At 39.7% G+C, this 55,678-nt stretch carries 69 protein-coding genes, 2 tRNA genes and 1 riboswitch (2 of these 72 cut by a window edge); of the genes, 32 read left to right on the top strand and 39 right to left on the bottom strand.

The genetic code is table 11. The features are described from left to right. From DTOX_RS18210 to DTOX_RS18120, 20 genes are all read left to right on the top strand, one after another. On the top strand, positions 1-7 hold the end of the coding sequence (locus DTOX_RS18210) for an InlB B-repeat-containing protein (RefSeq protein ID WP_015759144.1). 1,982 nt of this gene lie to the left of the window's left edge; the window shows 7 of its 1,989 coding nt (coding positions 1,983-1,989); its start codon lies off the left edge, out of view; it ends in the stop codon at positions 5-7. 5 nt (positions 8-12) lie between these two features. After that, the gene (locus DTOX_RS24995) at positions 13-135 is read left to right on the top strand and encodes a hypothetical protein (protein ID WP_015759143.1); all 123 of its coding nucleotides are present in this window, start codon (positions 13-15) and stop codon (positions 133-135) included. Between the two features lie 86 nt (positions 136-221). Continuing rightward, complete coding sequence (locus DTOX_RS18205; RefSeq protein WP_015759142.1) at positions 222-941, top strand: hypothetical protein; 720 nt, start codon at positions 222-224, stop codon at positions 939-941. Then, entirely contained in the window at positions 938-1,201 is a 264-nt protein-coding gene (locus DTOX_RS18200) for a PqqD family protein (RefSeq protein WP_015759141.1), read from the top strand. Before DTOX_RS18205 ends, DTOX_RS18200 begins: the two co-directional genes overlap by 4 nt. Next, positions 1,194-1,688, top strand: coding sequence for a S24/S26 family peptidase (locus tag DTOX_RS18195; RefSeq protein ID WP_015759140.1), 495 nt, complete (start codon positions 1,194-1,196; stop codon positions 1,686-1,688). Before DTOX_RS18200 ends, DTOX_RS18195 begins: the two co-directional genes overlap by 8 nt. Beyond that, positions 1,678-3,375 (top strand): ABC transporter ATP-binding protein, encoded by a 1,698-nt coding sequence (locus DTOX_RS18190; protein WP_015759139.1) that lies wholly within the window; start codon positions 1,678-1,680, stop codon positions 3,373-3,375. The genes DTOX_RS18195 and DTOX_RS18190 overlap by 11 nt, the downstream gene beginning before the upstream one ends. Further along, entirely contained in the window at positions 3,362-4,546 is a 1,185-nt protein-coding gene (locus DTOX_RS18185) for a nucleotidyltransferase domain-containing protein (protein WP_015759138.1), read from the top strand. The genes DTOX_RS18190 and DTOX_RS18185 overlap by 14 nt, the downstream gene beginning before the upstream one ends. A 174-nt stretch (positions 4,547-4,720) precedes the next feature. Further along, the gene (gene ilvN / locus DTOX_RS18180; RefSeq protein WP_015759137.1) at positions 4,721-5,239 is read left to right on the top strand and encodes an acetolactate synthase small subunit; all 519 of its coding nucleotides are present in this window, start codon (positions 4,721-4,723) and stop codon (positions 5,237-5,239) included. Positions 5,240-5,342: 103 nt separating this feature from the next. Then, on the top strand, positions 5,343-5,597 hold the full coding sequence (locus DTOX_RS18175; protein ID WP_042317449.1) for a CopG family ribbon-helix-helix protein: 255 nt from the start codon (positions 5,343-5,345) through the stop codon (positions 5,595-5,597). A gap of 3 nt (positions 5,598-5,600) precedes the next feature. Then, positions 5,601-5,951 (top strand): type II toxin-antitoxin system PemK/MazF family toxin, encoded by a 351-nt coding sequence (locus DTOX_RS18170; protein WP_015759135.1) that lies wholly within the window; start codon positions 5,601-5,603, stop codon positions 5,949-5,951. Between the two features lie 244 nt (positions 5,952-6,195). Further along, the gene (locus tag DTOX_RS18165) at positions 6,196-6,915 is read left to right on the top strand and encodes a gamma-glutamyl-gamma-aminobutyrate hydrolase family protein (protein ID WP_042316200.1); all 720 of its coding nucleotides are present in this window, start codon (positions 6,196-6,198) and stop codon (positions 6,913-6,915) included. A gap of 6 nt (positions 6,916-6,921) precedes the next feature. Continuing rightward, positions 6,922-8,082, top strand: coding sequence for an amidohydrolase (locus tag DTOX_RS18160; RefSeq protein WP_015759133.1), 1,161 nt, complete (start codon positions 6,922-6,924; stop codon positions 8,080-8,082). A gap of 126 nt (positions 8,083-8,208) precedes the next feature. Next, entirely contained in the window at positions 8,209-8,616 is a 408-nt protein-coding gene (locus tag DTOX_RS18155) for a response regulator (protein WP_015759132.1), read from the top strand. A 298-nt stretch (positions 8,617-8,914) separates the two neighbouring features. After that, complete coding sequence (tsaE, locus tag DTOX_RS18150) at positions 8,915-9,394, top strand: tRNA (adenosine(37)-N6)-threonylcarbamoyltransferase complex ATPase subunit type 1 TsaE (protein ID WP_015759131.1); 480 nt, start codon at positions 8,915-8,917, stop codon at positions 9,392-9,394. Beyond that, complete coding sequence (gene tsaB / locus DTOX_RS18145; protein ID WP_015759130.1) at positions 9,375-10,100, top strand: tRNA (adenosine(37)-N6)-threonylcarbamoyltransferase complex dimerization subunit type 1 TsaB; 726 nt, start codon at positions 9,375-9,377, stop codon at positions 10,098-10,100. Before tsaE ends, tsaB begins: the two co-directional genes overlap by 20 nt. A 2-nt stretch (positions 10,101-10,102) precedes the next feature. After that, a complete protein-coding gene (gene rimI, locus DTOX_RS18140; RefSeq protein WP_015759129.1) occupies positions 10,103-10,552 on the top strand; it encodes a ribosomal protein S18-alanine N-acetyltransferase in 450 nt (149 codons plus the stop codon). 62 nt (positions 10,553-10,614) lie between these two features. Continuing rightward, positions 10,615-10,799: riboswitch (cobalamin riboswitch) on the top strand. Between the two features lie 392 nt (positions 10,800-11,191). Continuing rightward, complete coding sequence (locus tag DTOX_RS18135; protein WP_042317448.1) at positions 11,192-11,938, top strand: energy-coupling factor ABC transporter permease; 747 nt, start codon at positions 11,192-11,194, stop codon at positions 11,936-11,938. Then, positions 11,935-12,249: an energy-coupling factor ABC transporter substrate-binding protein gene (locus DTOX_RS18130; protein WP_015759127.1), complete on the top strand. Its 315-nt coding sequence runs from the start codon at positions 11,935-11,937 to the stop codon at positions 12,247-12,249. The genes DTOX_RS18135 and DTOX_RS18130 overlap by 4 nt, the downstream gene beginning before the upstream one ends. 74 nt (positions 12,250-12,323) lie before the next feature. Next, positions 12,324-13,106, top strand: coding sequence for a cobalt ECF transporter T component CbiQ (gene cbiQ, locus DTOX_RS18125; protein WP_015759126.1), 783 nt, complete (start codon positions 12,324-12,326; stop codon positions 13,104-13,106). Next, the gene (locus DTOX_RS18120; protein ID WP_015759125.1) at positions 13,103-13,954 is read left to right on the top strand and encodes an energy-coupling factor ABC transporter ATP-binding protein; all 852 of its coding nucleotides are present in this window, start codon (positions 13,103-13,105) and stop codon (positions 13,952-13,954) included. Before cbiQ ends, DTOX_RS18120 begins: the two co-directional genes overlap by 4 nt. Before the next feature lie 180 nt (positions 13,955-14,134). On the opposite strand, the gene DTOX_RS18115 is transcribed toward DTOX_RS18120, so the two are convergent. Further along, positions 14,135-15,037, bottom strand: coding sequence for a selenium metabolism-associated LysR family transcriptional regulator (locus DTOX_RS18115; RefSeq protein WP_015759124.1), 903 nt, complete (start codon positions 15,035-15,037; stop codon positions 14,135-14,137). A gap of 182 nt (positions 15,038-15,219) precedes the next feature. Between DTOX_RS18115 and DTOX_RS18110 the strand changes: the two genes are divergently transcribed. The 3 genes from DTOX_RS18110 (at position 15,220) to DTOX_RS18100 (ending at position 16,020) form a co-directional block, all read left to right on the top strand. After that, positions 15,220-15,294 (top strand) — tRNA-Arg (locus DTOX_RS18110). A gap of 154 nt (positions 15,295-15,448) precedes the next feature. Continuing rightward, a complete protein-coding gene (locus tag DTOX_RS18105; RefSeq protein ID WP_015759123.1) occupies positions 15,449-15,826 on the top strand; it encodes a sirohydrochlorin chelatase in 378 nt (125 codons plus the stop codon). Positions 15,827-15,945: 119 nt separating this feature from the next. Then, a tRNA-Thr gene (locus DTOX_RS18100) sits at positions 15,946-16,020 on the top strand. An 80-nt stretch (positions 16,021-16,100) separates the two neighbouring features. Here the strand turns inward: DTOX_RS18100 and DTOX_RS18095 are convergent. The 14 genes from DTOX_RS18095 to DTOX_RS18030 all read right to left on the bottom strand — a co-directional run bounded on the left by DTOX_RS18095 (position 16,101) and on the right by DTOX_RS18030 (position 26,533). Beyond that, positions 16,101-17,246: a site-specific integrase gene (locus tag DTOX_RS18095; protein WP_015759122.1), complete on the bottom strand. Its 1,146-nt coding sequence runs from the start codon at positions 17,244-17,246 to the stop codon at positions 16,101-16,103. A 3-nt stretch (positions 17,247-17,249) separates the two neighbouring features. Next, on the bottom strand, positions 17,250-17,597 hold the full coding sequence (locus DTOX_RS18090) for a hypothetical protein (RefSeq protein ID WP_015759121.1): 348 nt from the start codon (positions 17,595-17,597) through the stop codon (positions 17,250-17,252). A gap of 760 nt (positions 17,598-18,357) precedes the next feature. After that, positions 18,358-19,422, bottom strand: coding sequence for an SDH family Clp fold serine proteinase (locus DTOX_RS18085; protein ID WP_015759119.1), 1,065 nt, complete (start codon positions 19,420-19,422; stop codon positions 18,358-18,360). A 413-nt stretch (positions 19,423-19,835) separates the two neighbouring features. Then, on the bottom strand, positions 19,836-20,213 hold the full coding sequence (locus DTOX_RS18080; RefSeq protein WP_015759118.1) for a hypothetical protein: 378 nt from the start codon (positions 20,211-20,213) through the stop codon (positions 19,836-19,838). After that, positions 20,210-20,854 (bottom strand): replication-relaxation family protein, encoded by a 645-nt coding sequence (locus DTOX_RS18075; protein WP_015759117.1) that lies wholly within the window; start codon positions 20,852-20,854, stop codon positions 20,210-20,212. The genes DTOX_RS18080 and DTOX_RS18075 overlap by 4 nt, the downstream gene beginning before the upstream one ends. After that, entirely contained in the window at positions 20,820-21,920 is a 1,101-nt protein-coding gene (locus DTOX_RS18070; protein WP_015759116.1) for an FtsK/SpoIIIE domain-containing protein, read from the bottom strand. Before DTOX_RS18070 ends, DTOX_RS18075 begins: the two co-directional genes overlap by 35 nt. Before the next feature lie 211 nt (positions 21,921-22,131). Further along, entirely contained in the window at positions 22,132-22,527 is a 396-nt protein-coding gene (locus tag DTOX_RS21725; protein WP_015759115.1) for a helix-turn-helix transcriptional regulator, read from the bottom strand. Positions 22,528-22,958: 431 nt separating this feature from the next. Further along, a complete protein-coding gene (locus tag DTOX_RS18060; RefSeq protein WP_015759113.1) occupies positions 22,959-23,180 on the bottom strand; it encodes a hypothetical protein in 222 nt (73 codons plus the stop codon). Positions 23,181-23,233: 53 nt separating this feature from the next. Further along, complete coding sequence (locus DTOX_RS18055; protein WP_042316198.1) at positions 23,234-23,473, bottom strand: hypothetical protein; 240 nt, start codon at positions 23,471-23,473, stop codon at positions 23,234-23,236. A gap of 567 nt (positions 23,474-24,040) precedes the next feature. Further along, positions 24,041-24,544, bottom strand: a complete 504-nt coding sequence (locus tag DTOX_RS24555) for an IS630 family transposase (protein ID WP_242652418.1) — start codon at positions 24,542-24,544, stop codon at positions 24,041-24,043. A gap of 19 nt (positions 24,545-24,563) precedes the next feature. Beyond that, positions 24,564-25,091: an IS630 family transposase gene (locus tag DTOX_RS24550; RefSeq protein ID WP_042315521.1), complete on the bottom strand. Its 528-nt coding sequence runs from the start codon at positions 25,089-25,091 to the stop codon at positions 24,564-24,566. A gap of 78 nt (positions 25,092-25,169) precedes the next feature. After that, on the bottom strand, positions 25,170-25,409 hold the full coding sequence (locus tag DTOX_RS18040) for an ImmA/IrrE family metallo-endopeptidase (RefSeq protein WP_015759111.1): 240 nt from the start codon (positions 25,407-25,409) through the stop codon (positions 25,170-25,172). Positions 25,410-25,655: 246 nt separating this feature from the next. Then, positions 25,656-26,240 (bottom strand): hypothetical protein, encoded by a 585-nt coding sequence (locus DTOX_RS18035; protein WP_015759109.1) that lies wholly within the window; start codon positions 26,238-26,240, stop codon positions 25,656-25,658. A gap of 104 nt (positions 26,241-26,344) precedes the next feature. Continuing rightward, a complete protein-coding gene (locus DTOX_RS18030; RefSeq protein ID WP_015759108.1) occupies positions 26,345-26,533 on the bottom strand; it encodes a hypothetical protein in 189 nt (62 codons plus the stop codon). 228 nt (positions 26,534-26,761) lie between these two features. On the opposite strand from DTOX_RS18030, the gene DTOX_RS18025 reads away from it, so the two are divergent. From DTOX_RS18025 to DTOX_RS18020, 3 genes are read left to right on the top strand one after another with little or no spacing between them, the layout of a single operon-like run. After that, positions 26,762-26,974: a helix-turn-helix domain-containing protein gene (locus tag DTOX_RS18025; RefSeq protein ID WP_015759107.1), complete on the top strand. Its 213-nt coding sequence runs from the start codon at positions 26,762-26,764 to the stop codon at positions 26,972-26,974. Between the two features lie 45 nt (positions 26,975-27,019). Then, a complete protein-coding gene (locus DTOX_RS24990; protein ID WP_015759106.1) occupies positions 27,020-27,154 on the top strand; it encodes a hypothetical protein in 135 nt (44 codons plus the stop codon). Further along, positions 27,135-27,605, top strand: coding sequence for a hypothetical protein (locus tag DTOX_RS18020; protein ID WP_015759105.1), 471 nt, complete (start codon positions 27,135-27,137; stop codon positions 27,603-27,605). The genes DTOX_RS24990 and DTOX_RS18020 overlap by 20 nt, the downstream gene beginning before the upstream one ends. A gap of 177 nt (positions 27,606-27,782) precedes the next feature. Here the strand turns inward: DTOX_RS18020 and DTOX_RS18015 are convergent, their stop codons facing one another. Further along, the gene (locus DTOX_RS18015; RefSeq protein WP_015759104.1) at positions 27,783-28,424 is read right to left on the bottom strand and encodes a hypothetical protein; all 642 of its coding nucleotides are present in this window, start codon (positions 28,422-28,424) and stop codon (positions 27,783-27,785) included. 179 nt (positions 28,425-28,603) lie between these two features. Here DTOX_RS18015 and DTOX_RS18010 point away from each other — a divergent pair, with 179 nt between their 5' ends. Next, entirely contained in the window at positions 28,604-30,364 is a 1,761-nt protein-coding gene (locus DTOX_RS18010) for an IS1634 family transposase (RefSeq protein ID WP_015756162.1), read from the top strand. Positions 30,365-30,424: 60 nt separating this feature from the next. Here the strand turns inward: DTOX_RS18010 and DTOX_RS18005 are convergent, their stop codons facing one another. The 12 genes from DTOX_RS18005 to DTOX_RS17945 all read right to left on the bottom strand — a co-directional run bounded on the left by DTOX_RS18005 (position 30,425) and on the right by DTOX_RS17945 (position 44,347). Beyond that, positions 30,425-36,547 (bottom strand): PBECR3 domain-containing polyvalent protein, encoded by a 6,123-nt coding sequence (locus DTOX_RS18005; RefSeq protein WP_015759103.1) that lies wholly within the window; start codon positions 36,545-36,547, stop codon positions 30,425-30,427. Between the two features lie 12 nt (positions 36,548-36,559). Next, positions 36,560-37,612, bottom strand: a complete 1,053-nt coding sequence (locus DTOX_RS18000; RefSeq protein ID WP_015759102.1) for a hypothetical protein — start codon at positions 37,610-37,612, stop codon at positions 36,560-36,562. Between the two features lie 82 nt (positions 37,613-37,694). Next, positions 37,695-37,913 (bottom strand): hypothetical protein, encoded by a 219-nt coding sequence (locus DTOX_RS17995; protein WP_015759101.1) that lies wholly within the window; start codon positions 37,911-37,913, stop codon positions 37,695-37,697. Between the two features lie 77 nt (positions 37,914-37,990). Next, positions 37,991-38,245 (bottom strand): hypothetical protein, encoded by a 255-nt coding sequence (locus DTOX_RS17990; protein WP_015759100.1) that lies wholly within the window; start codon positions 38,243-38,245, stop codon positions 37,991-37,993. Then, positions 38,246-38,638, bottom strand: a complete 393-nt coding sequence (locus DTOX_RS17985) for a hypothetical protein (protein WP_015759099.1) — start codon at positions 38,636-38,638, stop codon at positions 38,246-38,248. A gap of 36 nt (positions 38,639-38,674) precedes the next feature. Continuing rightward, on the bottom strand, positions 38,675-38,938 hold the full coding sequence (locus DTOX_RS17980; protein WP_015759098.1) for a hypothetical protein: 264 nt from the start codon (positions 38,936-38,938) through the stop codon (positions 38,675-38,677). Positions 38,939-39,009: 71 nt separating this feature from the next. Next, positions 39,010-39,336: a hypothetical protein gene (locus DTOX_RS17975; RefSeq protein WP_015759097.1), complete on the bottom strand. Its 327-nt coding sequence runs from the start codon at positions 39,334-39,336 to the stop codon at positions 39,010-39,012. A gap of 34 nt (positions 39,337-39,370) precedes the next feature. Then, the gene (locus DTOX_RS17970; protein ID WP_157863012.1) at positions 39,371-39,703 is read right to left on the bottom strand and encodes a hypothetical protein; all 333 of its coding nucleotides are present in this window, start codon (positions 39,701-39,703) and stop codon (positions 39,371-39,373) included. Between the two features lie 58 nt (positions 39,704-39,761). Continuing rightward, complete coding sequence (locus DTOX_RS21720) at positions 39,762-42,158, bottom strand: DNA primase family protein (RefSeq protein WP_015759095.1); 2,397 nt, start codon at positions 42,156-42,158, stop codon at positions 39,762-39,764. Positions 42,159-42,551: 393 nt separating this feature from the next. Next, the gene (locus DTOX_RS17955; RefSeq protein WP_015759093.1) at positions 42,552-42,719 is read right to left on the bottom strand and encodes a helix-turn-helix domain-containing protein; all 168 of its coding nucleotides are present in this window, start codon (positions 42,717-42,719) and stop codon (positions 42,552-42,554) included. 22 nt (positions 42,720-42,741) lie between these two features. Beyond that, positions 42,742-42,921, bottom strand: a complete 180-nt coding sequence (locus DTOX_RS17950) for a helix-turn-helix domain-containing protein (protein ID WP_015759092.1) — start codon at positions 42,919-42,921, stop codon at positions 42,742-42,744. A 628-nt stretch (positions 42,922-43,549) separates the two neighbouring features. Beyond that, complete coding sequence (locus tag DTOX_RS17945) at positions 43,550-44,347, bottom strand: hypothetical protein (RefSeq protein WP_015759091.1); 798 nt, start codon at positions 44,345-44,347, stop codon at positions 43,550-43,552. Positions 44,348-44,509: 162 nt separating this feature from the next. Between DTOX_RS17945 and DTOX_RS24985 the strand changes: the two genes are divergently transcribed. Together DTOX_RS24985 and DTOX_RS24980 are read left to right on the top strand one after the other, a co-directional pair. After that, entirely contained in the window at positions 44,510-45,037 is a 528-nt protein-coding gene (locus DTOX_RS24985; protein WP_042315212.1) for an IS630 family transposase, read from the top strand. Between the two features lie 19 nt (positions 45,038-45,056). Beyond that, a complete protein-coding gene (locus tag DTOX_RS24980; RefSeq protein ID WP_242652418.1) occupies positions 45,057-45,560 on the top strand; it encodes an IS630 family transposase in 504 nt (167 codons plus the stop codon). 565 nt (positions 45,561-46,125) lie between these two features. Here DTOX_RS24980 and DTOX_RS22505 read toward each other — a convergent pair. The 10 genes from DTOX_RS22505 to DTOX_RS17895 form a co-directional block, all read right to left on the bottom strand. Next, positions 46,126-46,323 carry a tyrosine-type recombinase/integrase gene (locus DTOX_RS22505; RefSeq protein ID WP_083773490.1) on the bottom strand — a complete coding sequence of 66 codons (198 nt, stop codon included), beginning with the start codon at positions 46,321-46,323 and terminating at the stop codon, positions 46,126-46,128. 86 nt (positions 46,324-46,409) lie between these two features. Continuing rightward, positions 46,410-47,456, bottom strand: a complete 1,047-nt coding sequence (locus tag DTOX_RS17930) for a tyrosine-type recombinase/integrase (protein WP_015759089.1) — start codon at positions 47,454-47,456, stop codon at positions 46,410-46,412. Next, a complete protein-coding gene (locus DTOX_RS17925) occupies positions 47,443-48,408 on the bottom strand; it encodes a tyrosine-type recombinase/integrase (protein ID WP_015759088.1) in 966 nt (321 codons plus the stop codon). Before DTOX_RS17925 ends, DTOX_RS17930 begins: the two co-directional genes overlap by 14 nt. Continuing rightward, positions 48,401-49,639: a tyrosine-type recombinase/integrase gene (locus DTOX_RS17920; RefSeq protein WP_015759087.1), complete on the bottom strand. Its 1,239-nt coding sequence runs from the start codon at positions 49,637-49,639 to the stop codon at positions 48,401-48,403. The genes DTOX_RS17925 and DTOX_RS17920 overlap by 8 nt, the downstream gene beginning before the upstream one ends. 74 nt (positions 49,640-49,713) lie before the next feature. After that, positions 49,714-50,826, bottom strand: coding sequence for a site-specific integrase (locus DTOX_RS17915; RefSeq protein WP_015759086.1), 1,113 nt, complete (start codon positions 50,824-50,826; stop codon positions 49,714-49,716). Positions 50,827-50,937: 111 nt separating this feature from the next. Further along, positions 50,938-51,588 (bottom strand): copper amine oxidase N-terminal domain-containing protein, encoded by a 651-nt coding sequence (locus DTOX_RS23950; RefSeq protein ID WP_015759085.1) that lies wholly within the window; start codon positions 51,586-51,588, stop codon positions 50,938-50,940. Between the two features lie 111 nt (positions 51,589-51,699). After that, entirely contained in the window at positions 51,700-52,053 is a 354-nt protein-coding gene (locus tag DTOX_RS17905) for an ImmA/IrrE family metallo-endopeptidase (RefSeq protein WP_015759084.1), read from the bottom strand. Positions 52,054-52,086: 33 nt separating this feature from the next. Then, complete coding sequence (locus DTOX_RS17900; protein WP_015759083.1) at positions 52,087-52,557, bottom strand: type II toxin-antitoxin system VapC family toxin; 471 nt, start codon at positions 52,555-52,557, stop codon at positions 52,087-52,089. Continuing rightward, positions 52,554-52,712 (bottom strand): hypothetical protein, encoded by a 159-nt coding sequence (locus DTOX_RS23260; RefSeq protein WP_015759082.1) that lies wholly within the window; start codon positions 52,710-52,712, stop codon positions 52,554-52,556. The genes DTOX_RS17900 and DTOX_RS23260 overlap by 4 nt, the downstream gene beginning before the upstream one ends. A gap of 22 nt (positions 52,713-52,734) precedes the next feature. After that, complete coding sequence (locus tag DTOX_RS17895; RefSeq protein WP_015759081.1) at positions 52,735-53,136, bottom strand: helix-turn-helix domain-containing protein; 402 nt, start codon at positions 53,134-53,136, stop codon at positions 52,735-52,737. 180 nt (positions 53,137-53,316) lie between these two features. On the opposite strand from DTOX_RS17895, the gene DTOX_RS17890 reads away from it, so the two are divergent. Together DTOX_RS17890 and DTOX_RS23670 are read left to right on the top strand one after the other, a co-directional pair. Further along, positions 53,317-53,589, top strand: coding sequence for a helix-turn-helix domain-containing protein (locus tag DTOX_RS17890; RefSeq protein ID WP_015759080.1), 273 nt, complete (start codon positions 53,317-53,319; stop codon positions 53,587-53,589). Between the two features lie 5 nt (positions 53,590-53,594). Then, positions 53,595-53,753 carry a hypothetical protein gene (locus tag DTOX_RS23670; protein ID WP_015759079.1) on the top strand — a complete coding sequence of 53 codons (159 nt, stop codon included), beginning with the start codon at positions 53,595-53,597 and terminating at the stop codon, positions 53,751-53,753. 34 nt (positions 53,754-53,787) lie between these two features. Here DTOX_RS23670 and DTOX_RS17885 read toward each other — a convergent pair whose 3' ends face one another. Then, entirely contained in the window at positions 53,788-54,066 is a 279-nt protein-coding gene (locus DTOX_RS17885; RefSeq protein WP_015759078.1) for a hypothetical protein, read from the bottom strand. 828 nt (positions 54,067-54,894) lie between these two features. Between DTOX_RS17885 and DTOX_RS17880 the strand changes: the two genes are divergently transcribed. Continuing rightward, a protein-coding gene (locus DTOX_RS17880; RefSeq protein WP_015756467.1) for an IS110 family RNA-guided transposase crosses the window boundary here: on the top strand, positions 54,895-55,678 show its 5' portion. It continues 443 nt past the right edge of the window; 784 of the gene's 1,227 nt are visible here — the first part of the coding sequence; it begins with the start codon at positions 54,895-54,897; its stop codon lies off the right edge, out of view.

Below are 55,678 nucleotides of genomic sequence, written 5' to 3'. Positions count from 1 at the left end.
GAGGTGACGACGATGAAAAAGCCCTACGAAAGCCCGGAAATCGAAATCACCGAATTTGAGATCAGCGAGAACATTACCACCATCACCGCCAGTAGCGATGATCAACTCGGGGCACCTATGGCATGGTATGAATAACTAAAACAGGCAGGCGGACATAATCTGCCTGTCCGTTTCACTAAAGCATAAAAATTTAGCGGCTGCGGAAAGGAGTGATCACTTTGATGTACAAGATAGCCGGCCTGAAGGTAAAGATGGAATGCTCGGGAGAGACCCTGCTTGCGCAGGGAGAACCCTACCGGACCGCTGTTGCCGGCCAGCCGGACATGATAATAGATATCAGCGACGAAACGCTGGCCAAGACAAAAGAGAGTTATCCTCAGTTTTGCTTTGACGAATGGGAGTATATCCATAAGGGCTTTGCTTTTTCATACAAGCTGCTGGAGCACTCCGGCTTTTGTCTTCACGCTTCGGCGGTGGCGATGGGCAATAAGGCCGTGCTGTTTTCCGCTCCCTGCGGGACGGGAAAATCAACCCACGCGGGATTATGGCAGCAGTATTTCGGCAAGGATAAGGTGGTTATCATCAACGACGACAGACCCGCATTGCGCCTGCTCGGAGATGAAATCTATGTATATGGGACGCAGTGGAGCGGAAAAACCAATTTGAATGCCAATATTAAAGTACCCTTGCAGGCGGTTGTCTTTTTAAAACAGGCAGGAGAAAACCATATTGAAAGGCTTACCAATAAAGAGGCCATAAAGCGCCTGATCCGCCACAGCATACGCCCCAACCACGACAAAGGTAAAATGGACGCACTTTTGACCCTGCTGGACACCCTGCTGCAAAAAACACCTGTATACCATTTGGATTGCAACATCAGCATGGACGCTGTAAAGCTCGCTTATGACACCATAAACAAAAGGATGAGATGTATAATATGAGAATTAAAGAGGGATATCTTTTGCGGGAAGTTGCGGGAAGTCATGTAGTCGTGCCTACCGGTAAAGCAACCCTTGACTTTACCGGTGTGATCACCCTGAACGAAACAGGCGCGTTTCTGTGGAAGCTGCTTGCCGATGGTAAAACCAGTAAGGAACTGCTCGGGGCCCTGCTGGAAGAATACGATACCACCGAGGCAAAGGCAAAAGCGGATATTGATATATTCCTTACTAAACTAGAGGTGGCCGATTTAATTGAATAAAATAGTTGCTATTTCAGAACTTCATCCTTTGATGGCGGAAACCCTGCAAAACGACGGAAAAGTAATTCTTACCATAACGGGAACCAGTATGCTGCCCCTGCTGCGCCACAAAAAAGACCGGGTATGCCTGATTAAGCCGCAGGAGCGGCCCTTAAAAAAATATGACCTTCCCCTGTTTGTACGTGAGGATGGCAAATACATATTGCACAGGATTGTAAAGGTAGCGCGGTCGGGATATGTAATTGCCGGCGATAACCAATGCGTCACAGAATATCCGGTACGGCATGCCCAGGTGATAGGCGTTGTTCAGGGAATATGGCGCGGTAGCAGATACATCTCCTGCGGCGGTTTTTTATACCGGGCCTACAGCATACTTTGGGTATCCGCATATCCCCTTCGGCGGCTGTATTTAAGAGGAAAACAGTTTTTGCACGGGGCAATCAGGCATTTAAAATACCGCAATGGAGATTGGAAAAATGAAGGATAAGCAAACGCTCCTTTGGCTTTATAAAAATTCAAAATCGCAGCTTTTTCCTATGCTGTTGCTGGTTTTGGGCAATGCGCTGTTCGCGGCGTGCGCTATCCTCTTTGCCCTTGCCAGCCGAGACGTAATTGACGCTGCTGCGGCAGGGGATAAAAATGTCCTGATAATGCAGGGCTTGTGGCTGCTGGCAGTCATTCTATCGCAGTTGATGTTGCGTATTCTCTCCCGCAGTCTGGAAATCCGTATACAAGGCAAGCTGGAATTGAGTTATAGACGCAGCCTCATCGGGAAACTTTTAACCAAGGACTATGCGCACACCACAAAACACCACAGCGGTGAACTGATGAACAGGCTCACCGGCGATGTTTCGGTGGTCACCGAAGGGAGCGCAACCATTCTGCCTGAGTTTGCGGCATTATTCACAAGACTGTTTGGCGCCATTTCCGTGCTGTATGTGTTTGACCCTGCCTTTACCCTTATCTTTATCGCCGGCGGTGTGCTGCTGCTCCTGACCACGAAATACTTCCGTGAGAGGCTTAAACACCTGCATAAAAATATGCAGGAAAAGGACGGTGTGGTCCGTTCCTTTATGCAGGAGCTTTTGGAAAGTCTGGTAGTCATTAAAACCTTCGGCGCGGAGCGTGAAATGGAATCGAAAACAGCGGGACTTGGGCAGGAGCATTATATAGCGAAGATCAGGAAAAACACCGTCACTATTTTGGCAAATTCGGGTTTTTACTTTGTCTTTTCCATAGGCTATCTGTATGCCTTGATATGGGGAGCTTTCGGTTTGATGGCAGCGACCGTCAGCTTTGGAACCATGACTGCCGTCTTACAGCTTGTCGGGCAGGTACAGATGCCCTTCACCGGTTTATCCGGGTTAATCCCGAAGCTGTATGGCGTTATTGCATCGGCGGAAAGGCTGATAGAGCTTGAAAATATGCCCGATGAAGCGGACAGGAACAAAGAGGATATCCATATGACGTTGGTTTATTCCGCTATGCGCAGTATGCGGCTGAAGGATGTTTCCTTTAGGTATGACAGAGAGCTTGTATTACACCATACTGGATTAACCATAGAAAAAGGCGATTTTGCCGTGATAGCTGGACGCTCCGGAATTGGTAAAAGCACTTTGATTATGCTGATGCTCGGAATATTCGCACCCGCAAATGGGGTCATCGGTATTGAGCTTGACACCGGTGAAATGATTCAGGTGGATAAACATACAAGAAAGCTCTTTGCCTACGTCCCGCAAAACAATTTATTGCTGTCGGGAACGATCCGGGAGAATATTGCTTTTATAAACGCCAACGCAAGCGATGAACGGATCATGGAGGCCGTGGATATAAGCTGTGCCGCAGAATTTATTTGTGCTCTGCCTCAAGGTTTAGATACTGTCATAGGCGAAAAAGGGCTGGGCTTATCCCAGGGTCAGGTACAGCGGTTAGCAATCGCCAGAGCGATTGCGTGTGACGCGCCCATATTGCTTCTTGATGAGGCAACCTCTGCCCTTGATGAAGCCACAGAGAAAAAACTTTTACACAACATACGGCAGATGACTGATAAAACCTGCATCATCATTAGCCACAAAAAGGCTGCCTTTGAGCTGTGCAATAAAGAAATCCGCATAGAAAACGGCAGACTGAAAACCAGAGAAAGGAGTGGTTGCTTCACCTATGATACTGCCTGAATACGATTATTTAATCCGCCTGTTATCCGCTATCATTGATGGTAAGCAGCCGCAGAACCCACCGGAAACACTGGATTGGGAAAAGCTGTATCAGCTTTCAATCTGGCACGGCATATCTAATATGGCCTGGTACGGCATTATGCAATTGGACACTGAACACAGGCCGCCTCAAAATATTCTGATGAAATTCAAAAAAGAATACAAAATGTGTGTGGCAAAAGAAGCCACGCAGCATCTGACGGTGGAGCAAATACTGAAAACCTTTGAAGAACACCGTATTTCCTGCCTGCCCTTAAAGGGCTGCCTTTTAAAGTATCTGTACCCCCGGCCCGATATGCGGCTGATGGCTGACATTGATATTTTAATGAAACCCGAGCAGGCGGAGCCAACAAAGGAATTGATGCTGGATATGGGCTTTGTCGCAAAGCGTCAGGGGGGCAACCATGATATCTATTACAGGGAACCTTATATGAACATTGAAATGCACCGAAAACTTGTAGCCGATAACTCCCCTTACAGCGTATATTTAAGCAAAACATGGGACAGAACCGGATTAAAAGAGGGTTGTCAATATACATACAGGCTTTCGGATGAGGATTTTTATATTTATCTTATTATCCACCTTACAAAGCATTATTTAGGCAGAGGCACCGGCATCCGGTCTTTCATGGATATCTGCTTATATAACCGCTATTATAAACAAACCATGGATTGGAATTACATATGGACGGAGCTTGCGAAGATCGGCCTCCGGGAGTTTGCGGAAAACATTATAGGGCTTTGCGGCGCATGGTTTGAAGGTGCTGAAAGTAATGGGATATACAATGAAATGGCCGAATATATCCTCTCCAGCGGGGTCTACGGAACAAGACAACACTCTATTATATCCGCTATAAGTTCAAGCGTCGATAAGAAATTGCCTATATGGGTTGCACGGCAAATGTATAGTCTGAAACTGTTTTTCCCGTCCATCAGTGTCATGCAGGTACAATACCCGTTTCTTGTTAAAGTACCGAAATTATTGCCCGCTTGCTGGGTACTCCGAGGGAGCAGGTACTTGCTGTTCAAACGTAAACACACTTTTCAGATAATTAACAGTATTCGTTCCGTATCCACGAAAGATATAGACAGAATGCGGAAATTACACGCAAAAACCGGACTTATAAAATAAAAAGACGGTGTCGTTTATGACCAACTTGCTTTGGTATAGCTCTTGTACTGGTAAAGATTCCAGATTGCTTTTTAATATCGCTGCTAAACAGAAGATAATAAATGTTAGGAAAAATACGTCACATATGATAAAATAATAATAAGTATAACTATTAATTGAATGGGGGGCAGCTTAATGAAACATACTTTAGCGGTTTTGGTGGTGAATAAGCCTGGTGTTTTAGCCCGCATATCCGGCCTCTTGAGCCGGAGAATGTTCAATATTGAGAGTATTGCCGCCGGGTATACTGAGGAGCCTGATGTAACCAGAATAACTCTTGTAGTGCAGGGTGACGATCGGGTGCTGGATCAGGTAATTAAGCAGGTATCCAAGCTGGTTGATGTAATTAAGGTTTGTCAGTTGATTGAACACGAGGCTATTGACCGGGAACTGGCTCTGGTTAAAGTTAAGGCTGACCCGGAAAGCCGATCGGGTATTGTGGATATAGTTGAAATATTCCGAGCAAAAATTGTAGATGTTAACCGTGAAACAATGGTTATTGAAATGACCGGTGATGCCCGTAAGATTGACGCGCTTTGCGCTGTGCTTCAGGATCACGGGGTTGTGGAAATGGTGCGTACGGGTAAGATATCACTATCCAGAGGGCCAAGGGCAGCCAGGGATGCCGATCGTAAATTTGAAGTAGTATGTTGACATAATATATCCGGTTGTGTATATAATAATATATATAGTATAGATGTAGTTAGATTGCATCCTGCGTGGGGAGGTTCGGCAATTGGGCCATGTCAAGCGGATTATGATAAGTCTGCCGGACAGTCTTTTAGCTGAGGTTGACGGCATAGCAGCTGCTGAAAGAGTAAACCGCAGCGAATTCATCAGGGAGGCTATGAAATTGTACATTGCCGAGCGCAAGCGCCGGTTGCTAAGAGAACAGATGAAAAAGGGATATATGGAAATGGCAAATATTAATCTTCAGCTTGCGGTGGAACAGTACCGTTTGGAGACGGAGGTTACACCGGCTTTTGAAGCATATTTGACGGGGGCAAAATAAGTTATGCTGATCCGTCGCGGTGATATATTTTTTGCTGATTTGAGTCCTGTAATTGGTTCAGAGCAGGGTGGTACCAGGCCCGTTCTGATTCTGCAAAACGATATAGGCAACCAGTATAGTCCGACTACTATTGTAGCGGCTATTACCTCGCAGATTGCTAAAGCCAAGCTGCCTACGCATGTAGAGATGGAGGCTTCAGCCTGCGGGCTGGAAAAGAACTCAGTTGTTTTAATCGAACAGATTAGGACAATTGATAAAAGCAGGCTTTTAGAAAAAGTTGCTACGTTAAATGATGAATTAATGAGTAAGGTTAATCATGCTATTGAAATAAGTATGGGTCTTTTACCTCTATGACTAATGTTTTTAAACTTAATTTTTTATTTTACTAATTAACCTCCTTGAATTAAGGGGGTTTTGTTTTACTCAAAGAAATTATACTTATAAATGGCGCCGTGGATAAGTCACTGTTTAATGAAGTACAAATTTATGTTGCATAAACAAGGTTAGTATTGCATAATTTCCGATGAGCGCAAGTGCCTATGGCTGCTTCGAAAGTTGCTTAAGTTGACTTTCTTATGATTTAAAAAATAATGGAGGGATGGATTTGCGTCCGTTAATCGGAATAACTTGTGCCGAGGATGAGTTAAACAACAGGTCCTGTTTGGCCCGGCCTTATTACAATGCTGTAGTTAAAGCCGGTGGATTGCCCGTGCTGCTGGCCTCTGTGCCGGAAACAGAAGAATTGTTAGATGTATTGGATGGACTAATATTTAGCGGTGGGGGAGATGTGGATCCTCATTATTTCGGTGAGGAACCCCTGCCGGGAACAGGGGAAATCAGTCCACTTAGAGACGCTGTGGAAATCAGGCTGGCACAGCTCTCTTTAGCTGAAAAAATACCCTCACTCGGAATTTGCCGGGGGGCTCAGGTTTTAAACATTGCTGCAGGAGGGGCTTTGCACCAGGATATTAGTATGGGTTTTGAGAAGCACTTGAAGCATGTCCAGCAGGCACCCAGATGGTGCGCTACGCATAATATCGCTATATTGGAAGAATCAAACTTCTTTAGCTTAATAACTGAAAAATATCTTCGTGTGAACAGTTTTCACCACCAGGTCATATCTAAAATGGGTGAAGGTTTAAAGGCCTGCGCCTGGTCCTCTGACGGTGTAATAGAAGTCTTTGAGTCGACCGGAGATAATTTTATTCTGGGTGTGCAGTTTCACCCGGAAACCATGTGGCACAGGGACAGGAGATTTTTAAAAATATTCGAGGCTCTAATTTTAAATACCAGAAGGCAAAGAGTAAAGAAAGGATAGATGCATATGCTGGCACTTACCGGAGGAAATATTTTTACTATGGTTGGTGATAATATTGAAAACGGTACTGTACTTATTAAGGACGGTAATATTATCGAGATTGGAGAAAGTATAGCTATCCCATCCGGTACGGAAATAATCAGGGTGAACGGCAGGATTATTACACCCGGTTTAATTGATGCTCACAGTCATATAGGTATGTTTGAGGAGATATACCGGGTAGAGGGTGATGACGGGAATGAAATGACCGATCCTCTGACCCCGCATCTCAGGGCTATTGATGCAGTTAACCCGGAGGATTTAGCTTTTCAGGATGCTTTAAAGGGCGGTGTGACAACAGTAGTTACCGGTCCCGGCAGTGCTAATATTCTGGGGGGTGAGATGGCTGCTCTGAAAACCTGGGGTAAAACTGTCGAAGATATGATTGTGAAGTTTCCTATTGGTTTAAAAGCAGCGCTGGGTGAAAATCCCAAACGTGTGTACGGTACAACAAGCAAAGCGCCTCATACCAGAATGGCCAGTGCGGCAATTTTGCGTGAAGCACTGGTCAGCGCACAGAATTACATAAAAAAGCAGGAAAACTGGATTAACGGGGAGAAAGATAAACATGAGCCTGAGCGAGATTTGAAACTGGAATCTATTGGCCGGGTTTTAAAACGAGAAATACCGCTGCGAGTGCATGCTCACCGGGCCGACGATATTATGACGGCAGTTCGTATCGCCCGTGAATTCGACCTGAAGATAATAATTGAGCATTGTACAGAGGGATACAAAGTAGCGGATGAACTGGCGCGCTTGAATATTCCGGCGATAATCGGACCTATAATTACTAACCGGGCCAAGGTTGAACTGCAGGGTATTAATCTTTCTAATGGTAAATATTTGGAGAAAGCCGGGGTTAATTTTGCTATAATGACAGATCATCCTGTTGTCCCAATACAGTACCTGGCGTTATCAGCCGGCCTGACGGTACAGGGCGGTTTGTCAGAAAAAACAGCACTGCAGGCAATAACAGTCAATGCTGCTAAATTACTGGGTTTGAATGGCCTGGGTACACTGGAAAAAGGTCAAAAGGCTGACTTGGTGGTTTGGTCAGGCCACCCCTTTGATCTAAGGTCAAAAGTTGAATTGGTTTACATTAATTGTAACTTGTTGTCATTCGATTAATAAAATATAGAAAATTTTTCTTAAAAGAAGGAATTTAAACCAACTACGACGAATCTATAATTATGCAATGTAATCTTTATACTTTTTTGTTAGCTGGTGTCATGTTTTGTCGGAGGTGGTTGAATAATGTTGAATTATTTAAAGGTGTTGGTTGTTGATGACCAGCCAGGTGTAAGGTATTTATTGAACATAATTATTGAGGAAGAGGGTCACAAAGTTTATACTGCCCAAAACGGTAAAGAAGCTGTGGATATGATTAGTTTGGTACATCCTGAACTGGTTTTAATGGATGTTCGTATGCCCGTTATGGGTGGTCTTGAGGCTCTTAAAATAATTAAAAAGATATCCCCTGATACAGAAGTAGTGATGATGACTGCCTATGGTGCAGAGGATACAGTAGAAGCTGCAATGCAAAATGGGGCATTAACTTGTATTGCCAAGCCTTTTGACATTGAAGAAATAAAAAATTTTCTCAAACAATATGTTTGGAATATATCTCGTGATGCCCTTAAAAATGGGTATCGCTGCGGTTAATATTGGAGAATTAAAAGCTAATGTTAGACTAGTAAAAATAATACAAATTTATTTTGCCAAAAATACTATGTAATATAATATATGGTAATGATAAAAACCTGGTCTTAAGATATTATTCGGAAATAAGCAGATTTTAAATTACGCCTTTCTAGATGAAAGACGTTTATTTTTTGGGGACAGTAGATAGAAATATATCCTGGCGAGAGAGTGTATTATTCTGTCGGTTTTTTTTATGAATTATGCTTCGGTAATTTTTGTGTTATAATATTTGTTATAATAATGTGCCTGGGGTGAATAAATGCCATTAATTATTACAACTTCACCTGCTGAGACTGAAGCAGTGGGCAAGAGTTTAGGGAAGTTGCTTATTGCCGGGGATGTTTTGTGTTTGAATGGTGGGTTGGGTGCCGGAAAAACTTGTTTTGCCCGCGGGGTGGCCAGGGGATTGGGTATTGAAGAGCCTGTTACCAGCCCTACGTTTACTTTAATTAATGAATATATAGGACGTGAACCCTTCTATCATTTTGATGTGTACAGGCTGGGCGGGCCTGAGGAAATGAACGATTTGGGCTATGAAGAGTATTTTTACGGACAGGGAGTTGCTCTTGTGGAGTGGGGGGAGCTGGTAAACGAACTGCTTCCGCCGGAGAGATTGGATATATGGTTGTCTGTTCCTGAGGAACATATAGAGCACCGGGAGATTAGGCTTGTTCCTTACGGAGAACGCTATTGTAGTTTGGCAGAGGAGATGTTGAATAGTGCCGGTACTGGGAATTGAAGCAGCCACTCCGGTAGCGACTGTCGGTATAGTTGACGGTGAAAAGGTTTTATCTGAGCGATTGCTTAATAACGGTCGAACACACTCGGTAAACTTGTTGCCTATGATTAAGGGTGTGCTGGAAGATGCGGGTGTAGTTCCGGCGAGTTTGGAGGGAATAGCCGTTTCTTCAGGTCCCGGATCTTTTACAGGCTTGCGTATTGGTCTGTCCACTGCCAAAACATTGGCTCAGGTTTGGAAAATACCGGTAGTGGGTGTTTCCACTCTGGATGTTTTGGCAAACGGTTTATCCGGAAACAACGCTTTGCTGTGCCCGATATTAAATGCCAGGAAAAATGAAGTATATACAGCTGTCTATAGCAACACCGACTTTTTATCGCTGGAATGCTTGGTTGGTCCTCTGGCTGTTAGTATCGAAGAACTGGTTTCTATATTACAAAAGAGTAATTTTGATTCGGGTTTTGTAATGTTTTTGGGAGACGGCGTACCTGTATATAAGGAGAAAATATTATCTTATCTGGGTAAACGGGTAATTTTTGCGCCGGCGCCATTGAGTTTTCCCAGGGGTGCGGTTGCCGCACAGTTGGGATGGAAGTTGCTTCAACAAGGGCTGGGTTTGCATCCTTTTGAACTCTTGCCGGAATATATCCGCTTATCTGAAGCCGAGCTGGTCTGGTTGCGAAAACAGGAGGCAAATAAGGTATAATCATGAATATAGAATTTGAGAAAATGAATGCTGCGCATCTGACAAGTGTAACAGCCATTGAGAACAGCAGTTTTATTACGCCCTGGTCCTACCAATCTTTTGTTTATGAACTGTCTCAAAACAGTTTTGCCTATTATATAGTAGCCTTGTTGAAAAATGAGGTGGTTGGCTATGCCGGCATGTGGATAATTTTAGATGAGGCTCATATTACTAATGTAGCAGTACACCCCGAACATAGGGGACGGAAAATAGGATATGCTTTGATGCAGCAGATGCTAATCAGGGCCGCGCTCAGGGGGGCTACTAAAATGACGTTGGAGGTAAGAAGTACTAATGAGCCGGCTAAGAAATTATACAACCTGCTTGGCTTTAAAGAATCCGGCATACGCAAGGGATATTATGAGGATACCGGAGAAGATGCCCTTATTATGTGGAAGGAAGATCTGTTTTAGTATTTTGATTTAGAAATAGGCATAGACACATTCATAAAAATGTGTTAGCATGTAGTTAAATTAATTCCATATAGTAAACGGGTGTTTTGCATTGCAAAACTTAAGGGAAGTTCAGAAGTGCTGACGCGGTCCCGCCACTGTGATAGGTAGCAAACTCACACAAGCCACCGGTTCTTTTTTGAGTCTGGGAAGGCGTGAGGGAGTGATGACCTTAAGCCAGGAAACCTGCCCGTTTTAAATTTGCCGTTGATCTACGAAAGATAGGGAGGTGAAATCCATCGTACCTGTGTATGCGGGTGCCTCGTATGCCTTGTCACCTTTCCGGTAACAGGGTTTTTTGGTTTTAACCAGTCAATTTAATATTTGAATAGGTGTTCTGTCTGGAGAAGACGGACTTAAAATAAGGAATAATAAAGGGAATGGTATCAAAACCTGTAGAGGAACTTGATGTCCATGATGATCTAAAGCCGAACCATGCCTATTGCTGACTTTGAGCGCTTCTCAGGGAGTGGTTGGCGATTTAACGCATTACCTTACCGGCTTAACATACTCCCGGTGGCTGCACACCGGCTTTTTTATTGCTTTTTATGTAGTATTTGACAAAATTTGGCATTATCTGGGGGTTGCAGTATGAATATGATGAAGGGGTATTTAACAGCTTTCTTAGCTATGCTGGGGTCATACTTTATTTTTCCTGATAACGCATACGCCATGCATATTATGGAAGGATTTTTGCCTGTCAAATGGAGTATTATCTGGTCGGTAATAACTTTACCGTTTATAATTGTAGGTCTATGGTCCATCCAGAAAAAGGTGTCTAATAGCCCGTCACTGAAGATGCTGTTGGGTTTAGCCGGGGCTTTTGCCTTTGTTCTGTCTGCTTTGAAACTGCCGTCGGTTGCGGGTAGTTGTTCTCATCCTACGGGAGTAGGGCTGGGAGCTATTTTGTTTGGGCCTTTTGCTATGAGCGTGCTGGGTGTCATTGTGTTGCTTTTTCAAGCACTGCTTCTGGCTCACGGAGGTTTAACCACGCTGGGGGCCAATACTTTCTCCATGGCTGTGGCAGGTCCTTTTGTGTCTTATGGCATCTTTAAGCTTTTGCAAAAATTTGGGACCCCGTTATGGATATGTGTATTTATGGCTGCCGCACTGGGGGATTTGGCTACATACCTGACTACTTCTTTTCAACTGGCACTGGCTTTCCCTTCGGAAACAGGAGGTGTATTAGCCTCTATGTATAAATTTGCCGCTGTTTTTGCAGTTACACAGTTGCCGCTGGCTATCAGTGAAGGTTTATTGACAGTACTGGTAATGAATGTGCTGACTGTTCACAGTAAGAGTGAATTGGAGGAATTATCCGCGCTGACAAGGGAGGTTAAGGCATGAGTGTAACAGCAAAAAACACTGTTCTGGTGCTGTTGGTTTTGGCGCTGGTGATTGTCCCCCTAGTGATGAATAATGCGCCTGAATTCAGAGGCGCAGATGATCAGGGGAAAGAATTGATCGGACAGATTGATAATAATTATCAACCCTGGTACAGTTCTTTATGGGAGCCTCCCGGCGCAGAGATGCAAAGCTTGTTATTTGCACTTCAGGCAGCTCTTGGCAGCGGTTTCATAGGTTATTATTTTGGTTATATGAAGGGAAAGAAAAAGCATCAGCAAGAGTTAGAGAGGGACTCAAAGATAACGAGCTGAATGTTGCGGAATTGAAGAACTAAATTTATAACCTTAATTTTCTTAGAGTAATATAAAAGGAGTAATACAAAGGGATGTTTTCTATTGACAGCTATGCTTATTCTAATAAACTGAGGAAAGTTCACCCGGCTGAAAAATGTGCTTTTGCCATGGTTACTTTAATAATTTGCCTTGCTGCTTCTTCACTTTTGACTTCTCTGGCGGTTTTATTGATTATGTCTGCAGCGGTTGTAGGTTATGCCGGAATCCCATTTCGGGTTTTTGCCGGGTTTATGTCTCTTCCGGTTTCATTTTTACTGGTAGGTGTGTTGACTATAGCCGTTACGGTTAGCAGAGAACCTGGGGTCTATCTTTGGGGTTTGTCTTTTTGGGGGTTTAACCTGGGAATTACAGCAGCAGGAGTCGCTGCTGCTGTAATTCTTTTATTTAAGTCACTGGGGGCGGTTAGCTGTCTGTATTTTTTGTCTTTGACTACTCCTATGATTGACATAATATATGTATTGCGAAAAATGAAAGTGCCGGCTTTATTTATTGAACTCATGACACTCATTTATCGTTTTATTTTTGTTCTGGCAGAAACCGCAGAAAAAATATATACGTCGCAATCTTCCAGACTGGGTTATGCCGGTGTTAATGTCTCTTTCTCTTCTCTGGGGGAACTGGCCTCAACACTTTTTATTAAATCTTTTCACCGTTCACAAATGCTTTTTCAGGCACTATCTTCCCGTTGTTATACGGGTGGTTTGAATGTTCTGGATAACTATTATGAATTTTCTATTAAAAATATGCTCTTTATTGCAGCGCTGGATCTGGGGATAGCAGCTCTGTCATTATACTCCGGAGGTGGACAGCTTTGAAAGAATACATTTTGGAAGCCAAAGGGGTTGAGTTTAGATATCCGGATGGCACCGGTGCTTTGAACGGGATTAATATAGCTGTTGAGAAGGGTAAAAAAGTGGCTGTTTTAGGTTCCAATGGGGCGGGTAAATCCACTCTTTTTCTTCACTTTAACGGTATATTAAAGCCGCACAAGGGCAATATTTTGTTTAACGGTCAGCCGGTTTGCTATAAGCACAAGCAGTTAACCGAATTGCGTAAGAATGTTGGAATAGTTTTTCAGGATCCGGACACTCAGTTGTTTTCTGCCAGTGTTTGGCAAGAGATATCTTTTGGGCCGATTAATTTAGGATTGCCAAAAGAGCAAGTAATTCAAAGGGTTAATGCGGCAATGGAGGCAACCGGAATTACGGGTTTAAAAGACAGGCCAACGCATTTTTTGAGCTATGGACAAAAAAAGCGTGTATCCATAGCAGATATCCTTTCGATGGAACCGCAAGTGATAATTTTTGATGAACCTACAGCCTGGTTGGACCCCAAGCTATCTTTACAGGTTATGGAGATATTTGATTTATTGAACCAGCAAGGTAAAACTGTTGTACTGTCTACACATGATGTGGATTTAGCCTATACCTGGGCCGATCACATTATTGTTATGGAGCAAGGTCAAGTCGTTGGGGAAGGACCTCCCGAAGTGATTTTTTTAAAAGAAGATCTTGTTTGCAATACGGGATTGGAGAGACCTTTTATCGTTGATATGTATTTGGAACTGAAGAAAAGCGGGTATATTTTGTCGAATAAGCCGTTGCCACGCACAAAAGAGGCCTTGTTTGCTTTGCTTGCCGCACAAAAAACTGCGGCAGTATAAGGAGTGGGATTAAGATAAAGTATTTAGTATGGCTTTGGATTGTGTCTTTAATTGGTATGATTATGGTAATACCTATTAAGTTATGGTCGAATAGAAATGTAATCTGTCCCCACTGCGGGATGAAAATCATGGTTAAGAAAAAGCGGGCCCAGGGTAGATGTACTTATTGTGGGGCTTTTTTTAAAAACCCTTATTATCGAGTTGGTGAAGAAAGTTGATGAAAGTTTCAGCAGTCCTGTTGAAGTATTTTCTCTTAGGATAAATAATATAAAGATTGCGGTCCAAAACAATATCCTCCAGTCTTAGGACAGCTATGTTTCTCCTATACTCATTTTCCGGTACTGCCCAGTGAGAGACAAAAGAAATACCCATGCCTGCTTCCACTGCTCCGATAATAGATTCAGTGCTGCCAAACTCTGCCGTGATGATTAAATTGTTGACATTAAGTCCCTTTGCCGTGAGTTTTTCCTCAACTGCATGCCTGGTGCCGGAATCACTTTCCCGCCATACCATTTGTTCTCCTGCTAATTCCACTGCCTTAACTGTTTTTCTGGTTGCGAAGGGATGTTCCAGTGGTGTAATTAAAACCAGTTCATCATCACTTAGCTTGATCGAAGCGATTTTATCGTGCAGCACCTTTGTCCCTATTGCACCTAGATGGATTTCGTGTTCCAGTAATTTTTCGATGACCTTGCCGCTGTCGGAGATCTCCAGAACTGTTTTAACCTGAGGGTATTGTTTTTTAAATAAGCCTATGATTTTAGGTAAAATATATTGCCCGGGTATGGTACTGGCCCCTATTACTAAGTTGCCTCTAACTTCGGATATCATTTCATTAATTTCTTTTTCTGCTTGCTGCAGGCTATTTAGTATTATTTTGGCATGCCGGTTAAGCCTGTTTCCTGCTTCGGTAGGCACCATTTTTCTACCCAAACGCTCTAATAGCTTTATTCCGAAATGATCTTCTAAAGAGGCTATTTGTTTGCTAACCGCCGGCTGTGTTATGTTTAGTGCTTTCGCTGCTTTAGAGATACTATTGAATTCAATAACAGTAACGAATGTTTGCAGAAAATTAAAGTTCATTGTTTTCTCCCTTTAGTATAGAGCTTACGAAGAGCCCAGAATAATCAAAACCTAATTTAGTCATATTATATAACTGTTTGTTATAATCATAAAGTATGTTAAGTAATTTTATACAAGAATATTTTTGGCTTGCATTGATAACTGAAATTGGGTATAATATTTTTATGCCTAAAAAGCATTATGCGCCTATAGCTCAGAGGATAGAGCGCCGGCCTCCGGAGCCGGAAGCGCAGGTTCGATTCCTGCTAGGCGCACCACTGAAAGCCGGCCAAACCTTGCAGTTAGGTTGGCATTTGTTTTTTTATGACAAGATAACTTATTAGTATTTCAAATAATCTGTTGAAATATTGTGAAAATTGCTGTATAATTTCCGGAGGATATTTTTAATGTTTACGGGAGGTATTATTAAGAATGAAAAAGGCTGTTGTAATGCTCGGGCACGGCAGCAGGGCTGTTGTGGGAGAAGCTAATGATATAATTATAGAAATTGCTCAACAGGTAAAGGATGTTTTGCAGCAGGACATTTTTGAAGTAGCCTATATGAATCCTAAATCTGGTCGTCAGAATCTGGGGGAAGCTATTGATAAGGTTATGGCCCAAGGTGTTGAAAAGATTATTATAGCACCATTGTTTATTACAAATGGAATGCACATACGTTACGACATACCGGAAGAAATTGAAGAAGCCAAGAAGAAATATCCAAATGTTGAGATTGTCTTTGCCCGTATTATCGGAGCCGATCCGGTTTTAGCAAAACTAATGGCTGATAGGGTTACTGAAGTTCTGTAATAACTATTTGACTAAAAAGTTTCCGGAAAGTGTCGGAAACTTTTATGCCTTAAGGATTACTCATTTCGTTGACTGCTGGATTCAGGTGAGGTATAATAACTGATACATTATCTATGTCTGCTGATGTGGCTCAGCGGTAGAGCAACGCACTCGTAATGCGTAGGTCGAGGGTTCAATTCCCTCCATCAGCTCCAAAGAATATAGAAATGGCAAGGCCCCCGGGGTTGGGGGGCCTTGCCATTAATCTTTTTTAGTGCTATTTGCTAACATTTTGCTAACGACCGATTTTAAGCATATCATCCAGCTTGTTAGCAGCTTGCCGCTGCATACCCGGCATAACGTGACTGTATATATCCATTGTTACTGCTATGGTGCTGTGACCTAATCTTTCTTGTACTATCTTAGGTTGAATGCCGGCCTTTAGTAGTAGGCTTGCATGGGTATGTCTTAGTGCGTGAAAACTTACAAATAATCCGATACGGCTTGCCACTCTTCGGAAGTAACTTGATAACGATGGGGGATTGATCGGCCTACCGTCTTGGAGGGCGCACACAAGGTTATTATCCTGCCAGTTTGAACCTGCAACCAGCTTCCATTTTGTCTGTGTTTTTTTGTGTTCTCTCAATGTTTTTACTACAGTTTGACTAATATCAATATTTCTTTTACTCTTAGCTGTCTTTGGTGCTTTAAATTCCGGGTCATCTGCTTTAACCTGGCAACTTGCTTGCCTTACACTTAAAATGCCGCGGTTTAAGTCGATATCTTTCCATGTTGATCCCAGCACTTCACCTAAGCGCATACCGGTATATATAGCTAGAAAGGTAGGTATGTATAAATAATTGTCTTTAATCTCATTTAGCAACCGGGCAATGTCCTGCTCTGATAAGACAACCATATCTTTCTTTTCTGGTTTCGGAACTTTAACAAGATCTGCCGGGTTCCTACTAATTAACTGCCAGTCAACAGCCTGGTTTAATGCTTTATGCAATACACGGTATTCGTAATTAACACTGGCTGCTGATAAACCGGCTCCAACTGTTTTTTTATTGTCTTGTCGCCCACCTTCCAATTCTTTAGATAAAAACTCCTGTATTTGCAGGGGTTGAAGTTTTGCAAGTGGTATATTACCCAGGGAAGGGATAAGATGTTGCTTTATTATCCCTTCATATCTGCGAGCTGTAGAAGGTGAGAGGTCTGCCTTATGAGTATCAAACCATCTTATTAGGTAATCCTCCAGTGTATCTTTTTTAGGGTTTATATATGTACCTTTTTCAATCTCGTTAATTCTTTGAGCTAGTATTGCCTCAGCTTCTTTTTTAGTTTTAAAACCACTTTCCCACTTTTGCTTTCTTTTCCCGCCCTGATTTATGTCATAAACTATGGAGTATGTTTTACCTCTTTTTACAATACTTCCGCGCATCTATTACACCTCCTGCTGTACCTGTTTAAGTGCATCCAATGTTTGTGAAAGGATATCTTTTACCCGCTTATCCTTAAATCTACTTGTGAGTTTATCAATAGCCTTAACTGCCACTGCTATTTCATCAGATGGAGGCTTTCCTGTTGGTCGCTTTCGGTATAACTCCTCAATATAGAAGGTTAATTGTTCACCATCTGTAACAAACTGCTTCAACTTTTCCTCTGCCTTTTTGGGTGTACTACCTAAATATATATTTTTAGTTTTAGGACCCTTCCTTTGAGGATCATAATAACACTCCTGCAGATAGGCATAGTAATTGCCTGTAATGGGTTTCCATATGATGGATGGCATTATTATCACATCCTTAATCCCTTTTAGTAGATAATCTAACCATATAATAAACCATACGTAAGAAGTAGTCAACTTTTATATTTGACGTGGCGGGGGATGATCGGGAGGATGCAGGACTAATTTTGGGTATAAACAAAACATTAATTTCTCATAAGGGCGTTATAAGGGAAATTAGTCCCGATCCTCCCGTTCCTCCTGCACCTCCACAAACAAATCCCCGATCCCCTTTATGCCCGGCAAAGATGCGCGTAATTAGCAACTTCACAGGCTTAATTCATGCGTCTGTGCGTACGAGTCAGCGAATGGATTAACAATAGATCGTTATATGGTTAAATCCTATCTGTTGAGGATAAGCTTGACTAAAGAATTAATTAATGAGATTCTGAAGAGCGTTGGACTGGAGAGAATTGAGGGGGAGATGAATAAAACCGGAGGCGGGGTGGGCCTTCGGTTTTATTATTAAAATATTTAAATGCCTTATGATGGATACTAATACCCTTGCTTTTAAACTACGGCTATACTGCTATAACCTTAATTTCAATTCTATAGATAGCTCCCATGCTGGGTAAAAACAAATAATAACAAATTTAAGCTGATTACGTATTGAAATTCAATGTATAGATAACTGTAGTATTAGCATAAAATAATTGGCAGTTGTTTACGACATGATATTCGTTTGGTTAGCGCTTTATCCTCACGCTCATTTAATATCTGTCTTACAGAATGCCTAGATTCATTTATTTGGACTGCATGATCATATTCATTCCTCTTGCTCAATGCCTGCTGCTGCTTCACTTTCATGTTCGTTGGTAGTGGTGCAGCTATTTTCAATTGCATCGTCAACACTGATAACATCACCCCTTTCGCAATCTGAATTTTGCTCACCAAATAAAGCAGTGTCACCAGTATCCGCATCTTCCGAAACTTGCAGCTCTGATTCTTCGCCTACAAAGCTACCGATTAATTCTAGATCTTCTCCCCTTTTTGATAGTAACTGATTTATAAGTATGTCGAGAGGCCCATCTGGTTCTAGAAAACAAACTGGTAACCCAAGAAAATATGCTGCCTCATTATAATTTATGACAAATGAATGTGAAGGATACCGATAAACTAACCGATCTGCTAAATATTTTACCTGTTGCTCATTATAAGCATCATTTGTCGTGAGTATGCGTATTGCATATTGAAATCCTACATCAAGTTGTCTTGCTCTTTTCCCCAAAAGAATTGGGTCTATTTGATAATATAGGGGTTCCAGTAAATCTGATACAAACTTACCAGAAAGGGCAAGTGTATCAGGAATATTCATACCACCACTTTTATTCAAAATTAACGCTACTGCATGATCTAAGGTATTAAACGCCTCTTCACGAATACGCATTGTAGCCTGATATTCATCTAAAGCACCTTTTAAACGAACCTCTCCAGGCTCCATAATTTGTGTATCTAATGGACCTAATTCAGCAATTCCTGTCATATAAATCTTTTTTGCAGCCAAACAAACTAACGTACCTGCACTCTTTGCCCAGACAGGTATAACTATTTCAAGGTTATCGCAATAACTTCTTAGAAGTTCAACAAGTTGATAAGCAGCATCAGCATCGCCACCCGAGGAATCAAAAATAAGTATTAACTTATTTCTTTTATACCCCAAAATTACTCTACGTTTTTCATATAGATTATAAACTGAACTATAATCTATTCCACCAAACCAATAAAGCACTTCTGTATCTTGTTGTTCATCTTGTAATGCATCTAGTATTTGCGCTCTAACATCATATAATAATAATTTTAGATCATCCGATAAACCTACTAACCATCCCAATTGATGCACCACCCCAACCAAAGGAAATATATTACAACAACTTAACTTAATAAAATATTCGCTATTTACGAGAAATTTCCTGCAAGCTGTCAAAAAGTAAAAACATCTTATAGTAACTAGGATCGTGTTTCAAAAGCCACGATTTATAATACAACCACAATATATAGGCAAAATATGATATCTATTACTCTATGTTGATGTCTTGAAGTGAAAAAATATTTTTGAAACTGAAACGAAACAATCTTCTAGAGTCTTAGAATGCGTATCCCCATCAATCCCAAACCCTCTCCAACACCCACCTCATCACAATACAAATCACAAATCACCCCCTGCTCCGTAAAACACCGGTACCGGGGCAATTAAAAATAAGGCTTCCAGATAATATTTTGGACAAAAAAATAAACCCTTTCGGGTTAACCTAAGAAATTGGCCACTGTTGTTATAGCCTTAAATGCAGTACCTGCCACAAGACCTATACATGAAAATACAGTAGTTATCTTAATCATGCCTGCTATCTGCCCTTGGCCTACCGCTTGGGCAATGTAACCAGACAGCCAACCGACACAAGCAATAAGCATCATTTGCACGATAACAATGCCGGGCCCGCCCTGCCCGAAGGTAGATAATGCCGCCTTTCCAATGGTTCCCGTACTTGCATGTGCCGGGGATGCACTCATAGCCATAAAAGCACTTGCACAAAATAACTGCAGTTTACTACCCTTTTCCGGGGTCATCATGGCCCTGGAGATAAAATTATTCTTTGGGCTAACATAAAACCCTGTGATTGTCAAAGCAATCCCTCCTTAATATCACTTAAAAGCATAAGCTTAAATTCCAGTCCTGCTGTGTTCTCATTTTCTATTCGCTGCCGGATATGTACCGCCCTTTTGGTTGAGGTGGTGGTCACCAGGATAGTAGGGAACCGGTCCGTTAACTTTGCCCACCACCGACCGGCATAACCTTCATCCTGGTATAACCTGTTATACTTCCTCACTTTATCAAAATCGTTCTGGCTCCGGTCTAACTCTACAAAGTTAAACTTAAACTTGCCGGTTACAGTGTTCCTAATCCCGGCAAAGGCATCCGCTTGCAGCAGCTTATAATTAGCCTCATAACTAAAGCAGTGAATTTGCTCCCATGCCTTTAAGCCAGCCATAAACCACACGTAAACCCAATTTAATGCTAACAGGTGTTCTAATCGCCCGTTCTTTTTGCCGGTAAAATAACAATAAGGCTCTGTCAATGCAACCCTGCATCTTTTCACCCTCCCGCTTTTATATAGCTTAAATAATCTCTCCTGTGCCTTTCTGCGGCCTGCAGCTAAGTCTTTAAACAGCAGTGCAGTTATCTGGTCAGTATCAAGTGCTTTTCTGCTCTCTATAGCCTCCAAAATGGCTTTATCGCGGTAATAACCTTTTTGCCTGGTATTCATAATTCCACGCCCTCACGGGGTTTTTATTCAATATTGCCTTTGCTTGTTTGAGAGGTAAAAACATAGTCTGTACTTCTTTTTCCTCAATACCGAATTTGAATATTGCTCTTCCTTTTATGCCGGGTAAGTGAGCAGCCAGGGGACAGGATTCTCCGAGCACCATACGGGAGTTTAACTCATCTGCAACCTGAAAGCACAACCGGGCCTGAAACATTGCTCTGGTATCACCAGGGAGAACCTTCGTTGACGGTCTTTGAGTGGCAGCAACTACCGATATACCAACAGCACGGGCTAAACGGGTTATTCTGTCAACCAGTTCCATTGTTCTGTCGTCCTTAAGTTCGGCTAACTCGTCAATTATGGCAATAATATAAGGCATATCTTCCCCCTGGTAATCCTGTACCTTCACGACACCGGCAGCTTCCAGGATACCTATTCTCCTTTCCATCTCCCGGTTAAGTGATTCCATCAATGCTAGGGCTTCCGCTTCCGTCCGGGCTAATGCCGCATGACTCCCAAGGTAGGCAAATTCCAGCCGCTTAAGGTCAATAATTGCTACCAGTGCTTTAGATAACAGGGAGTGAATAAGAACATGCAGGAAATTACTTTTTCCAAAGCCAGGAACACCGGCAATGAGCAGGTGGGGACTGTCGGTAAGGTTAAACAATACGGGCCCTCCATGGCTAACACCGACCGGTGCCGGTAAGGACATTTTTGTATATTCCTCCGGCTCCCAACAATAAGGCAGTCTTTGTGGTAATCTGCCTGTATGAATAGTCATTTGCAACGCTCCATTCCAAGTTAAATCAATCAACCCGTTAGCGGCATCCTGAAAATACTCCCGGTACCGTTTAACCCGATTAAAGCTAATTCCCGGGGGCAGGTTAAAGATTAAATGCCACCCGTTTGTAGTTCGCTTTTTGCCACATAAAATCGGCTTCCTGCCATCTTTAGCGGTTAGGTTTAGATTGTCGATGGTATCAAGTATTAGTCCAGGAACCTTGTTATCCAGGTAGATTGTTTTGTTGATCAGTGGTATTTTAAGCTGTTCAATTTTACGTCCCATAATCTCTATGCCTTGCCGATGCCGGAACATGGCCCGGAACGTTTTGCCTATGTCCTGGAAGGCTTCTTCAAGAATGTTCTCTTTGTTGCTGATAGGAGATCACCTCCCTGTTAGTATGAATACCTACCACATGAAATGTTTTTATACTTTTATTCGGGTCAACTTGTCCAATATTCAACAAAAATAAAACCTGTTAGCAGGTAAGTTGTTCCTACTCTACAGGTTCAAGAAAAAATAAATCTGTAAATTTTTCAGGGGGATAATTTAGTGACTGTAGCAAAATAAGTGCAAGTTTAACTGAAGGATCATAACAACCTCGAAATATTTGTCCTATGTATGATCTATTTACCCCTATTTCCTGAGCTATTTTAGATTGTGTTTTACCGGATAAAGTTAAAGCTTGCTTTAAATTGTTTCTAAGTATCACTTTGTCTTTTTGCAGAACCGGCTTATTATCTTGCCTTAAGTATGGATTAAGCCACTCTTTCAAAACTCCGTTAAGAAAAACCTCTCTTGTCAATGCGGGACAAATTTTATTTGCCTTCTGATAAATAATTTCGAGTGAGTCTCTTACATCATTGGACAATCCCAAGTCATTAAAATTCATAAGCAAGACCTCCAAAACTGTCAGGTATATATAACACCCGGTATGTAAATAATACATTTCTGAGGTGAATAATATGCTTGGTATTATCTTTAACACATCAAATAAAGACTATGGCAATAAGAACATAAATACTGACAAAGCAGCAGAACATATAGTAAAGATTACCCAAAACTCCATTAAGAACAGCCAACAAAAAAAATAGCATATCGTCTGTAAAATATAAAAACCTTTCCAAGACCATAATGGTCTTAGAAAGGTTTAAAGATATACTTAATAACGATTAGCAATATCAGACCTAATTCTAATAAAAGGGTGTATGTTAAACATACACCCTTTGGGAATGCAAGAAATATGATACAGGACTTTAAGATTTACCGTGTAAAAAGGACTTTTGGTTAAATGTTGCAATTTTTAAAAGTCATAATAATATTCTAATCATCGTTTTCTTGATTTTGTTTCTGTGCTTTAGCTTTCTCAACCTCCTCAATAACCATTCTGGCTAATGCTCCCCCGGTAATCTTGCTAACTCTGGCCCATTTTGCAGCTATATCAGGATGATTTTTAAGTTCTTTATGCAGATATTCCCTGGCTGCTGCAAGTCCCTCAGGAGTTGAATCAAATGTAGGTATTTCTTTTTCTGGATTATCACTCATACTTATGCCTCCTGGCTTATTGCCTGGGTTAATTCACCGACAACATCTTCATTTCAACGAATCTGGTATCCACTATGATTATTCCAAACAAAAGGAAATTCTTGCTGAGGTATATCGCTGTCCATAATGCGGCCAAGTGTTTCTATAGCCCATACCTGAAAATCGACGATGGTTTGACGCTTACTCTCGTCCCTGATGCGACTAAAGTCCATTTTCATTAATAGGCCGATAACACCATCACGATTAAGACAAACCATTTCACGAAGCCCTGCTTCCATGGTTATCATAACCATGGAAGCAAATCTACCTAAAACTGCCTCATTTCTTTTTAATAGCTGGTGAAGTGCGCTCCGGTCATACTCAATTCTTTCATAATACAGATAAATCTCTGCTGTTTTGAATTACTCCAACTTCCATGACCATAACGGTCATGGAACTAAATCTACCTAAAACTTTTTCATTACGCTTAAATAATCGAGGCAATACTGACTTATCATATTCTTGTAAGGAGTTGGTCTGGTGCACACCTTAACCATAATATATTATTTACTTCTTCATAAATTTTATTAACAGTACAGTTTCTTTATTTAACATTAGACTATCTCTCCAAAATTAATAAATACCGGCCTATTCAATCTAGCCTAACTTCGATAAATGGGTAAAGTTAATTTTAAAGCTGCTGTATGGTTATCATTCATCCATACCCCTTTCTTGATAAAAGAAATTAACCTCTCGGCAAATCGATCAGCCTCTTCTTCTTTCTGAATCCGGTACTTAAAATCAGTATTGTATAAACTGGCCCAAATATTAGTTGCCATCTCATTTCTATATAGAACCGAAATAATAAATATCGTTATAAATTAAACGCAAAGTCTCTTTTTCACATCTTCCGAACAGCATTTGATTTCCTCTAAAAACGAGTCAACAGATTTTTGAATTTCTGAAGCATTTTTATGAAAGCGATTATAAATAGCTGTATTTTTTAACCATTTCCATAACTCTTCTATGCAATTCAGATTGGGTGAGTAGGGTGGAAGAAATTTCAAAAACAGATGATCCTTATGCTCGTCTAAAAAGTCTTTAAGTAATTTTGCATGATGAACTCTTGCATTATCAAGAACAATGTAAATTTTAGAAATGTCATCTTTTAAAAAATGTGATACCAATTTTTTAAGAAAATCTTTGAATTTTTCTGCATTGATTTTGTCATAATTTACACAAAAAACTTTACCCGTATAGTAGTTTAAAGCACCGTATAATGTAACTTTTGCATGGTGTCCATAGGTCTTAATCTTTTTTTGCTCACCTTTTGGGAACCATGCTCGTTGTAAACCTTGATAGTCCCTAATGTGAGATGCATCCACATATAGGAGTATTTCACATTCAGTGAGATTTTTTTAACTCTTCCAGCTCATCTTGAAAAGCTTTTTGCTTTTCCGGATCAGCTTTGGCTAATACATAAGTGGGACGATTATAACGAAAATCCATCTTAAGAAGCATGCGCCAAACACCATCTGATGTATATTTAATGCCGTATGTATCATGAATGTAAGCAGCGAGGGTTTTACAATTCCAAGTAGTATGGGTACTAAAACCAACCTCTGATGGTGATTTTTTCAGTACCTCTTTGACCTCTTCTTTTTGTTCATTGGTTAGCCTTGGCGGTCTTCCCGGTTTTTTTGATACATGAAGCAGTTTTTCAACTCCACCTTCATTAAAGTAAGCAACGTATTTTCTTATGGTTTGTTCACTTATATCAAGATATTCGGCAATCTGCTTTGCTTGTCTCCCTTTCATGACAAGAATGACAGCTTGAACTCTGCATCTTAGTTTATATGGTGTTTCTCTTTTTATCTTATTCAAATCCTCAATGGTTAAATTTTGTGGATTGTTTAAATGCAATTTCCTCATGGTAATAATACCCCTCCCCACACTTGATTCTATTTTACAGGATAGGAGTAAAAATTACCATTACTTTATTAATCGTTTCTATATATGCAATGCATAATGCCCTAACTCGTGGGCTAATGTGAATATCTTTTGTTCTATTGTACGGTACTTATTTAATATTATTATATAACAATCTTGATTCTCATACCTGACTAGAAAACCATTATATAATTTTTCATCCTCAGTAAAATATTCTTCAATTACCGCAATACAACGCTTGCAGGCAAGTTTCAATAATGCACCATAAACAGATTCTTTTACCGATAATGCACATGCCATAAAAGCACCTCCAGAGTAAATTGTTTACTTACACAGTGAGACTGGATAATATCAATAACCGCCCTTTGGGGTAGTCGTGTAAGGGTATTCGTATTGTGAAGACCCCTTTGGGTAGTGTGTATCAGGAAAGGGAGCCGTCAAGCTAAACCCTTTTCTGATTTTGTTTGTAATCCGGTATAATCATTGTCCTGTATTCTTGATATCTGCCTCATTTTCAAGTGCATAGCAAACCAGGCTACCACCGTTTTAAATGACCTCATTATGATCTAATGGTATACGTTTTACAGCATTTTCAATAATCTCAGGTTGATCAATCACCGTTTCAATACCACTTCTAAGACCTAGTAAAAATACTTCATAAAACTGCAATCTTTCTAATTTTCTAGCTGCATCTATGGTTTCGCGCAATAATTTAATATCAATACCTTGATTATCAAGAATTTTAGCAAGACTATTAAATTTTCCCACATAGCCATCGTAACTTTCATCAAATAAAGAGTGATTGGTAGCTGGGAATCCTCTATTTAAGACTTTCTCAAGATAGGGGTAACGTTTTTCTGTATTTGCTATATTGCTACTTCTAAATACAACCGGTACAGGTTTTAGAAGATATCGCACTTCCGGTTTATTTGCCAGTGTGTTAACTTCCAAATGGAACTTTTGAAGATTTTCCTCCGTGGGCTCTATCCCACGGTCAATAAGAATACGGCTATGGATTATTCTCCATTGGTTATTCCAGCTTTCTGCCGTGTTAATATATAGTTGGTGAGCATATTTCTTTAATAATTTATTTTTAGTACACCACAGTTTAAAGGATCTTGAAATATCCATAAAGCACCTCCAGGGTTATTTATTTACTTAAACAGTGAGACTGGCTATAATATCAATAACCGCCCTTTAGGGTTGTTGAGTAATAAGGAAAGGGAGCCGCCAAGCTAAGCCCTTTCCTTATTTCGTTTGTAATCCGGTATAATCATTGCCCGGTATTCTTGATAAATTTCTGCTTCATTTTCAATGTCTAGATAAGCTACAGTTGCAAACCAAGCTGATATTGCGCCTAAAGCATGTCCTTGATACCATTCAATGTTGCATTTAGCCTTTGCCCAGTCAGTGGCTTGCATCATAATGCAGTTGTGTAGGCTTTGCAGGAGTCTTTCCTGCTGAGTATTAGTTAACGTTGCTCACACCTCCTTACATACAAACTATTCATGTTTGTAAATATAAAATTTGTATATGTAAAATATATTAATGCAAGTACAAAGCAATGTCAAATATAAGTTTTGTGTTTGCAAAAAAATATTTTACAAATGTGAATTTTATAGATATACTTGTAAGTAAAGGGGGATAAATTAATGTTTTCATATAAACCGTTACTTAAGCTAATGATTGATCGTGATGTAAAACTAACGGATATCGGCCTTTCTTCAGCTACAAGAGCAAAGATTAATAAAAACGAATATGTTTCTATGGAAGTTTTAGATAGGATCTGCAGCTTTTTTAACTGCCAACCAGGAGACATATTAGAGCATATCCCGAACAATGAGAACAAAAAATTGCCTGGCTAATTAAATGGACCAGGCAATTTTATTTTAAGAAGGGGTTGAGAATTAATGGAAAATACTTATCAAGAAAAATACATTCAGTGGTTAACCAAAGAAGCTACTGAAGCGGAAAAAGCACTTCAAAGCAAAGCCTTCCAGTTTGAGAGTGATTTTTTTTACAGATATGACGCTGAAAGAATATGAAGAGGATCTTGCTTCTGTTCAAAATGAAATAACAGGAGAAAAAATGTTGACTGAAATTATTTGTATTGACTTACATTGTTGGCGGTATATCATCAAGGATTTAGATGGTTTTGATGGTATTTGCATATCTGATGAAAAATTAATTGAAATGGATACTAAAAAGAAAGATGATGATATAACTTTATTGCATGAAATGACCCATGCGTATGAAGGTATGATGCCTGAAACTTACCGGCAATATGTTGCAGTAAGACTTTTTCAAAAGCTACAACATAAAATACCTAATTTGATTTCGTTAATTTCAGCAGATTTACATACTGTCTCTCATGTGGCTTTTCATAGTCCACTCTTTACTCTAAAAGCACTTGATTTGGACATTGGATTAGGATTGCCGCTGGGGACGGTCTATTCTTATGAAAAGAAAGATTTCTATCTTAATATCACCGAATAAATTAACCTAATTATCCATAGAAAACATTAAAGAATAATAGTAAATTATTATAAATAACTGTTGATTATTAGATAATTCAGTAATACTAATATTCACCGGATAGTTGTTAATCGGATATTATAAGAAAATTTAAGGTAGGGCCACCATAACCTTACCTTAAATTTTAAAATCTAATCATTAACGCTTCATGGTTTCAAGTTTTCTTATCGTATCTCCGTATGTTTCCTCATAATAAACTAATGCTTTCTTTAAATCCAATACTTCATCCTTATTAAGATACTTAATAAATTGAACCTGTTCTTCTTTATTTAAACCATAAAGAGGATGTGACATTTTAAAGGATTGTATTAATCCTTTTACTGTTCCATTCTCTTGAGCATATTCATTTAAATAATACTTCATGGCTTCATTATCTTTATATCTAACCGCAAGCTTAAAATTATATAAATAATCGGTTTTTATTGATTCACCAGAACCACTGCCTTTACCAAGCATTTTTCTCCTAAAGTTATCTTTCATATCCAGAGTGGCATAATAAGCAATTTGCTTGGGATCCGTGTTGTAATATAATAAATCGCCAAAAGATTCATAATATGGTCTAGAAGGTAGGCCTGCAAATAGCTTATATTCATCATCTAAACTAAGACCTTGGAATACATTTAACCATCTATCCCGTATTGTTTGAGGTTTATAAATATTAGGAAATATTTTTTTACCCATCATAGATTCAATGGGTATTTTGGCAAATGGAGTTATACCTTGCACGAATTTATTGCTGAAATTCTTTGCGGTATCAAGAGCATATTCCTTAATAGTCATTTTCCCATTTAACCCGGACTTTGGCGCAAATATTTTCCAACCCCAGCTATATCAAGGCTTACACGGCACTAATAATAAAAATGTAGTAGCGAATATTTTTATGAATACACCAATAAAACCTTGATATATACTGGATTTCTGATAGAATTATAGTAGTCGCGAACAAATTGGAGGCTACGATGTTTCTCAAGAAATCCGTTAAGACAGTCAAAGGGAAAAAATACTCCCATTATAGTATAGTCGAATCATTTAGAGACAACGGTAAAGTTAAACACCGCTTAATTTTTGCAATTGGCCCTCTTGATGATGAAGCAGCCGATCGGTTACGCTTAACGCTTAATGCCCACTCTAACCAAGATCTTGTTGTGGCCAAATCTGATGATATTGTTGTCACAAAGCATGGAGCATATTTAGATGTAGCTGTTCTGGTTCATATCTGGCAACAATGGCAGTTTCACGAGTTCTTTCAGGATGACCGCTGGGTTACAGGTATGGTAATTAACCGTTGTATTGACCCGGTTGCGAAATGCAATGTGCAGGAGTGGATGACCAAAACAGTACTGCCTGCCTATATAGATACAGATCCATTGTCAATGAATGCATTTGATATCTTTCGAGAACTAGACCGACTATGCCAGCGAGAAACCGAGCTACAGTCATATATGTTTCGTAAAATTCAAGAAAAGCGACCAAATAGCCTGGATGTGTTTTTTTATGATATTACCTCTACATATGTAACAGGAAGTCGCTGCGTACTTACTAAGTTTGGCTACTCGCGGGATCACCGTCCCGATTGCGAACAAATTGTTATTGCTTTGATGATTACCCCGGATGGTTACCCTTTTTATTGGAAGTTGCTGGAGGGTAATACTCAGGATGTTTCCACAGTTTGCGACTTAATCCAAAACGTCAAGACTTGTTTTCCCATACAACACTGCACCATGGTTTTTGACCGAGGTATGGTATCTGCTGATAACCTTAAAACATTAGAGAAAACAAATTGGGATTATGTTTCGGCAATGGACAGGGACGAGATTAACGTATTATCATTTTTCGAAACAGCATTGCCAACCCCTCCTATGCCGGAGGACTGGGAACAAGTCTTGGCGATGCAGGAATTTCAACCAATAGATGATGACATATTGTATTACCGAGAATTTGAAGATGATAATCGGCGATACATTATAACTTTTGACGTGGCACGTTTTCTTGATGAGCACCAAATACAAAGAAATAAGGTAGAACAAATTAATAGGTGGCTAATCAAAAAAAATGGGGATTTGAAACAAGCCAAAAAATCAAGAAATCGTGACACTCTTGAGCGAGAAATCAGCAAAATCTCGAAACGGTTTCATGTTCATAAATATTTGTCCGTTCAGATTACGCCCTGTTCTCGTACCGTTACAACTAAAACTGGTAAATCTCGTACTGTTGAATCATTTCAGCTTTCAGATACTATTGACAACACTGCTTTGCAGAAAGAACAACGTTTGTATGGAATCACATGTTTTATCTCCAATATTACCCAAGAGCGTATATCTGCTCAGGAAATAGTACAGTGGTATCGACGGAAAAATAAAATTGAAGAAGCCTTTAGGGAGATAAAATCACATCTTGAATTACGTCCAATTTATTTAACCAGGGAGAAAAGAGTAAGGGCCCATGTTGCTGTTTGCATGCTAGCCTATTTTCTGAGAAATGATATTGAGCTCCAACTTAAGGAGCACGGAATTTCCAATTCAACTGAGACGGTTTTAGCCTTATTAGCTGAGTGCAAGGCTAATCGCTGGGTCTTTGATAAATCGGAGGCAAAGACACACTTAAATATCACAAAGGTCTCCGAAAAGCAACAACAAATATTAAAAGCGCTTGGATGTGAATCAATTGTGGACGTAAAGCATGTTAAAAACATTTTACAAAAGGCCGAAAATTGGCTGTAGTAGCGAACGCATTTTTTTAAGAGTACCTTAGCCCTTGCTACGACTGCATTTGGAAAAATCTTACGCCAAACTAAGGTTTAACATATCTCTTATATCCTGAATAGTACCGGCATCCACCCCAAACCAATCTACGAAATCCTGAAACGCGCCAAGTCTGGTAAAATTTTTAATCGTCCCGTCTTCATTGCGCCCAAAAATAATATGGGGTTTTCTGCGCTCTTCTTCTGATAACTCTTTTTCTTCTTCCGGGTAGAAAGTATCATTCCAAAGAGTTAACAATACCCACATCCAGGTTGCGATTAAAGCATATTTACCTACTTTTAATGCAATAACCGGTGACCTGACAGCTGTACCGATTAATTTGCGCCCCATATATCCGGCTAACCTTTCATCTCGAACAGCATTTTTAAAGATTTTAATTTCACGTTTAAAGTTAACCTCTACCCATGACCAAAATGGGATTAACTGCTCTCTTAATTTTTGTCCTATTACAGACACCTGATCATATGCTCCCATTAGCTCATTAGATAATTTAAAGGCGCGATCTTTAATATTGTCAAGGGCCATAACTTCTTCAGGATAACTTGCCAGAAATGATTTTGGTTTTCCTTCGTTTTTCTGCATTTGCTCTAATGTTTCCAGGTATACAGAATACCGAAGTATTGCCTCACGGAAATTAGTCAGTTTTCTAACACCATTCCAATAAAATCTCCATGCTTTAATTAGTTGGGTGCCGGTTTTGTTGAAAGTACCTTTCTTTTCTTCTCTCTTGATAATGTCAACAAATAATTTTAACTCATTAATACTACCAATTTCCTGAGATTGTAGTAATGTCTCAAATCCCCCACGTTCAAACCAATCCTTCATAGTTGGGGTCATTGATCTATCACCAAACATAACCGGGTATAATTCTTTTACTGCTTGATGAATTTTGCTTACAGCACCGGGTATTTCCCTAACCATAACTTCAAAGTCGCCGGAAGCGTTTCTAGTGTTATACTTAGAGAACCTTCTTGGAGAAGTTAATTGATACTCCTTCCAGTACCTTTGTATACCACTTGCAAGTTTACCAAAATTTGTTTGATTAGATTTATACGGCTCCGGGTTATTTATGGTCATAATTATTTCATCAGGAATAACAAAATCTTTAATCTGTCCGCCCATAGCCATAACGCGCTGTAAATCTTCTTGTTTGACTCCTATTTCTTCTACTAAACCGGTATAAAGCATCTCGGCTTGTTTTGATTCTATGGAATCAACAAAATAGAATATCGTACCTTCTTTTTGTCTTAACCGGGAATATCCCTCTGGTATAATATTTTCCCAGGTCACGTATTTACTGCCTAATTTATCCTTTAGAAATTGCTTTTTCTCGGCACGTCCTTTAAATAACATAGCCGCTGCCATAGCAGGAGTTCCAGCATCTTTACCTTTGCCGATTAGTTTCAGTTCTGTTATCTTGAATTCCTTAGTTTCGGTAGTACCTTTTTCTTTGTTTTTAAAATTAACTTTTGCCATTCCTCTTTTGGGATTATAGGCTATAATTTTACCGAAGTTATTCCTGTCCGAAGGCCTTACCTGATAACCAATAATATCCTTTGGAACCTCGCTTAAATCATTAATTGTACGGCCCTCAATATCAGCTTTATCACTGGTTTCTAATAACCAATTTGCATAACTATATAATTGATTACTTGACTTTTCGGAGAGAGGAATAATGTCTTTTCTTTCTCTCCCATCTTCATCATAAGCACTATTAGCTAATTCATAAATCAAATCACTATACATACCGTTATTATCCGGCAGAAGACCATTTACAGAGAATTTACCAAGCTTACCTATAGCCATAGCCTGTTTTTTGTTGAGTGTTTGACGATAAATGTCCTCTCCGGTATAGTCAATTCTTTTTCGTGATACATCCTCATTCCATTGCTGGGCCATTTCCTTAAAAAGCAGCATAATGTTTTTGTCATTAATTTCAATAGCCTGTCTCTTTAAATCCTTGACAATATTATATTTATCATCAATTAATTTAAATAACTTAGCTCTCTTAATGTCATACATCATCCTGGACATAACTTCATACTCTGCTTCAATAAATTCTGTGTTAATATCTAAATTAACATTGCCACGCTGTTTTAAGTAGCCTGCTTTGGTAGGCATAGTTATTTTTTTCTTGTCAGGATTATCTTTGTATTTTTCCTCAGCGTATTTAATAACCAAATGTCGATAGTAATCCTGTTTTTGCAATTTCTTCTCAACATTAAAGCCAATATCTTTCATTGCCTTAATGTATTCATTTTTAAAAGCTGACCACAAATCATGCCTAAATTTAACAGCACGTTTAACTTCAGGATAATACTCTAATTCCTCATTAATTCTTACCATTTCAGCTTTCATTTCATCCAATGTTAAACCAAACCATAATTCCTGTTCGGGGCCAACTTCCTGTACTTCTGCTTCATTGATTAGATCATCAAAAACAACTTTATATCTAAATAGAGTATATGCAGGCTTGTCCATTTTGGCGGTTAATCCCTGAAGTATTCTTAATGTCTTATCATTTGAGACACCTATTTGTTTCTTTAATTCAAGAAGTGCGAACCTGATTGGCTCAAATTTAGCCCCGGCAGGAAGATGTTCAAAAGCTCTTGTAGTCTGATTCAATGTTTTACTCATGTAATTATAGACTTTTAACTTCGTTGTTTCTTGTGGCTGCCCTTGCGCTTGTTGGAAACGTTTATTCGCTTCTTCATTTTTTAACCTAAATTCTTTTCTTGGAGGTTGCTGTTTTTGTTGACCGGTTTTAGGATTGTTTGCTTTAAAAGGATTCTGGGTTATGTCTTTAACTGTCATGCCGATAGTAGGCTTAACTTCACCTATTTTTTCATCTACAGTGCTGGCCAATTGGCGTTCAAGATCGTCGAAGCTGTTTACTTCTTCCGGTTGATTACTTGTACCACTTTTACTACCGGTTGCCGGTGACCCTACCTGCTCATTATGGTAATTATTTGTATTTATATTATTATTGACATCTGATTGCCTAGGATTTATATTGTTATTGTTGGGAGAAGTCAGGCCAGGTTCGGTTTCGGACGTATAGGGAGGGGTAGGGATATCACTACCATGATCTGCCTTGGAAGACTTCTTCCACATTGTTTTTCCACTCAAAATACCCTTCTTTGAATTTACAACCTCCACATAATAAATAAATCCATTGACTTGCTTCTTGTAAATCAAATCTTTTCCAGTCCCATTGCGTGTTTTTGAACCAGGTAAAATCTCATCCGGACTATTAATAACATCAGGAATTGCCTTTAAATCCTTATCCGTAATAGGTAATTGATTTGATTTAGCTTCTTTTAAAGAGTCACCATGTTTCATTGCATGCCGTAGGTCATTGCTATTAATTTCATGCTTAAAGCCAGTAACATCAACATTAATGAGTTGTTTGATTACATCTGCTTCTCCAGGAGTTACCCTACGTAAAGTAAGATATTTCTGCACTTGTTTTTCCTTTAAAGCTTCATCAATGAATTTATCAATTTCGGGTTGCTGGTAAGTCATGCTTTGAGAAATAACTTCCTGTACTGGTTTTTCCTGCACTGGTTGTTGCTGTGCTTTAAGATTATTTTGTGGTTCCTGCCGTATCTCCTGCTCCACTTCTCCCGGAGGACTAAATCTATATTCGCCGTTAATCTGCTCCTCTTTCCACCCGGCATACTTAGGATTTTTTCTAAATAAGTCGGCAGCAGCCTTTTTCTTAAATCCAACATAACCCTGTTTTGCAACTAAATCCATTGTCCTCTTGTAGCCAGCTTCCTGTAATCCACTGGCTAATTCACCGAAGGAATTAGTTATGTCATTGGCTGTTTGATTAGTTGATTGTCCAGATTGTCCATATTGCTCTACTTTTGCAGTATTATTTTGTTTTGCTCCGATTTCTGAATTGGTTTTCGGAGTTTCTTCCGAAGTTATTACTGTATTCTGATCGGGCTTAACTTCTTGTTTAATCTGTCCCGCCGGAGGTTCTAATAAAACCTTCTTCCTGCCAATACTGCCGATAGTTCCACGCTCATTCTGGATTTTGAGTATAGAAGGATCAGTATTATCTATAACGGTAAACTTATTGCCTTTACCATCGTAAACCGCATCACCGTTATTAATATCTTTAATCCCACGAATAACCGGCTTGTCGCTGATTTCAGGCAAATCTTCTTCCGGCACAAAATCGGAAATTTCAGTAGGCAAATCTCTCTCGATAATATCAGTAATATCATCCTGATTATATTGACCTGCGTTTGCACCTACACTTGTATCCTGCATAACCTGATTAATATTTGCACCCTGAGTAGCTTGAGTATTATCAGTACCAGGTTTAACTCTTAACTGCCCAGGAATACCAGAATTCCGAATTAAGCCTTGTCTTTCAGATATAACTTCCTGAGTAGCTTCCACAACAATATCCTTACCAATCTGAGTATTAGCTAAATCATCAAATGTAGCCTGTACTGCCTGTTCCTGAGGCATACCGGAATTAACATATTCATTAACAGTATCAGTAAATGCCTGCTGCCCGGCAGGAGGAAGTTTTTCGATAACTTTGTTTTGTATAGCTTCATGCACCACACCAATGCCGCCCATGTGGGTACCAAATACAGCACCGATACCCATAGATTCTTGCATCCTTGCGTCAAAGGCAATTTTATCACCCAATGCTTGTCTCTGGAATACTTCTTGAACACCTTCCTCTAATCCCTCTGTGACAGCATCAAAACCCACTCTACCGGTGGCAACGGCTGCCTTACCAAGTCTGGTAGTAGCTTTTATCGGTGACGGAGCAAAAGCTGCTGCTAATTGCGCCGCATCTAACCCAGCCAAAGCCAGGTTCTTCTTAAAAGTAGAATTGGCGGCCTGATCAGCCTGTTCTTCTGTCATACCCCTGGCAATTGCATCCTGATAGGTATTACCTGCTTCCATTGCTGATTCAAGCGGCCTGGACAGCGCGGCACCACCCAGAGAAGAAATAATGGCTTTTTGAAATGGATTGAGAATTTTACCTACTGCTGCTCCTGCGCCTTTATAACCTGCTGCCATTGCCGGTATAAGGGACATTGTAAACGGTACTGTTCTGGCTACGTTAGAAGAATAGAAATCCGGGTCAAAGAATGATTTCCAAGTAAATTCCTGCGGCTTAACTTCATATCCGGTTCTTAGATTTTGTCCGGCATTAACAAGTGTATTGCCGATATTATCAGCACCCTGCCATTTAGAAACCTGGCCCATGTTCTCAATAACGTCACCGACACCTGCCCTGAGACTTGCTCCAGTACGGGTAAAGAAATTATTCTCTTTCATATCAGGGTTAGTTGCACCGCGGTAAGTTTCCATACCAGCTATAGCTGTAGGTGGGGCAGCAGCTATTTTAACCGGTGTGGGTAATTCCTTGACTATTTCGGCCACTTTACCGGGAGAACCTAAAATACCGCTAATTGCCTTACCGGCAATAGGTATGTTTTTAGCAGCATTTAAGGCTCCTTTGGCTGCTGTTCCTGCTCCCCTTATCATTGGCAATGCGTTAATGGTATCGTCTATCATTGATTTAGTAGTATATCCTTCTTCTGGAGCGCCAATTAATGTTCTCCAAATAGCTGAATTTTCTATAGTGTTAAAATTGTTTTGAGGTGTTTGTTGCTGCGACTGTTGTTGTGATTTTAATTGTGGCTGCTGTTGTTGTGGTAATTGCAATTGTGGCTGCGACTGTTGTGATTTTAATTGTTGCTGCGACTGTTGTTGTTGAATAGGTGTCTGTATTGCTTTAGGTGCTGCGTAAGGAGAAGGAAGTAAATTATTTGCTTTAAATTGTTGCGGTATATCAAATTTAAACTCTATTTTTGGGATTTTGATATTATTATCAGAATTAGGAGTAGGAGCAGGAATATTTTTTGCAAATTCCATGCTATTCCATTCTTCCGGTACACTATCACGCCCTGATTCTTCCGCTATTTTTTGCAGTGATTCAGGATTGAAATTTTTAAAGCTGCTGTAATCAGGATTATTATTGGGTGAATAATTAAGCATCCTTTGAATTGCATCAGTATTAGAAGACTTAATATAATCGTTTGGGTTAAAGTTGTTATTGTACGGGCCTAAATAAAGGTTATCAGGAAAGCGGTAAGCCATATTGTTTTTCACCTACCCATTGTTAAGTTGTAATTTTTTATTAATTTCGTTTTGTGCTTCGTTAGATATTCCGCCATTACCGCTACTACCGCCATACATAATATTATAGATAGTATTGAAATCACTAGGAGTTAGTCCTGACGCAAAGAAATCTGACATAAAGCTAGGATCCATATATGCCTGCGGATTATTTAATAATGCCTGATAAGCAGCAGAAATGGCAGCAGATTTATTATTTCCGCTGCCATTATTTAATAATGAAGCTTGCTGCAAAGGTGTTGGCCCCATATTATATGGCAAGAGAGAATTGGCAGAAGGATATTTATACGGTAACATTTGTGCAGGTGTCGGACCCATTGTGTAGGGAAGCAGTGTTTGTTTCTGATCCCAATCAAACCTTGCCTGAGCAAGTGAATTTTGAAAAGCGTCTTGCTGTTGTTGGTACTCCATTTTTTGTTGATTCTGGCTATAGTCCTGGAGCATCTTAGCTACATCTCTGCTCCAATCACGGTATCCTTTTTGATCCTGCTGCAATAGCCTGGTTGCTTCGGAAGCTACCTTTAAGCCTCGATCTTCTTTTTGGGCGTTAATACCTGCAACCGATTCCCGGTATTTTTGATATAAATCTTCTAAATTATTACCATAATTATTTTTTGCCGCATTAATACTAATTGTCTTTTCCCGGTCAAGTCTATCAAATGAAGGTTGGTAGGTATCTTTTATTTTATCCCTGCGATAGTTAGCCAGGTCGCTGCCTCCCAATCCACCGGCAGCAGCATTAGTCAGAGCAGAGTTTACATTATTAGTCTGCTGAGTAGTTAGGTTCTGTTTTGAATCATTATAAGAGTTTTTAATGCCTGTCATTGCATTACTAAAGGCTGATTTAAGCCTATTAATTCCTGTATCCCTGCCCTGATATGCTTGCCTGAAAAGAGAGGAATAATCAGGGCTGGCAATTTGCTGGTTGGCGACTTGATACCAGTCGTTGTATTGTCTGGGTTTATAGTTAGTATTATTTAATGCCGCTTTTAAATAATTTACATTTTGTTGGTCAATGTAATTCATCAAAATCACTCCTTAATTATTTTGCAAAATGCATCTTTGATTTTCGTATTTACTTATATACCAATAGATCATTGCTTTTCTTTCATTTTCCGCTGTCTGACCTTGGTATAGGCAGCGTAACAAACATAAATTTATCCTCGTTGGACTCCATAAAGGCCAGCCCCTCTTGCTCGCTAAATACATATCCTAAACTTGGAATTTTTGCAACACCTGCATGGATAAACACCGGGCAGATCGTGGCTTTTTTATGTGCCGCTTGGCTTTTTTCTTCTAAGCGCATTAATCGGGCCCATATATTCATATATGATGCTCACCTCCTTTCTTGAATAGCTTTTCCACTCAATTTACGCATTCGGAACCTCTAATTATTGAATACGCCTAATCTTCGAGGTCATTCTCTCCTGTGAATTTAATTATCAGCAGTTTACTGTGTGCTATATCTTGTCTGTCGTGTTCTTTTTCAGCTTCCTGTCCAAATGAAGATATTAATAAATTGTGCCTGATTTTATACCAAGTATCCTTTGATACGATTATTGGTGTGCTAGGTGGCATACCCTCAAAGATAAGCTGTATTTCATATGATGATATACCCATCCGGTTTTCAATTCTTTTCACTTTCTCTTTTAAGCCCATTTACATCACCATATCTTTATCTTTAGCTAACTTTTCTAGTAGCTCAACCCTTGCAGCCAGGTCTTCAATCTCAATCCCTCTTAGGGCCGTTTCAAGGATTATTTTGGCAGCTGCAACTCTGGCAGTATCTTTGGCATCTACATCGCTTACTATTTCCTCCAAGGCATCCACTGCCTTAACAGTGGACTGTTGTAACCTGGCAATAGCTTGTCCAACAGCTTGCCGTTTGGCTTCCGCATAACGACCTTTAAATTCTTCTGTCTGTAGCCATCGCCAAAGAGTGATCTCCGATATTCCGACCTTTTGCGCTGCCAATCCTATCGTCGGGGCTGTCAGTAGAGCTGCTACAGCTAATTCCATTTTTCGGGTCAATTTTTCACCATGCCCCTTCATTGGTTATCACCTGCCTTCTTTTCTTGTTTTTTGAGATCATGCAAAAGGGTTAATGTATCGAGAGGTAGGATGTTTCTTGTTTCGATTACGCCGATTGCCGCTTCCGCTACCATTACGAATACCTTGCCTTAAACTTTCCTTGTAAACCTCTTTAATTTCTTCGTCTGTTATTACCGGCTTTTTCTTTTCGGGCATATCATCAGCCGGCCAAATCTCACACCGGCAGCTTGGGCATCTCCAAAAATCAAATTCGGTTTTTACTGTTAGTTCACTGCAAATAGGACAGTTTACTTTCTGCAATGGATATGCCTCCTGTATATTATCGTTAACTCGTTCTTATCTTAATGCAAAAATTATCTTGCCCTCTTAAATTAGCGTTTCAAGGGATCTCCTACCCAAACAGAACAACCGGGTTGTATTTTTCCAGGTTTTTTTCCGTAAGATTTAATTAACTTTTTTCTTATAGATGGTTCAAAACTTTGTTTAGAATCCGCCATAATAGCTGCTACATAGACCTTAAACCCAGGATGAGTTCTTTTCTCTCTCCGTGCAATTTGACGGCTTCTATAATACCATGTGCGAAGGATGGTTTCAGCATAATGAACAGCGTGATTTAAATCCCGTGGATCTTTTAAATTGTAGAGTTGTAATGCTTCCCATGCTTCTTTTTTTAGGTTTTCGCGGTAAATATATTTCATATTCAATGCTCCTCAATTACTAGCGTTAATTGCTTCAACTCATTATTAAATTTTCTACAACATGCTTATATGGATTGATTCCTTTTTTGTGGGTTAAGAATCGGTAGCAGTTATTATAATAAAGTGCTTCAATCAATAACCGGCTATATTCGTCCTGCTGTTTGGTATGCTTGATTTTAGTAACGGTTTTTTGATAAAGTTTTTGCCATTCTTGTGCCGGGAGGCTGTTAGGCCCGCCGTAAAAATTCTTAGCATATAAGGATATCGGTTGCGATTGTATATGTGATGCATGTGTTTTTAATTGCCGCAACAAAAATCTTACGTCAGGTGGTGCCTGATCAGGAGGCCATGGCATTTGTAATCGCACTTGGCCTCCATTAACAGTTATATTAACACCATAGTCAGTTAATTGATTCAGTATATCGTTAAATAGGTAATTTATGTAAATCACCTTCCCAAGCAAAATTCTTACTATTAACATTATTTTCCTTATCCACTGAAGGAACTGAACGATTAAATTCGATTTTCCGTATAAACTCACTTTTATTTTCTCGTGAAGCTGTTATATAGGAAAATCGTTCAGTATCGTTCAGATCGTTCAGTAATCCAATACCATACCATACATAACCACCGGTCTTGGTACCGCGGGATTTATTGAATCCTCGTTCTGATAGCCTTGTGCCAAAAATCTTTTGTGATAAAACATATTCGTTATTATTCTCACACCAGGCTTTATAGGCACGATATATATCACTGGCTGGTACTCTGACTAGTGGGTTAGTAATGCAATGTTCTGTAAGAAAATTTCCTAAAGTATCTTGTTCAGTGCGGTAAATTTCAGTTGCCGCCTGTACCTCGTCAGGTACTCCCAGTCCTTCCCGTTGCCAGGCCAGACAACCTTCAACCAACCATTTAAAAATACCCGGCTTTTCTGTAAGTAGTTTTGCGGGTAGTTGTTTGTTCTCTCTACCCGCAAAAGATACGTTAAATGGGATTAGTTTTAATCGACTCCAAATTGCCGTATCTGTTCCTCGTACCTGTGGCTTATGGTTTGTTGCCAGCCATAATTTATGGCTAGGCCAAAATTCCCAAAAATCCTCTCGCATGCGGCGGGCCTTAATTTTGTCACCGCCTGTCAGCTGTTTAATTAGCGATTCTGCCATTCTGCGGCCCTCGTCACTTTCGATTGATACCACTAATCGTTTTCCAAACAGGTCTGCCAGTTCGGTTGGGTGACGTTCGTTATGCTTTGCCATTAAAAGATCGGGTGGTGCCTGAATTGAGTAATCATTCATTATATCTAACATAATGTTTAAAAGTGTACTTTTCCCATTTCGGCCATTTCCATGAAGAACAAATAATACATGTTCGGAAACATCACCCGTTAAACACATACCGGCAGCTCTTTGAAGAAAACTAACTAGATTTTGATTATCTTCCATTATTTCATTTAGAAAAGTATGCCATATAGGACATTCCACATCGGGCCTATATTCTACTGGGGCAATCTTTGTTATGTAGTCATCACGCCTGTGAGGTAACAATTTGCCGGTTTTAAGATCAACAGTGCCATTTAAACAATTTAATAACCATCGGTTGTTATCTAATTGATCCGGGCTTATAGGTATACCTTCTTCGGATTCCGCCAGGGTTATCATGGCTTTGATACGAGAAGCAGCCTCAGACTTTCTGGCGTGATCCACTAACGCTTTTCGCAGACCTTCATCTGATTCTTTTGATGCCTCTGCATAGATACTCATCACGGTATTTTTGGCTAAACGCACTACTGCACCGGTATTGTCAATCTCCCAAAACTTGCCGTTCCATATAAGCCACTTTTTCCAAATGTGGCAGTATCGAATAGTTTGCCCATGCTGTGTAACAAGGCGGCGGGTATTACCTAAATCGGTTAAATTATTTCCATTGGCAAACATATGTTTTGCTTCTGATTTTAGATTTTGGTTAACTATTTCAAGTGGCTTCGCCGCACTTAAAACCTCCATAAAAACATTCTTAAAATTATCCGGGTCTTGTTTGTGTAAATCATTGGGATCTTTCGCCCCGGTTGACTCACTAAGCCTTACCTCGAATAGCTCACCCCGCCAGCTGCGCCATCCGGAGAACTGCTTAGTCATTCCATTGACAAATGTATCTCCACCTTGATCAGGTTCGCGAATCACGTAAACCCGACTTATATCCTGGAAATGAGCTATCTTTAGTTTTTTTGTCATATCTGCACCAGGCAGACCCATTGCAGGAAAGCCATGATACCAGAGTGTCCAGGCATCTGACTCACCCTCACATAGAACAATCTGTCCGGCATCTCTCGCTTCTCGTAATTTCCAAAGTCCATACGGCACTGGACTTCCTTCGCCCTTTGCCCACCGACTGCCGTCTTTAGCCTTTAAAGCTGTTCTTAACCGCTGTCGGGGGGCAGGGGAGCCGTCCTCAAGACGATAAGGGATTTTAACTACCCGGCCAGATTGGTAAACTCCTAGTGAAGTTAGAAAATTTATTGGCATATATTTATCTGTCGCCAGTTCTTTCAAAGTAATACCCGAAGCGTTATTACGGTCATTGTTTTGATGATTAGGAAAAGGAAACAAATCGCGCATCGTTAAGCCAAGGGCTCGAACAATATCCTCTATAGAGCAACCGGCGTGACATTTTAAAAGAATTCTGTTGTCATTACCAGTTCTTATTGATAGGCTGTTCTTAGTATCATTATGTGATTCAACGGGGCACCGGGCAGTATATCCATTGCCACTTACTTGAACATTTTCTAAACGCGAAAGAATAAGCTCATATTTTCCATTATTCATTTTAAATCACGCCCTAAATAGTCCTTGTGTGTTGTTTTGTATGTGTTAAAATTAAATTGCTTCAAGAATTGATAGTTTAAGCCAATGGCCTTTCTATAGGATAACCGGCGTGACATTTTAAAAGAATTCTGTTGTCATTGTCCAAACATACTGATAGACTATTTTTAGCGTCGTTATGTGATTTAACGGGGCACTGGGCAGTATGTCCATTAACCGTTTTTGGGGTAATTCCTAATTTTGAAAGTATAATTTTGTATTTGTCATTGTTAGTCATATATAAATCACGCCTCCAATTTGCAATATTTGACTTCCTTACGCCCGGTAGCTGCCGGGTTTTGTCTTTTGAAATCTCCTTTTGTGTTATCTTTAAATAAAAGAAAGATGCTGCCGACTTTAACCACAAGCGGATAGCATCTGTTCGATTACTTTTGCCGGCACAATTAATCTCTTACCGAGTTTTACGGTTTTTAACTTTCCCTCCCTGGCTAGTTGATAAGCTAAACTGCGGCCAATTCCTAAAATTTTGGCAGTTTCGGGAATCGAATAAGCTTCCTTTTTCATACTCTTAAACCCCTCCTTGAAATTAATAAGCTGAAAGCAATCGCTCAATTGCTTCAACTGGAATGATTAGACGTTTGGCACCTAATCGAATAGCAGGAATCTTTCCTATTTTAACCAATTCATAAGCATGCGCTCGACTAATACCAAGTAGCTTTGCTGTTTCTGGTATGGTAAAAGTTGCTTTTCGTCTTTCACCTTGCATAATATTCCTCCTTCAAAATTGACATAAAAAAAACGCCGGAATTCCGGCGGCGGACTGGATAAAAACAGGGTAAAGATTCTTTTAACGTCGTCTCAATATAGCATAAAAAAGTATAAAAAAGTGCCCATTTATGATGGGCGCACCTTACAATTTTATAATAACATATCTATAGTGTGTTGGCAACTGTTATTAGGTATAAAATAATGTTTTATGTTCTGTTTACTTTCATTATTGGTTATTTGCGCTGTTTCTCTTAGTAATTCTTGATGAAAATTCATGAAAAAGGTTATTTTATAATATCAAAAATTAGAACAACAATAGGTCTCTTATTTGACCTTATTGGCGTGTGTCTGACTCTATTTGCAATGTCGTGTAAACCACCTTTAACAAAAAAAGAGATTCCCTTTGCTTGAGTGGATCGACCAGAGATGCCGGGTAACACATTGTGCTGTCATAAGATATGTCCCGGCAGATTGTAAGTTTAAGCGGCATATTTATTTGCCCCAGTACCAGTGTCTTACGGAGAAGGGGTTGTTGTAATTTGCATTATGATGAGGTGGTGTGTGTTGGAGAGGTTTGGATTAGAAAATAATAAGCCGAAGGTAAACCGTTTCCTTTGGCTTATTTGTTACTCATACCAAGATTCTATTTGCTCCGAAAAAGATTCTTCCATTTCAGACCAATCATATTCATTACATATTACAAGAGGGTTAAAATCGGCTTGTTCTAATAAGTCTAATATTTTTCGATATCTTGCTCTGTAAATATGCCAAGTAATAAGATACTTACTCCTAACTTTGGGTTCGGGATGATTCGTCATTAAATTATTGATATCTCTCAGATACCTAAGATCCCAGAGTATACTCCAATAATCGTAAGTAGAATTCAGAAAAAAAGGATCCGTAGATAAATTTCCATCTGTATTTAACATTAAACGTTCTAAACTTTGAAGATAAAATACATAGTTTAAATTTTTATCGTATTTTAGTGTTGGAAATATATCATTATACTTAATACAGCTATTATCAATAAATAGCCCACAACAATTTAAATCTTTTTCTTTTAAGTATGACTCTATTAGAGCATCCCCGTAAAAAGCATCAATATGGCTCAGTTTATTGTGATTAAATGGGCCGTAACGCAATATGCCTCTAAAAAAGATTTCTTTCCCAACGGTTCGAAACCATAAATCCTGAGCAAACTCTACAGCATACATTACTAAGTATTTATGTTCCTCTTCTGACCGTGGCTCTTTTGAATTGTAGACTAAAATTGTATCTGAAAAAACAATTGTATTAAACGCATAATGCTTATGAACATTTAAAGAGTTAATTAACTTATAAATTTTATCAATTTTAGTATAGTCATTTTTAACTAAATTAGAAAAACCTAATATATCTATATAAAGAAGATATTTATTAATCATGATTTATTTCTCCCATACTCATATTACTGTTCTTGTCGAATCAGATAACTGCCTATTCACGGCATTTCATCAGTTACTATATAGAAACGATTAATAAAGTAATGGTAATTTTTACTCCTATCCTGTAAAATAGAATCAAGTGTGGGGAGGGGTATTATTACCATGAGGAAATTGCATTTAAACAATCCACAAAATTTAACCATTGAGGATTTGAATAAGATAAAAAGAGAAACACCATATAAACTAAGATGCAGAGTTCAAGCTGTTATTCTTGTCATGAAAGGGAGACAAGCAAAGCAGATTGCCGAATATCTTGATATAAGTGAACAAACCATAAGAAAATACGTTGCTTACTTTAATGAAGGTGGAGTTGAAAAACTGCTTCATGTATCAAAAAAACCGGGAAGACCGCCAAGGCTAACCAATGAACAAAAAGAAGAGGTCAAAGAGGTACTGAAACAATCACCATCAGAGGTTGGTTTTAGTACCCATACTACTTGGAATTGTAAAACCCTCGCTGCTTACATTCATGATACATACGGCGTTAAATATACATCAGATGGTGTTTGGCGCATGCTTCTTAAGATGGATTTTCGTTATAATCGTCCCACTTATGTATTAGCCAAAGCTGATCCGGAAAAACAAAAAGCTTTTCAAGATGAGCTGGAAGAGTTAAAAAAATCTCACTGAATGTGAAATACTCCTATATGTGGATGCATCTCACATTAGGGACTATCAAGGTTTACAACGAGCATGGTTCCCAAAAGGTGAGCAAAAAAAGATTAAGACCTATGGACACCATGCAAAAGTTACATTATACGGTGCTTTAAACTACTATACGGGTAAAGTTTTTTGTGTAAATTATGACAAAATCAATGCAGAAAAATTCAAAGATTTTCTTAAAAAATTGGTATCACATTTTTTAAAAGATGACATTTCTAAAATTTACATTGTTCTTGATAATGCAAGAGTTCATCATGCAAAATTACTTAAAGACTTTTTAGACGAGCATAAGGATCATCTGTTTCTGAAATTTCTTCCACCCTACTCACCCAATCTGAATTGCATAGAAGAGTTATGGAAATGGTTAAAAAATACAGCTATTTATAATCGCTTTCATAAAAATGCTTCAGAAATTCAAAAATCTGTTGACTCGTTTTTAGAGGAAATCAAATGCTGTTCGGAAGATGTGAAAAAGAGACTTTGCGTTTAATTTATAACGATATTTATTATTTCGGTTCTATATAGTACAAAATAAAATCCCTTCATAAACCCAAAATATTTTTCTTATTAAATTATAAACTAATAGAAGCGATTTAACCATACGCCTATGTCTATTCATTAGTCTATACCTTCTACCAATGCACATAGATTTAAAGCCAGTATTTATAGGAATTCATATCAAGTAGGGGGTAGGGGGAATTTCGTTTTATATAAATCAATGCAATAAATAATCTTATCTGGTATAGGGGGTTGTTAACTTGCAAACATTTTGCTAACGGACAAATTAAAATGTATTAAAATATAAAAGACATACTAAGATATTTAATTATGAAAAATCAGTGTCTTCAAGGCTTTTATGGTTGGTAAAATACGTGATAACACACAAAATATTAATTCTAAGTCCTCGTAATGCGTAGGTCGAGGGTTCAATTCCCTCCATCAGCTCCAGGTAAATCAAGGCCTGCATGGTTTCGATACATGCAGGCCTTTTGTATTTCTGCCATTATTTCTGCCATTCTCTGCCCAAACCATTAAATGAACTGCTATGATTAATATTAATCAAATAATAACTCTTCTATCTTCACAGTAGCTCCTTTCTGCAGAGAAGGCAGAATGTGGCTGTATAAATCCAGGGTTATTGTTATACTGGCATGACCTAATCTTTCAGACACTACCTTAGGGTGAACGTCCTGTAAAAGCAATAAAGTGGCGTGGGTATGTCTTAAAAAATCCGAACGTTCGGATTTCTTCAGTTACCCGTACATAAATAAAATCCGAACCTTTTTCCATGGAATCCAATTTTTAAAGAAATCTCCAAGAGAAAGGTTCGGATAATATTTTACCGTTTCATCGCCCGGACACCGCATAACATGGACAAACTCCCATTTGCATTGCGCCACTTCTTGGTTAATGATTTATCGTTTTCATCTTCGAGCGTTGCCAAAGCTTTTGCTTCCTGCTCGGTGGTTATGTCTAAATAAACCATCGTCGTTTGAAGCTGGGCATGCCCCAGAAGGAAGGATATTTGGACAATGTTCATGCCGTCCTCCAGCCAGTGAGAGGATTTGGCGTGGCGGAGCTGATGAGCGTGAATCTCGGCAGGGACTTCACCGCATACTGACCTCGCTGCTTGTGCGTGCTTGCGAAGTTGCTTGTTAACGGCTTTCTGGCTCATCTTTCCGGCGGGACCTGTGTTCCTTGAGTAGAACACGAAAGATGACGGATTGGGTGTGGCCCCGTGAGAATCTTTAATATACGCCCTGAGGTGAGCCGTGGCCTTTGGCAACAAATACAGCGTTCGGATTTTGCCCCTCTTACCAATGACCGTGATGTTTGGTTTATCCGTATCCAGGTGCAATTGTTCAATTCTCATAGACAATATTTCGTCTATCCTAGCGGCGGTGCTGTACATGACGACCATCAAAGCAATATCCCTGCGACCAGCCTTCGTGGACGAATCAGGGGCTTCGAGCAAAGCACTTACTGCTTTTTTACTCATGCCAGTCACTTTTTTAGTGTATACCTTTCTTCGCTCTATCTGTGACGCCGATTGAGATAAGTGAAGGTACGAAACGTCCCTGCTGCTAAGGTACTTGAGAAAAGCCCTAAGTGAAGCCAACCGGTTGTTGCAGGTTTCAGGACTGCACGAACGACTTTCCATCAGCCAAACGAGCCAATCCTCAATGTTCGCAGCGCAAAAGCAATTTCCATTGAGATTGCTTGAGTTTATGCTTTTTTCCGTTTCAAGAAAACCGATATACAAACTGAGCGCATCACTATACGCTTTCAATGTGTGGGCGCTCTTGGTTTTTTGTGATGGAACATATTCGTTAAGAAAAGCATTAATGTGCCTCGCCAGTACAACGGACTCGTTAGTAGCTCTCATAGTCTACCTCTGGGATGACTGCGCCTTCGTCGGTTTGAGCCTCAATAATGTCGGTCAGTCCCGGAACAAGCGAATAGTAGTATTTCGTGCTTTCCAAAACGCTATGTCCCATGCTCTTGCTGAGATAAAGCAGTTTCGCGTTAAATTCAAACCCTACATCCGTCCAGCCATTGATGTTCTCAACGGCATAATTATGCCGGAATTCGTATGGGACGACATTACCACAGTTATGCTGACGCCACATTTTATTGAAATTACGCTGTACCCAGGATGCTCTGTGGAAGCCGCCGTTTCTTTTTCTGGCAGGAAAGAAGTAGACCCGTTCAGGGTACATTTTATCAATGACACCATCGTACTGTCGCATCAGTAAAAGCATAGAATCATGCAGCACAACATAATGCTGCGTATGCCCCTTGGAGTAGCGGATATTCACAACGCCGCTGTCAAGGTCAATGTCTTCACGCATCAGAGCCCGTGCCTCATTCGTTCGGATTCCACTTGAGTACAGCAACCGGAAGAATACGGGGACGGTTATCCGGCGCGACAACTGTTCTTCTGTGGGCGGAGCGGCGGATATAGAGTCACAAGCCGCAAAGAAGTTCTGAAGTTCCGCTTCAGTAAACGCATGTGGGATATAGACTCTCGGCTCTTTTCGGGGGATATCGGGTTCCGCAACGGTTGTCATTCCGCGTTTGCGCAGATAACGTATGAAGCTGACCACAGGATATATTCTGGAACGGCATGAATTGTTTGTTTCCGTTTTGCGTTGGGCGCACCATAAATCCACCATGTCCTGCGACAATTCGGAAGCATTAGAAAAATTCTTATCACAATACTTGTCGAACAGGCTCAGATTAACTTCGTAAGAGGCTTCATTCCAACGTCCAGAAACCTTCCGATAGAAAACAAATGACCGCATGAGCGGTGCAAGGGAGGATATAAACTCACTCATACGCAAACACCTCCGGCATTGGGAACCGTTCTATACTGAGTGCGCACTCTTTGAGATGCTTAAAGTCGGCGCTCAAATATGTTTCCAGAGAATCGGGTGACGTATGACCAAGTGCCCTGCTGATAACAGGCTGAGGGACACCGCTGCTTAGAAGCTCTGTTGCCACTCGGTGGCGAAAGATATGAAATCCCCTACGGTCGCCGGCACTTTGTCTGATGTTTGCGGCTTTCATTATCTTGTTGGAAATGTTTCCGATACTTCCGCTCAACAAACGTCCGTAGGGTCGATTTTCTGAGATAAATAGGAATTCGCACTCGGTCTCCGGGCGTTCGGACACAAGATAGTCATAGACGGCATTGCCTACGATTACGGAAAGCGGCAACTCGAGGAGAGCGCCAGTCTTCTGCTGTCTGATACAGATTAGCTCTTTCTCCCAATCAATATCATTGACCGTCAGTCCGGCAATGTCACAGCAGCGCAGTCCGGTATAAAGCACCAGTGAACCAACCGCTCTGTCTCTGAGCGAAAGCCCCGAATCCCCATTTACGAGAGCTTGTTTGATCTGATGTGTTTCATCCGGCTTCAAATACTGGATGTTCTTGCGGCGCTCCCGTAATTCAGGCAGGTAAGCCAATATTTTTGTGAACTCTGGGCAATCAGGATTCTCCCTTATGCAGGCTTTGAGAATTGCGACGATGTCCTTTTTGTATGAGCAACTCCGGCGTAAAGTGTCGTCATCACCTATGAAAACGGATAACACAGCCGCCTCTGTAATCTCGCCAAGAGTATTTATGCCTTTCTGCTGCAAAGCGTACAAAAAGCTCGCACCGTGGCTCGCTTCGCCTATGATTGTGGTTGCCTTCTTGTTTCTCTTGCTTTCAGATGCTCGGTAACAGTCAACCACAGCTTTGAACTCCGGCAACAACAAGTGATACAGACCACGTTTCACAATCTGCTGTCGCCGCCTTCCGTCGGGGTACTGGCCGCGATTGTCAAATCGCTCAATAATTCCAAGACAATTCAGTTTGCCACGCAGATAATGCCGGGAACTTGATTTATTCACGTGCTCCAGATAAATATCTGTGTACGACGCCCAGTCCTTTGAATCCGCTCCAGAAAGAACGTAGTCTATCTCACGGCGCACTTTTATTATATATGTGGCGCAATAACCAGCTCTTTCCATGTAGTCGATTAGTTTGGGATAATTATCCCTTAAGTTTTGTGTATTCATCTGTACACCTCCTGCTCGGAGTATACAGCATAAAAATAAAATCCAAACCTTTCTATTAAGGAAAGGGCTTATTATTAAGCTATTTTATAGAAGGTTCGGATTTTATTTATGTACGGATAACTTAGATCATGAAATCTTATTTTTGGTAAATTTACTGTTTTATTGGAGTTTGCTTGCTGAGTAATGCAGTCAGTAGACTCTTTTTTATTTGAGCCAGAATGTTTATTAATAAACTTCTGAAACCATGATGAAATAGTGTCAGGGTGGGTAGGAGATCCGTCCTCTTGGCATAAAATAAGGTCATTGTCGCTATAGGCATATTCTAGCCTCTTTTTCATTTTATCCTGCGCTATTTTGCGCTCTTGAAAAGCATCAAATACCTTCTGAGGCAGCGGAATAGTTCTCCGACTGAAATCGTTCTTTGGTGGGCCAAAAATAAGAGGTTGACCAGGTAAATACTTTACTGCCTGATTAACTGTTAATGTTTTGTGGTGGAAGTCAATATCCTTCCATCGTAGGCCGTATATCTCACCTCTTCTAAGACCGGTACTTAGAGCTAAGAGCAAAGCCAGATAGTGTTGCGATCCTTCTGCCAATTCCAATAGTCTCTTTGTTTGATTCCCATCTAGGGCGGTAAACTGATTTCTTTTTTGTTTTGGAGTGTCAACAGCGTCTGCCGGGTTTCTGCCGATCATCTGCCATTTTACTGCCTGATTAAGCGCAACTCTTAGGATTCTATGGTGGTACATAATTGTGTCCAACGATAGAGTGCCTTCTTTACCGTCAAGACGAGGAGACTTTTTAAGCTTGGCATAAAACTCTTGGAGCTGCATAGGTTTTAATTCTTCCAGGATAATCTTGCCTAGTGCCGGTATAATCCTAAGGTCAATTATTTGTTGATACCGCTGATATGTCCGGGGGGCCAGCTTGTCCTTCTGGAACCCCATCCACTTTTCAAGGTACTGCTGCAGGTTCATTTTGGTTGGTGGAATATATGTTGCCTGTTTAACTTCGTTTTTTATACGATCGAGCTCGTTTTTTGCCGCTTTTTCCGATCCGTTGAATGTTTTACTGATCCGTTTTCTTATGCCGGTAGCCGAATCTTTCCCTGCTTCCACAACTATTTCCCACTTGTCTTTACCCTTCTTTCTTAGGTAGCCGCCGTTTACGCCTCCCGTAACTATCACCTCTTTTATGCATACTGTTTGTGTCCACCCGACCTTGCCGGCAGTGATTCGGGATTATTCCACGTGGAATATTAAATCAAACTCGGCCACAAGGCCGGGCTAATTGTTATATTATGGTTTACATACTCCACAAGGTACATATTCATGTGCCTCGGCATCGACGGCATCTTTAAACCAAATCTTATTTTCGGGAGCAATTTTTTCGACATATCTGCAATCAGGAGAATGGTATTTGTTTGATTCGGTACTGCCTACAAATTGGCCTTGAGTGACAGATAGTTCTTGTTGTGATTGTGACTGAGGAGTAACTTTAATTTGTCCAGTAACTGCAGGTACTGCTGTTATAGAAGTAATAGTTATAGTTTGCGTTGATGCGTCCCAAGCTACGTTAGATCCAAAAGCCTCACTTACAAAGCGTAGCGGTACTACTGTCCTATCATTCATAATCTTAGCCGGTACGTCAAGGGTAACAGGAGAGCCATTCTTATAAGCAGTTTTTACCCCAATTTGCAGTTTTACCTCAACATTATCCTTAGTTGCGGTCACGGTTTGGGTTGTCCCATTCCAATTAACATCTGCGCCAAGGGCTTCAAATATTGTTCTAAGTGGTACCAAAGTTCTGTCGTTTTCAATTGTAGGTGATACATCAAATGATAGCTGATTGCCATCCAATATAACTTTTGGGGTAGCCATGGCTGGAACTGGCAGCATTAACAGTAACCCCAACATGAGAAAGAAGACTATGCCTCTTTTTAGTTTCAAAATACAAACCCTCCTTTTATGAATTCTAACTCCAACCCTCCTTTTGCTTTCACTATAAAACTAAGTTCATAACTTAATAATATTTTGTCGAATCACCCCTAAAACACAAAATCACCCGTTATGGGTGTTAAATGCTGCTGCTACTTCTTTTATAAATAAATCAGCCCTCTTTTCAATTGGACTTCTCTGCCTATTTAAGCCAAGAATATAGCCAGCGGCGGGCATGTCCCTAATAATGTGACAGAGCTCATGAAAAAATACAGCTTTTCTTGTTTCTTGGCTAAGATATTGATTAACTATTATGTAAAATCTGTCTTTTCTGGAGCGGTAAACAAAAGCTGCTACATCATGCGCCAGTTCAGCTAACTTCGGTATTATACCATAAGCCAGCATAACTTCATCCTGGTCCATGGTACCGCTTAACATAGCACGTATAACTGCATATTTATTTTTATATTTATTCAAATCTTCACTTCCTGTTAGGTATGCAGGATTACTTTAATCTCTACTGACTGACGGTTGGTATTGGTAGGGTACTGTTACTTTTAGATTTGCATGTTCAACATACTTATAGTCATCGGGATTTCTGGTGTATAGTGATAGGTTATATGTAACAGCAGCAGCTGCTATATAGCAGTCTTCTATATGATGTTCTCTGTATTCTGCTGACTGTCGGGAAAAGTATCCAGCTACCTTAGCAACCTTCATGGTAGTCGGTAAAATTTTAATAAACTGTGGTAGCATAGTATCAATTCTGGCTTCTTCTTGCTCAGATATATATGGATATTGTAGAAGCTCTTTTATTGTGTGGCATGATATGTATCGTGGTATCCTTTTTTCTATTAAATCCTCAATTAACTCTATTGCTTTTTCTGAATGATATTTATGTTCTTTACTTTTTGGTCTTGAGCTACGGAATGCCCGCAAAAAATCAATTATTATCACCGTATCTAAAAGAATTCCGCTCATTTCTTGTCAAAGAAGCTGGTATCTTTATTTTCCCACATACCAATTAGAGAGCGGAAAGCAGTCAGTTCTTTTTTAACTTTATGCTTATCTATTATCGAAAAAATGATGGTTCTTGGTTTTCTTTTGGTAAGCTTATATGTCTGCTGCTTTATCATCTTCTTATCCTCCTTTCTTTTATTATAAATCTTCCATAGCTTCCTCATCTTCAATAACCTTGATTACTTTAATTATCTTCTTTATTGATTTAGGTGATAACGGTTTAACTTGCTTAAAAAGAAGTTGCAAATCATCTCTCTTTTTTAATTCATGCCAAAATTCCAATAGATCGGCATCATCATTGATGGCAGATTCTATTTGCTGTTCTGGTGTTTCACTGATGTCAGTTTCACACAAAAGATAGGCAGGAGAGATACCAAGTGCATCTGCTAATCTCACAACATCATCATGAGGTATTACTGGAGTATATCCACGCTCCCAATTAGAAATAACTTGCGGTGAAACATTAACAAGTTCAGCTAATTGTTTTTGTGTAAAATCCTTTAATATTCTTTGTGTTCTAATTCTATTACCTATATTCATAAATTTATCCCTCACAAAATGTTACTAAATATAATAGTAACAGCGACTAACGTAATTTGATATACTTATAACGAAATTTGAGAGAAGTATAATGTTTAGTGTTGACTATAACGATATTCGTTAGTATAATATTACTAACAGAATTCGTTAATTAGTAATACAACTGGAGGTGTTTTAATAGTGGTACATGAAAACGTAGAAAAAATTAGAGAAGCTAAAGGGGTTACAAGAACTTATCTTGCTAATAGGTTAAAGTTATCCTTACAAGGTTATCGTCATATTATGTTAGGTAATACACGTTTAGACGTTGAGAGACTAAAAGTAATAGCAAGTGCGCTAAGTGTTGAACCGGCTGTTTTTTTTGATGATGAACTAACGAAATCCGTTATAGATGCCATTAATAAATCTGTGTCGATGCCAATACTTAACCTAACCGGCACAGAAGGGAGGTGAGGGAGGTGACTAAACCTAAAAAGAGAAAACAACGCCGGAAGCAACAGAAAAAGCAAAAGCATGAATGTGTCTGCTGTAAAGAACTTACCGGCACATTAGCTCTTGAGGATGGAACGTTTATATGCGAAGACTGTGCGCAGGCAATGAGTGATCTGGCACCTTAGATTCTATCCCAAAAGAAGGGAAAATTATTAAATATCACTTAACCTTGCGCTTGTTAGATTTAGTTTTGTCCAGTATTGAAATCTGAATATCGTGAGTTTCTACCTTAGATTCAATACGATCTAATGCTGCAAGGATACGCTCATTGACATTTGCCTGAACTTCGCGGAACTCATAAAGACTTCTAATTTTATCGGTAACTTCTGTTTCAATGTGTAGTTCAAGTTTGTGTTGATTTGATTTAATTTCTTTTACTTCGTTTGTTAGTGCTTTAAGGTGATTTATTACGAGTTCTTGAAACTGTTCATTGGTCATAGTTATCCTCCTCGTATAATAGAGTCAGAACAACCGAATACGACATGTTCTAAAATAGTAGAATGTTGTGGTCCGGATGTTCAGGGAACCGGTTCCCATATCAAGGGTACCTGGGTTTGATGAAGTCAATAACAATACCACAACAATGCAGTAAAGGTACCTATTAATCACGTGAATTACTGCATGTGGGTTACTTATTGGAAGTAGTTGCGCCAAGGTACCCAATCAATGATAGGATGGTGATGTCTATACGAACCGAAAATTTTATTGACAGAAAAATATCCACAGGCAAATCATTTTCAAAGAGACAGCCCACACTGAAAAATTAGTAAGATGAATTCATCAGTCCTCCTCGCATGTGGTGATATCCACAATGCTTTTTAAGTCTGTTTCTCTTTCCCCGTCAGGGTTTGATTCTGACACTTAGAATGTTTGCTTAGCAATTCTGATTTACGTGAGGCTGTTTAAACCCGGGGGAGTGGTGTTGTCAACTTTCTTTAAAGAGTGCTATAATTTACAATGGTTTAGATAGTACTTTTTAGGTGCCTGTCTGTCAATGTTTGATGAAATAAGCAATTTAAATAATCATTTAGTTAGAATGATCCCGGTAAGATGGTAAATTCTCAATACCCCGAGCAGCATAGACTGCTTAATAAAGTATGTTTCTTTTCCTTCTACGTTTTAGTTCTAACACCTAGCCTGTTCAGCATGATAGTTGACCTGGATGGCAGCAGATCCAGGTAGTCTCCCGCTCCATGTCAGTTCTGATTACGAGGATGTTCTCGCGTAGAAAACGGAAAAGTTAATCCACTTACCAGAGGTGTTTTTATGACAATATCCTTGCATGTTGGCATTGATATTGGTAAGAATAAGAATGTGGCTTGCTTTATGAAATTAGACGGAACGATTTTGTTGAAAAAGTTAGTTTTCGATAACTCCATTTCAGGTGCCGAGAGTTTGGCATCTAAAACTAAAGAGTTATCGATTAAAGATAGCTTTGATCATGTTGTTTTTGGAATGGAAGCTACTTCTTTATACCACTTTCACTTGATGAATTATTTACTAATCACCGAAGAATTAAAGCCATACAGGCCTACAGTTTACCAACTCAATGCCAGAAGTATCAAGAACTTCAAGAAGTCTTATCCTCCAAAGGGCAAGAACGATGCATATGACGCTTATATCATAGCTGAAAAACTAAGACACGGCAGATTACCTAAACCTTACGAGGTTGATGAGATGTATCTTCCGCTACAGCGACTGACCCGTTACAGGTTTCACCTGGTGGGTTCACTTGTGCGAGAAAAAAGTTATTTTTTAACTATGTTGTTTATGAAATTTAGTAATTATGGTGATGTATTCAGTGATATCTTTGGAGCCACCAGCATGTCTATTATTACCGATTTTTTTGGCCCGGAAGAAATTATTAATACACCACTTGAAGACTTGGTTCAATTGCTTGTGGATAAAGGAAATAAGCAATTTTCTAACCCTGAAACATTGGCTACTGAGCTAAAACGAATTTGCCGTGAATCCTACCGGATGAGTCCGAAGCTCACGGATTCGGTTAATCTGATTCTTGAAACCAGTATGAATAATATCCGCTTTTTTG

It is taken from the genome of Desulfofarcimen acetoxidans DSM 771, from assembly GCF_000024205.1.
Taxonomy (GTDB): Bacteria; Bacillota; Desulfotomaculia; order Desulfotomaculales; family Desulfofarciminaceae; genus Desulfofarcimen; species Desulfofarcimen acetoxidans.
Note: the sequence above shows the minus strand (reverse complement) of the source record. Positions and strands in the feature narration are given on the sequence as shown.

What these genes read in the sequence shown, in the direction of transcription:
- DTOX_RS24995 (WP_015759143.1), top strand. Translation starts at nt 13, where the DNA reads ATGAAAAAGCCCTACGAAAGCCCGGAAATCGAAATCACCGAATTTGAG.
- DTOX_RS18205 (WP_015759142.1), top strand. Translation starts at nt 222, where the DNA reads ATGTACAAGATAGCCGGCCTGAAGGTAAAGATGGAATGCTCGGGAGAG.
- DTOX_RS18200 (WP_015759141.1), top strand. Translation starts at nt 938, where the DNA reads ATGAGAATTAAAGAGGGATATCTTTTGCGGGAAGTTGCGGGAAGTCAT.
- DTOX_RS18190 (WP_015759139.1), top strand. Translation starts at nt 1,678, where the DNA reads ATGAAGGATAAGCAAACGCTCCTTTGGCTTTATAAAAATTCAAAATCG.
- DTOX_RS18185 (WP_015759138.1), top strand. Translation starts at nt 3,362, where the DNA reads ATGATACTGCCTGAATACGATTATTTAATCCGCCTGTTATCCGCTATC.
- ilvN (WP_015759137.1), top strand. Translation starts at nt 4,721, where the DNA reads ATGAAACATACTTTAGCGGTTTTGGTGGTGAATAAGCCTGGTGTTTTA.
- DTOX_RS18175 (WP_042317449.1), top strand. Translation starts at nt 5,343, where the DNA reads ATGATAAGTCTGCCGGACAGTCTTTTAGCTGAGGTTGACGGCATAGCA.
- DTOX_RS18170 (WP_015759135.1), top strand. Translation starts at nt 5,601, where the DNA reads ATGCTGATCCGTCGCGGTGATATATTTTTTGCTGATTTGAGTCCTGTA.
- DTOX_RS18165 (WP_042316200.1), top strand. Translation starts at nt 6,196, where the DNA reads ATGGATTTGCGTCCGTTAATCGGAATAACTTGTGCCGAGGATGAGTTA.
- DTOX_RS18160 (WP_015759133.1), top strand. Translation starts at nt 6,922, where the DNA reads ATGCTGGCACTTACCGGAGGAAATATTTTTACTATGGTTGGTGATAAT.
- DTOX_RS18155 (WP_015759132.1), top strand. Translation starts at nt 8,209, where the DNA reads ATGTTGAATTATTTAAAGGTGTTGGTTGTTGATGACCAGCCAGGTGTA.
- tsaE (WP_015759131.1), top strand. Translation starts at nt 8,915, where the DNA reads ATGCCATTAATTATTACAACTTCACCTGCTGAGACTGAAGCAGTGGGC.
- rimI (WP_015759129.1), top strand. Translation starts at nt 10,103, where the DNA reads ATGAATATAGAATTTGAGAAAATGAATGCTGCGCATCTGACAAGTGTA.
- DTOX_RS18135 (WP_042317448.1), top strand. Translation starts at nt 11,192, where the DNA reads ATGAAGGGGTATTTAACAGCTTTCTTAGCTATGCTGGGGTCATACTTT.
- DTOX_RS18130 (WP_015759127.1), top strand. Translation starts at nt 11,935, where the DNA reads ATGAGTGTAACAGCAAAAAACACTGTTCTGGTGCTGTTGGTTTTGGCG.
- cbiQ (WP_015759126.1), top strand. Translation starts at nt 12,324, where the DNA reads ATGTTTTCTATTGACAGCTATGCTTATTCTAATAAACTGAGGAAAGTT.
- DTOX_RS18115 (WP_015759124.1), bottom strand. Translation starts at nt 15,037, where the DNA reads ATGAACTTTAATTTTCTGCAAACATTCGTTACTGTTATTGAATTCAAT.
- DTOX_RS18105 (WP_015759123.1), top strand. Translation starts at nt 15,449, where the DNA reads ATGAAAAAGGCTGTTGTAATGCTCGGGCACGGCAGCAGGGCTGTTGTG.
- DTOX_RS18095 (WP_015759122.1), bottom strand. Translation starts at nt 17,246, where the DNA reads ATGCGCGGAAGTATTGTAAAAAGAGGTAAAACATACTCCATAGTTTAT.
- DTOX_RS18090 (WP_015759121.1), bottom strand. Translation starts at nt 17,597, where the DNA reads ATGCCATCCATCATATGGAAACCCATTACAGGCAATTACTATGCCTAT.
- DTOX_RS18075 (WP_015759117.1), bottom strand. Translation starts at nt 20,854, where the DNA reads ATGAATACCAGGCAAAAAGGTTATTACCGCGATAAAGCCATTTTGGAG.
- DTOX_RS18070 (WP_015759116.1), bottom strand. Translation starts at nt 21,920, where the DNA reads ATGGGACGTAAAATTGAACAGCTTAAAATACCACTGATCAACAAAACA.
- DTOX_RS21725 (WP_015759115.1), bottom strand. Translation starts at nt 22,527, where the DNA reads ATGAATTTTAATGACTTGGGATTGTCCAATGATGTAAGAGACTCACTC.
- DTOX_RS18060 (WP_015759113.1), bottom strand. Translation starts at nt 23,180, where the DNA reads ATGAGTGATAATCCAGAAAAAGAAATACCTACATTTGATTCAACTCCT.
- DTOX_RS18055 (WP_042316198.1), bottom strand. Translation starts at nt 23,473, where the DNA reads ATGGTTATGATAACCATGGAAGCAGGGCTTCGTGAAATGGTTTGTCTT.
- DTOX_RS24550 (WP_042315521.1), bottom strand. Translation starts at nt 25,091, where the DNA reads ATGAGGAAATTGCATTTAAACAATCCACAAAATTTAACCATTGAGGAT.
- DTOX_RS18040 (WP_015759111.1), bottom strand. Translation starts at nt 25,409, where the DNA reads ATGGCATGTGCATTATCGGTAAAAGAATCTGTTTATGGTGCATTATTG.
- DTOX_RS18035 (WP_015759109.1), bottom strand. Translation starts at nt 26,240, where the DNA reads ATGGATATTTCAAGATCCTTTAAACTGTGGTGTACTAAAAATAAATTA.
- DTOX_RS18030 (WP_015759108.1), bottom strand. Translation starts at nt 26,533, where the DNA reads ATGATGCAAGCCACTGACTGGGCAAAGGCTAAATGCAACATTGAATGG.
- DTOX_RS18025 (WP_015759107.1), top strand. Translation starts at nt 26,762, where the DNA reads ATGTTTTCATATAAACCGTTACTTAAGCTAATGATTGATCGTGATGTA.
- DTOX_RS24990 (WP_015759106.1), top strand. Translation starts at nt 27,020, where the DNA reads ATGGAAAATACTTATCAAGAAAAATACATTCAGTGGTTAACCAAAGAA.
- DTOX_RS18020 (WP_015759105.1), top strand. Translation starts at nt 27,135, where the DNA reads ATGACGCTGAAAGAATATGAAGAGGATCTTGCTTCTGTTCAAAATGAA.
- DTOX_RS18015 (WP_015759104.1), bottom strand. Translation starts at nt 28,424, where the DNA reads ATGACTATTAAGGAATATGCTCTTGATACCGCAAAGAATTTCAGCAAT.
- DTOX_RS18010 (WP_015756162.1), top strand. Translation starts at nt 28,604, where the DNA reads ATGTTTCTCAAGAAATCCGTTAAGACAGTCAAAGGGAAAAAATACTCC.
- DTOX_RS18005 (WP_015759103.1), bottom strand. Translation starts at nt 36,547, where the DNA reads ATGGCTTACCGCTTTCCTGATAACCTTTATTTAGGCCCGTACAATAAC.
- DTOX_RS18000 (WP_015759102.1), bottom strand. Translation starts at nt 37,612, where the DNA reads ATGAATTACATTGACCAACAAAATGTAAATTATTTAAAAGCGGCATTA.
- DTOX_RS17995 (WP_015759101.1), bottom strand. Translation starts at nt 37,913, where the DNA reads ATGAATATATGGGCCCGATTAATGCGCTTAGAAGAAAAAAGCCAAGCG.
- DTOX_RS17990 (WP_015759100.1), bottom strand. Translation starts at nt 38,245, where the DNA reads ATGGGCTTAAAAGAGAAAGTGAAAAGAATTGAAAACCGGATGGGTATA.
- DTOX_RS17985 (WP_015759099.1), bottom strand. Translation starts at nt 38,638, where the DNA reads ATGAAGGGGCATGGTGAAAAATTGACCCGAAAAATGGAATTAGCTGTA.
- DTOX_RS17975 (WP_015759097.1), bottom strand. Translation starts at nt 39,336, where the DNA reads ATGAAATATATTTACCGCGAAAACCTAAAAAAAGAAGCATGGGAAGCA.
- DTOX_RS21720 (WP_015759095.1), bottom strand. Translation starts at nt 42,158, where the DNA reads ATGAATAATGGAAAATATGAGCTTATTCTTTCGCGTTTAGAAAATGTT.
- DTOX_RS17955 (WP_015759093.1), bottom strand. Translation starts at nt 42,719, where the DNA reads ATGAAAAAGGAAGCTTATTCGATTCCCGAAACTGCCAAAATTTTAGGA.
- DTOX_RS17950 (WP_015759092.1), bottom strand. Translation starts at nt 42,921, where the DNA reads ATGCAAGGTGAAAGACGAAAAGCAACTTTTACCATACCAGAAACAGCA.
- DTOX_RS17945 (WP_015759091.1), bottom strand. Translation starts at nt 44,347, where the DNA reads ATGATTAATAAATATCTTCTTTATATAGATATATTAGGTTTTTCTAAT.
- DTOX_RS24985 (WP_042315212.1), top strand. Translation starts at nt 44,510, where the DNA reads ATGAGGAAATTGCATTTAAACAATCCACAAAATTTAACCATTGAGGAT.
- DTOX_RS17930 (WP_015759089.1), bottom strand. Translation starts at nt 47,456, where the DNA reads ATGAGAGCTACTAACGAGTCCGTTGTACTGGCGAGGCACATTAATGCT.
- DTOX_RS17925 (WP_015759088.1), bottom strand. Translation starts at nt 48,408, where the DNA reads ATGAGTGAGTTTATATCCTCCCTTGCACCGCTCATGCGGTCATTTGTT.
- DTOX_RS17920 (WP_015759087.1), bottom strand. Translation starts at nt 49,639, where the DNA reads ATGAATACACAAAACTTAAGGGATAATTATCCCAAACTAATCGACTAC.
- DTOX_RS17900 (WP_015759083.1), bottom strand. Translation starts at nt 52,557, where the DNA reads ATGAGCGGAATTCTTTTAGATACGGTGATAATAATTGATTTTTTGCGG.
- DTOX_RS23260 (WP_015759082.1), bottom strand. Translation starts at nt 52,712, where the DNA reads ATGATAAAGCAGCAGACATATAAGCTTACCAAAAGAAAACCAAGAACC.
- DTOX_RS17895 (WP_015759081.1), bottom strand. Translation starts at nt 53,136, where the DNA reads ATGAATATAGGTAATAGAATTAGAACACAAAGAATATTAAAGGATTTT.
- DTOX_RS17885 (WP_015759078.1), bottom strand. Translation starts at nt 54,066, where the DNA reads ATGACCAATGAACAGTTTCAAGAACTCGTAATAAATCACCTTAAAGCA.